Below are 40,695 nucleotides of genomic sequence, written 5' to 3' on the forward strand. Positions count from 1 at the left end.
TTGGCCTTCTGGTCCGGGTCGGAGAGGACCTGGGCCTGGGTGGACGCCTGGACGCCGGTGCCGGCCAGCTCGATGGCCTTGCCCGCCTGGACGTCCTTGTCGATCGTCTCCGGGTTGACCTTCAGCTTGACGACGATCTGGTCCGGGAGCTGCTTGCGCAGCGGGTCCGTCTTGGCGTCCCAGTTCTTGTTGCGCACGAGGACGGCCTGCTTGCCCTCGTCGTAGCTCTTGAACTGGTAGGAGCCGGAGGAAACGATGTTCTTGACGTAGTCGACGCCGTTGTCCTTGGCCTTCGGCACCGGCGCGGTCTGCGGCGCGGCGACCAGGTAGTCGAACTCCTGGAACGCCTGCTTCAGGTGGAAGACGATCGTGGTGTCGTCCGGCGTGGCGATGGACGCGAGGCCCTTGTCGCTCTTGTCCTTGTAGGGACCCTTGTACTTGTCGCCGCCGGCCAGGTACTGCTGGAAGTAGTTCGGGCCGAGGGAGAGCACGTCACGCGCGAAGTTGGAGCGCTCGACGGCGTACTTGACGTCCTTCGAGGTGATCGGCGTGCCGTCCTGGTACTTCAGGCCCGAACGCAGCTTGTACGTCCAGGTCTTGCCGCCGTCGCTCGGGACACCCTTGCTCGCCGCGAGGTCGGGGACCAGGGTGTTGCCCTTCTCGCCCGGGGCGGGCTCGAAGGTCATGAGCGGGCGGGCCCACAGCCGGCTGAGGTTGTACATGTACGCGTAGTACGTGTTGCCGGGGTCGAACGAGTCCGGGACGTCGGACAGTTCGTAGGTGACCGTCCCGCCCTTCTTGTCCGAGGCGTTGACGACACCCTTGGTCGCGGCGTTGGCCGGGGCCGACTTGGCGTCGTTCTTGTTGGAATCGGCCTTGCTGCAGCCTGTGACGAACAGGCTCGCGGACCCGAGGACCGCGATAGCGGCCAGCGCTGACCTTCGCATAATGGGCGCTTTCCCCTTCAGAATCGGAAACTTGGTTGGGCTCTCCGCGGCAGACGTCAGCGGCTGCGCGGGTCGAGAGCGTCGCGGAGACCGTCGCCGAGCAGGTTGAACGCCAGGACAGTCACGAAGATGGCGAGACCGGGGACGATCATGTACTGCGGATCGACCTCGTAGAAGTTGACCGCGTCGCGGAGCATGCCGCCCCAGGACGCCTGCGGGGGCTGGATGCCGACGCCGAGGAAGCTCAGCGACGCCTCGAAGAGGATGTTGGTCGGGATGAGCAGCGTCGAGTAGACGATGATCGGGCCGACCAGGTTCGGCATCAGCTCGCGGAAGAGGATGTACGGGCCCTTGGCGCCCATGCCGCGCGAGGCGTCGACGAACTCGCGCTCGCGCAGGGCGAGGGTCTGGCCGCGCACGATGCGGCCCAGGTAGGGCCAGTTGAAGAAGCCGATGACGAAGATCAGCACGCTCAGGTGCAGCGGCAGGCCGGTGAGGCCGAAGGCGCCGCCCTGGAGGGTGGCCGAGATCGCGATGGCGAAGAGCAGCAGCGGGAAGGCGAGGAAGGTGTCCATCAGACGGCTGATGATCGAGTCCACGCGACCGCCGTAGAACCCGGCGACGACGCCGAGGATGGCGCCGATCACGTTGGAGAGGATCGTCGCGCCGAAGGCGACCACGAGGGACACCCAGGAGCCCTCGAGGATGCGGGTCGCGATGTCACGGCCGAACTTGGGGTCCACACCCAGCGGGTGCTCCAGGCTCATGCCACCCCAACCGCCCTTGGGCAGCGAGGTGTTGGCGTCGATCAGATCCTGGTGGAAGGCGTTGGGATCGAGGCCGAGGGCAGCCTGGATCGGACGCGCGAGCACCGCCAGCACGACCAGCAGGACGACGATGACCGCCCCGGCCACGGCGGCCTTGTCCTTCTTGAACCGCGTCCAGGCGATCTGTCCGAGAGAACGACCCTCGATCTTCCCCTTGCCGGCGCCGTCGAGCACAGCTTCCGGCTGTACTTCGGCTGCCGCCCCGGTGGTCTCGATCGGTGCGGTCACAGTGACCCGACCCCTCTCGCCGGTGGTGACCGGCCTGTGCCTGCCGCGGATTGCGGCTATGTCGACTTGCACTCGAACACAAGGTCTCCACCTCGTGTTCTATTCGGGAGTCTTCAGCGTCGTCGCGATCACCCGCCAGCCCTGACGGGGAAAGGATGCGCAACCGTGATCCACCGAAGGGGGTTTCCGTTACCGGATCCGCGGGTAACCATCTCCGAATGGTGGCCAGTTGGGACAGACTGGCAATTCCACGCGGTTGGGATGGAACGGCGCCGCAGCTCGGGCGCCTTGTCCTTCCGCTACGTAAACTTTGCTCGCGGAAAACCAAAGGCCCTCCGAGGAGGGCCTGTTGATCAGTAACCGCCGTGCACCGGTGGGTAGCCGTACCCGGCGGCGGGTGCCTGGGGGCGTACGGACGGCGGGAGTTGGGGCTGCGCGGCGACCGCGTGCGCCTCGCGGTCGTAGAACGGGCGCGCGTTGGCGCGCATCCACATCACGACCGGGTCGTAGTCGTCGGTCATCGCGACGGTCGAGACGGGCAGCCCGTCGGGGACCGCGCCGATGGACTGCTGCATCATCGCCCGCACCGAGTCGACCGCCGCCGGGGTCGTCTCGTACACGTCGAGACCGATGGCGAGGTACGGGGCGCCGAGCGCGGGCTGCACCCAGGCGCGGCGCAACGAGCGCAGGGCGGGGGTGCGGTGGGCGTTCTGCGCGAGCAGGGCGTAGAACGCCGGTACCTCGATGGCGGGTTCGGACATGCTGAGGGGACCCGCGGGCTGGCGGTCCAGCCCCGTGGCGATGCGGCGCAGGTCCAGCCAGGGGATGCCGACGCCGCCGCCGGGGGCGTGCGGGTTGAGCCAGAGACCGTAGTGGTCGGGGTAGAGGGTGCGGGCCACGTCGAGCCCCTCGGCCACCTCGTACGACCGGCTCCAGCCGCTGGCGGACAGCTCCTGCGCGGAGGTCACACAGGGGGCGTAGCCGAAGCCGTCGACCTCCATGGTCCCGTACTGCGCGTCCGGGGAGCCTGCCTGGCCGTGCCAGAGCAGCATCCAGATCTGCCCGGTCGAGGGGGTGGCGAGGGCGCGCAGCAGTGCCTCGTAGGCGTCGTAACGGCCGGGGGTGACCTGGCGGAGTGTGTGTTCGACGCCGGCGCTCGGGCTCGCGCTCACCTGTCTTACCGCCCCTTCGATTCTTGCCCCAGTGTGGAGGACAGCTTAAGCGGCGATCGCCGGGATCCCCATGACGGACTGTTTGCCGTACCGATGGCCAGTGCCGCGGCACTAGGTGCCGTACTGGTAGAAGGGGCGCACGTTCGTCTTCAGCCAGTCGCCCACCGGGTCCTGGGCCACGTCCAGGAGGACGAGGTTGACGGGCCAGGGCGCCGGGGACTGGGCGAGGGCGCGCTCCAGTGCCTCCAGCGGGCGGGCGCGCGAGTCGCCCTCCCACTGGGAGAGTTCGACGCCGATGAAGAGGACCGGGTCGGCGGTCTCGATGGCGGCGAGGCAGCGGCGGGCCGTGACGACGACGCCCGTGCCCGCGAACTCGGCGGAGGCGGCGGCGAGGAAGTCCACCGGGTCCTCCTGCCAGTCGGGCTCGAAGAGCCGGACCCGGGCGCCGCCCGCCGGACCGTCGAGCGCCGTGCGGTCGGCGCGGCACAGCTCGGCGACCGCCTCGGGGGGCAGCGGAACGCCCACCACGCCACCGGGGTTGAGCACGATGCCCGCCTGCGGCGGCAGCCCGCGCGCGAATTCCACCGCCGGGGCGACGGTGAAGGAGAGGTGGGCGCCCGGCGACTGGCGGAACTGTTCCTCGGAGCTGAAGACCGGGATGAACACCTGGCCCTCGATCTCCACGGAGGGCAGGTCGAGCGAACCGCTCTGCGGGCCACCGCCGTTGGGCAGCGGGATCCACACGAAGCTACGGGAGAGGACCTCGACGATCCGGGCGCCCGCCGAGGGCACGCCGAGGGAGGCGGAGAGCACCTCCTCCAACTCGTTGCCTGGCCACCCGCCGTGCGGGTGGGGGTGCGCCTGTGCCGGGAAGTCCGCGGGAAAGTCCGCCGGGAAGTCCATGTTCCTACCGCCTGCCGGGAAAACCATGCTGTGGTGCAGAAGGCTAACCGGTGCGGGCGGCGGACCTCACGCCGCGAAGTCGATCCGGCGCAGTCCGTCCGCCGCGGCGCGGTCCAGGAGCACCGCCGAGGCGACGCCCGGGGGCAGTTCGCCGCGCTCCACGGCGCGCAGCAGTCGCGCTGTGGTGTGCCGGTGGCGTCCGAAGGCGTAGCGGGAGACGCCCCGGCCGCGCTCGCGCTGGCCGCGGCGGGCGGCTTCGGCGTCGACGTCGAGCAGGACCAGATGGAGGGCGGCGCCCCGGCGCCGTGCCTCGTGGGCGAGCCAGGCGCGGACCCAGGACTGGGTGCCGCAGTCGTGCACGACGACGCCCTCGCCGGTGGCCAGCGCGCGGCGCAGCCCGGCGTAGTGGGCGAGGCGGACCAGGGGGCGGTAGAGCGCGTACGGCAGGGCGGGCAGGCGGCGCTGCCAGCGGTCGCGGGTGTCCTGGGAGTCGATGCGACGACCGGGGACGACGCGGTGCATGAGGGTGGACTTGCCGCTGCCGGGCAGCCCGGTGACGACCACGAGGTCCCGGGGACCGAAGCGCAGCGCGCGGGGTGTGCCTCCGGGGCGCTCGCGCAGGTCACGCACGAGGGGGGCGGGGCGGGCGGCGGCCCGGCGTTCCCGCGCCGGTGCGGAGGGCTGGCGCGGCACCGCCAGGCCGGTGGCGGCGTACGCCGGAGTCCTGTTCACCGAGATCGTCCTCCCCTTGGGTTCAGGTAATCCCTTGCCCATCGAATGTAAAGAGAAGGTAATGCGGGAAGTCGGTGGTTCCGTGTCCGTCCTGCCACGGTCCGGTCACAGGCGGCCGCCCCTTCAGCGGCGGCGATCGCCGTGCGATGATGTGGCCGCCAACTGCATACCGGCCGCTTGAATCCGCGCGGGAGAGTCCCTGGCAGTACGTCGCCGGGGCGCCGAAGGAGCAAGTCCCTCCCTTGAATCTCTCAGGCCCCGTTACCGCGCGGGCGAGGCACATCTGAAAAGCGGGCCGCTGCCGTCAGTGGCTCCACCCAAGGTGCAAACCGTGACCGTGCGGGTCATGGCGAACCTCTCAGGTTCCGATGACAGATGGGGAGGAACGTTCCTCGCCCCATCCCCCGTTGCCCTGGGAGACGACCGACCGATGAGCAGCACCGAACTCCGTCACACCGCGCTCGACGCCGTGCACCGCGCGCTCGGCGCCACCATGACCGACTTCGCCGGCTGGGACATGCCCCTGCGCTACGGCTCCGAGCGCGACGAGCACCTGGCGGTGCGCACCCGGGCGGGTCTCTTCGACCTCTCGCACATGGGCGAGATCACGGTGACCGGCCCCGACGCCGCCGCGCTGCTGAACTACGCGCTGGTCGGCGACATCGCCTCGGTGGGTCCCGGCCGCGCCCGCTACACCATGATCTGCCAGTCCGACGGCGGCATCCTGGACGACCTGATCGTCTACCGGCTCGGCGAGACCCATTACATGGTCGTGGCCAACGCCTCCAACGCCCAGGTCGTCCTCGACGCGCTGACCGAGCGCGCCGCGGGCTTCGACGCCGAGGTCCGCGACGACCGCGACGCCTACGCGCTGCTCGCCGTCCAGGGACCGGAGTCCCCCGCGATCCTCACGTCGCTCACCGACGCCGACCTGGACAACCTCAAGTACTACGCCGGGCTCCCCGGCACCGTCGCGGGCGTCCCCGCGCTGATCGCCCGCACCGGCTACACCGGCGAGGACGGCTTCGAACTGTTCGTGAAGCCGGAGCACGCGGTCGAGCTGTGGCAGGCGCTGACCAAGGCGGGCGAGGCGTCCGGGCTGGTCGCGTGCGGTCTGTCCTGCCGCGACACCCTGCGCCTTGAGGCGGGCATGCCGCTGTACGGGCACGAGCTGACCCGCGAGCTGACCCCGTTCGACGCCGGTCTCGGCCGGGTCGTGAAGTTCGGCAAGGACGGCGACTTCGTGGGCCGCGCCGCGCTCACGGAGGCGGCCGAGCGCGCCGAGCAGAACCCGCCGCGCGTCCTGGTCGGGCTGATCGCCGAGGGCCGCCGGGTGCCGCGCGCCGGGTACGCCGTCGTCGCGGGCGGCGAGGTGATCGGCGAGGTCACCTCCGGCGCCCCCTCCCCCACCCTGGGCAGCCCCATCGCCATCGCCTACGTGGACGCGGCGCACGCGGCGCCCGGCACCGAGGGCGTCGGCGTGGACATCCGGGGCAGCCACGAGCCGTACCGGGTCGTGGCGCTGCCGTTCTACAAGCGCCAGAAGTAGCCCCCGCCGGGCAGGACCGGAAGCGGTCACCCGCCCGGAGCGCCGCCGGTACCACCCCGGCGTGAGCCTGCGCACATTTTCCCCGCTCATCAGCGGTTTACGTCCCCTTCGTCCGTCCAGCACGCCCTCGCGTACAGGAGAATTCAGGTCATGAGCAACCCGCAGAAGCTGAGCTACACCAAGGAGCACGAGTGGCTCTCGGACGCCGAGGACGGCGTCTCGACGGTCGGCATCACCGAGCACGCGGCCAACGCGCTCGGCGACGTGGTCTTCGTCCAGCTCCCCGAGGTCGGCGACGCCGTGACCGCGGGCGAGTCCTGTGGCGAGCTGGAGTCCACCAAGTCGGTCTCTGAGCTGTACTCGCCGGTCACCGGTGAGATCACGGAGATCAACCAGGACGTCGTCGACGACCCCGCCCTGGTGAACTCCGCGCCCTTCGAGGGCGGCTGGCTGTTCAAGGTGCGCGCCGCGGAGCAGCCCGAGGAGCTGCTCTCCGCCGACGAGTACACCGCCTACACCGCAGGCTGAGGAGCCGGAGCCGTATGACTGACGTCCTGAACACGCCCCTGCACGAGCTGGACCCCGAGGTCGCCGCCGCGGTCGACGCCGAGCTGCGCCGTCAGCAGTCCACCCTCGAGATGATCGCCTCCGAGAACTTCGCGCCGCTCGCGGTGATGGAGGCGCAGGGCTCCGTCCTGACCAACAAGTATGCCGAGGGCTACCCGGGCCGCCGCTACTACGGTGGCTGCGAGCACGTGGACGTGGCCGAGCAGATCGCCATCGACCGGGTGAAGGAGCTGTTCGGCGCCGAGTACGCCAACGTCCAGCCGCACTCGGGCGCCTCCGCGAACCAGGCGGCGCTGTTCGCGCTGGCCCAGCCCGGGGACACGATCCTGGGTCTGGACCTCGCGCACGGCGGCCACCTCACCCACGGGATGCGGCTGAACTTCTCCGGCAAGCAGTTCAACGTGGTCGCGTACCACGTGGACGAGGAGACCGGTCTGGTCGACATGGCCGAGGTCGAGCGCCTCGCCAAGGAGCACAGCCCGAAGGTGATCATCGCGGGCTGGTCGGCGTACCCCCGTCAGCTCGACTTCGCGGAGTTCCGCCGGATCGCGGACGAGACCGGTGCCCACCTGTGGGTCGACATGGCGCACTTCGCCGGTCTGGTCGCGGCGGGACTGCACCCGAACCCGGTCGCGTACGCGGACGTGGTGACCTCCACCACGCACAAGACGCTCGGCGGTCCGCGCGGCGGCATCATCCTCGCGAAGAAGGACTTCGCCAAGAAGCTGAACTCCTCGGTCTTCCCCGGTTTCCAGGGCGGTCCGCTGGAGCACGTGATCGCGGCGAAGGCGGTCTCCTTCAAGGTCGCCGCCTCGGAGGACTTCCGTGAGCGCCAGCAGCGTACGGTGGAGGGTGCGCGCATCCTCGCCGAGCGGCTGACCGCGCCGGACGCCCGCGCGGCCGGGGTGAACGTGCTCTCCGGCGGCACCGACGTGCACCTGATCCTGGTGGATCTGCGTGAGTCGGAGCTGGACGGGCAGCAGGCGGAGGACCGCCTCCACGAGGTGGGCATCACGGTCAACCGCAACGCGGTCCCGAACGACCCGCGTCCGCCGATGGTGACCTCCGGTCTCCGGATCGGCACGCCCGCCCTCGCGACCCGCGGCTTCACCGCCGAGGACTTCGCCGAGGTCGCGGACGTGATCGCGGAGACGCTGAAGCCGTCGTACGACGTCGAAGCGCTCGCCGCCCGCGTGCGGGCGCTGGCCGACAAGCACCCGCTGTACCCCACGCTGGGCGAGTAGTACCCCGAAGTTCACCTGGGTGCCCCGCCCACCGTCCCGTGGGCGGGGCACCCGTGGTCTGTCAGCATCACTTTTGTACTTGTTCGTCATTGAGGAGTCACCGTGGCCGTCTCGGTCTTCGACCTGTTCTCGATCGGCATCGGCCCGTCCAGCTCCCACACCGTGGGCCCGATGCGCGCGGCGCGCATGTTCGCCCGCCGTCTGCGCAACGAGGGTCTGCTGGACTCCGTCGCCGCCGTGCGCTGCGAGCTGTACGGCTCGCTCGGCGCGACCGGCCACGGCCACGGCACCCCGAAGGCGGTGCTGCTCGGTCTGGAGGGCGCCTCCCCGCGCACGGTGGACGTGGAGGGCGCGGACGAGCGGGTGGAGCAGATCAAGGCGGCGAGCCGTCTCCGTCTGCTCGGCGAGCGCGAGATCCCGTTCTCCTTCGACGACGACCTGGTCCTGCACCGCCGCAAAGCCCTGCCGTACCACGCCAACGGCATGACCCTGTGGGCGTACGACGCCTCGGGCGCCGAGCTGCTCACCAAGACGTACTACTCGGTCGGCGGCGGCTTCGTCGTGGACGAGGAGGCGGTGGGCGCGGACCGCATCGTGCTGGACGACACGGTGCTGAAGTACCCCTTCCGCACGGGCGACGAGCTGCTGCGCCTGACCAAGGAGACGGGTCTGTCGATCTCCTCCCTGATGCTGGAGAACGAGCGCGCCTGGCGCACGGAGGAGGAGATCCGCGAGGGTCTGCTGGAGATCTGGCAGGTCATGCGGGCGTGCGTCCAGCGGGGCATGTCCCGCGAGGGCATCCTCCCGGGCGGTCTGCGGGTCCGCCGCCGCGCCGCCGTCTCCGCCCGCCAGTTGCGCGCCGAGGGCAACCCGCTCGCGCACGCCATGGAGTGGATCACCCTCTACGCGATGGCGGTCAACGAGGAGAACGCGGCGGGTGGGCGTGTGGTCACCGCCCCCACCAACGGCGCGGCCGGCATCATCCCGGCGGTGCTGCACTACTACGTCAACTTCGTCCCCGGCGCCGACGAGGAGGGCGTGATCCGCTTCCTCCTGGCGGCGGGCGCGATCGGCATGCTCTTCAAGGAGAACGCCTCCATCTCCGGCGCCGAGGTCGGCTGCCAGGGCGAGGTCGGCTCCGCCTGCTCCATGGCGGCGGGCGCGCTGGCCGAGGTCCTCGGCGGCTCCCCCGAGCAGGTCGAGAACGCCGCCGAGATCGGCATGGAACACAACCTCGGCCTCACCTGCGACCCCGTCGGCGGTCTGGTACAGATCCCCTGCATCGAACGCAATGGCATGGCCGCGGTGAAGGCGGTCACCGCCGCCAAGATGGCCATGCGCGGCGACGGCGCCCACATGGTCTCCCTCGACAAGGTCATCAAGACGATGAAGGAGACGGGGGCGGACATGAGCGTGAAGTACAAGGAGACGGCTCGGGGCGGGCTGGCGGTGAACATCATCGAGTGCTGAGGGGAAACACAGCTTAATAACAAGACTCTTGTTAAGCTGGCCGCATGGCTACCTCCCCGGCACCCGGCGAAGGTCCCGTCCGGCCGGTCTCTGTCTCCCTGCACGAGGGCACCATCGCCGCGCTCAAGGCCCGTACCGGCAAGCGCGGCATGTCGGCCTACGTCGAAGCCCTCATCCAGCGCCAGTTGGAGCGCGACCGGCTGCGCGAACTCATCGACGACGCGGAAGCCGAGCACGGGCCCGTGGACCAGGCAGCGGTCGAAGCGAAGCGAGCCGTGCTGCGCGGGGACAACGCGGGCTCGGCGGACGCCGCGTGAGCGGCACGCTCGTCCTGGACTGCGAGGGTCTGTCCCACCTCGTGCGGCGCACACCCGAGCTCACCGAGTGGCTGGCCGCGGCGGAGGCTGAGGACATCCGCGTCGTCACGAGCTCCGTCACCCTCGTGGAAGCGCGTGACCCCAGGACCAGCCAGGCGCGCTTCGACTACGCGGTGTCGCGCGTCAACATCGTCCCGCCCACCGAAGCCGTCGCCCGCCACGCGAGCAAGCTGCTTGCCGCGGCCGGGCTGCACGGCCACAAGTACGCCCTCGACGCGATCGTGGCCGCCACCGCACTCGACTCGCCCTCCCCCGTGACCGTGCTGACGTCGGACCCCGAGGATCTCCGCATGCTGTGCGGTCCCCGTGTCCGCGTGATCAAAATCTGACCATGGCCGCCGGGGCGTGTGTCAGCGTCCCCGCAGCAACAGCCCCAGCATCCGCAGGCGGGACGGGGACGCCGAGCCGTTCAGGATGTCGGCGCCGCGCTTCGACACCGCGTCGGCGGTGAGGAGTTCGACCTCGACCAGGGTGCTCAGCAGGCGGCGGTGCGGGGGCGGCGCCAGGAGGGGCAGGTTCCTTGCCTTCTCCAACGACGTGCGGGCGAGGGTGACTTCGTGGTCGACCAGGGCGCGCAGGGCAGAGGGGTCGGGGTCCTTCGTCAGGTCGTCCACCGTGAGGGAGAAGCGGGTCAGGGTGTCCGTCGGGATGCCGGGGCGTCCCTCGCGCAGGTCCTCCGCCAAGTCGTTGACGAAGTCCAGGCGTTGGGCGCCCTCGATGAACGTCCGGCAGGCGGCTCGGAAGGAGGGGGTGGTGTCGTCCTGGGGGCCAAGGAGGGTGCCGATGAGCATGAAGGCGGGGACGGAGTAGGCGTCGAGGTACGACTGGTAGTCGGACTCCGTCTCGAAGCCCGTGAAGGTCAACTCCGCCGGTGCGGTGGCCAGATAGGTCTCCGCCGTCTCCCTCATGCGGGGGTACGCGGTGATGGTGTGCGCCAGCGTGCGGATCAGGGGGTCGTCACTGTCGCCGGTGTCCAGCGCCTTGCGCACCCGTTCCTCCCAGGCGGCCCAGGCACGCTCCCGTTCGGGCAGCGGACCGGTGTCCAGGAGGTTGTCGCCGTGTTCCATCACGGCCGTCGCCGCGAGGACGTGGGGCAGGACCCGGCGGGGCAGCAGCCAGCGGGCGGCCAGGTAGGCGGTGGAGCGGGAGTGCTTCACCAACTCCCGCTGTGCGCCGTAGTCCTCACGTAATCCGGCGTCCCGGATGTCCGCCGCGTCCAGGCTCTTCGTCCATGTGCTCATCGGTCCGATCGTAGAGCGGTGGCGGAGTCGGTGTCGTCCATGAAGCTCAGCATCCGGGCGTTGAGCAGGTCGGGGTGGTCCATCTGCGGCACATGCCCGGTGGCGGCGACGATCTCGGCGCGGGCGCCGGGGATCAGGCGGGGCACCCGCTCCGCCTGCCGCCGGGGGTGGACGAGCAGGCTGCGCCTGCCCATGACCAGGTAGAACGGCGTGCGGATCGAGCCCAGTTCCGCGTCCGACAGCGGCAGCGGGGCGGGGCGGCGCATCCGGAAGGCACGCGCGCGCAGTTGGGCCATCGTGCGCAGTTCGGGGACGACGAGCACCGGCTGGTCCAGCCAGGCGGCGAGCCGGGGGCGCAGCGCCTTGGGGGCGAAGGTCGCGAAGTGTAGACCACGAGGAGCGGCGGACCCAGATCGCCGAGGCGCTCGTCCGGGTGGCCGGGACCACGTGCGACCGTCGAGGCCATCCTCCTGTCGTCCCTGCCGACCGACGAGGAGAGCCGCGTCTTCCACCTGCTCTACACCTCGTACGCGATCCTGTCGGTGACCGACGAGGCGCTGGCCGCGCAGCCGTTCATCGACAACCCGGACTCCGCCGAGGACGTCCTGACCGCCCTGCTCCGGCAGGCGCAGGAGGACGGTCTTGCCGACCCCGGGGCGGACGCCCGTACGGAGGCGATCGGGCTGCTCGCCATGGCGGCCGGTCTGGGCACCGGCGTCCTCGTCGGCCAGCGGGGTCCCGAATCGGCGGCGGAGGTACTGCGTCACCACCTGGACCGGATCTTCACCGCCCCGGCGAAGTCCGAGGCCAGGGGCGGGAAACGGCACCCGGAGCACGGATCGACTGTGTCCGCGCGCTGACAACCGGCGCCGCCACAAAGGGAGTCCCATGTTCCGACTGCCCCTCTCGGGGGCACAACCTCTTCATGCTCCATGGGATCGACGTCAGCGCCTACCAGTCCTCGTCGTACGACACCGACGGGCTCTCCTTCGCCTTCATCAAGGCGACGGAAGGCCGGTCGTACGTCAACTCCAGACTCGCGGCCCAGACGAAGACCGCGCGGGACGCCGGTCTGGTCGTGGGCTTCTACCACTTCCTGTGGCCCGGCAATCTCACCGATCAGGCCGAGTACTTCGTGGCGAAGGCGCCGGACAAGCCCGGGGACATCCTGGCCGTCGACTGGGAGACCACCGGCGACGGCACCCACGCCAGCAACGCGGAGAAGGACGCGTTCATCCGCAAGCTGAAGCAACTGCGCCCGAAGAACCGGGTCGTGCTCTACACGAACCGCAACTTCTGGCTGAACGTGGACACGACCTCGTACGCCGGTGACGGACTGTGGATCGCCGACTATGTGAGCGCGGGCAAGCCGCGCATCAAGGCGAAGTGGCGGTTCCACCAGTACACCAGCGAGCCGCTCGACAAGGACGTGGCCGACTTCTCCAGCAAGGCCGCCCTGGTGGCCTGGGCGCACCTCAGCTCGTAGGAGGCACCGGGCGGCGTTGCCGGGTTCCGTCGGGGGTCAGCCCTTGAACTCCGCCGGGCGCTCCGGGGAAGCCGCCGCCAGCGCCGCGCGGACCGCGTCCACGCCCTCGCGCAGACCGTAGACCGGGGTGGCGGGCTGCTGGCGCCAGGAGTCGTCGATGCCGCCCGCGTCGACGGTGTCGAAGCCGAGTGCGTCGATGAGCGCGCGGACCTTCGTCTTGGCTGCCTCGTCGTCCCCGGCGACCGGGAGGGCCAGGCGGTCCGGGTCGCCGGCGGGGCGGGGGCGGTCCAGGATGTCCTGGGCGTAGGTGCCGTTGAACGCCTTGACGACGGGGCGTCCGAGGTGGCGCTCGGTCCAGCGGCTCTCGGTGATGCCCTCGTCCTCGATGCCCGCGATCCGGCCGTCGCGCTCACGCGGGTAGTAGTTGTTGGTGTCGATCACGGCGGCTCCCTCGGCGGCGCCGTCGAGCAGCCCTGCGGGCAGGTCCGGGACCGCCTTCAGCGGGACGGTGACCACGACGACCTCGGCGCCGTTCGCCGCCTCCTCGGCCCGTACGGGTGTCGCGCCGGTCTCCTCGGCCAGCGCCTTGAGCGTCTCGGGACCGCGCGAGTTGGCCACGGACACGTCGTGACCGAGGGCGGTGAGCCGCCGGGTGAGGTTGCCGCCGATGTTGCCCGCGCCGATGATGCCGATCTTCATGAAAACCTCTCAGGGTTCATGCATGTGCATTCTTCTGCCGTGGGCGACAACCGTGGGGCGGGGCGGGCTATTCCGGCGGGTACGGCGAACAGGTGACAGCCGCAGGGCGCGGGGCGTCGGGGGTCAGGCGTCGGGCGTCGGAGCGCGAAAAAGGGGCACCCCGGCAGGGCGCCCCTTCCCGCACACGTGTCACTTGGCCAGGTAGGCCCAGAACTCGTCGAACGACAGGACCTTGTCGCCGTTGAGGTCGCGGGTCTTGATGATGGCCGCCGCCACCGTCTCGGTCACGTTCCAGTCGCCCTGCTGAGCGAGGGCGCTCTTGAACTCCGACGCGGTGATGAACCCGTCACCGTCCGCGTCGATCCGCTGGAACTGCTTGCGTGCTTCCTCGATGTCGGCCACCGATCCGCCCCTTTTTATCTCGTGTGTGCGCTGCCGTACCGGCATACTGACGCTGGTCAGATTAACCGTCCGTACGCGCCCGCAGTGCGGCGACCACCCACCCGAAGTCCTCCTCGTGGTCGAAGACGGGCGTTCCCTTCAGGACGCCGAGCAGTCTGCGGTACCGCGCGAGCCGGGGATTGTGCGAGGCGAGCATCCGCTCAAGGACCTTGTCCCGGTCGGTGTCGCCGAGCAGCTCCCGCAGCACCGTCTCCGCCTCGGGGGACGCCGGATCGATGCCCTTCTCCCGTGCGGCGCCCGCGAGTTGGACCAGCCGACGGGCGAACCACATGGACGCGCCGGGCGGTGCGCCCTGCCCCCGGTCGGCGGCGTTGAACTCCGCCGCCCTCCGCATCTGCGCCCGGAACTCCGGGTCCTGGACCAGTTCCGCCAACTCCACCCACGCGTCCACCTGTTCGGGGGTGGGGTCGTCCGGCAGGTTCATCGCGCTGTTCCGCATCCGGGTGCGGATCTCGGGGTCCGCCGTGTCGAGTCCGTGGAACATCTCCTCCACGAACTCCTCCATGATCCGCCGCCGTTCGGCTGCCGACAGCCGGGCCAGTCTGTTCATCAGGGTCGTCTCCTCCGCGCTCGAGCCACGTCTCGCGACGGACGACAGCACCGCGCGGGTCACCTTCAGCGAGCTGATCTGCGCGTCCAGCGCCACCACATGGGCGGCGGCGACCTCCGCCACCGTCCGCTCCCCGGCCAGGACCTGCCGCACGTCCGCGAGACCGAGCCCCAGTTCGCGCAGCGTCCGGATCAGCTCCAGCCGGGCCACCGAAGCGGCGTCGTAGAGCCGGTAACCGCCACTGGAGCGGGTCACCGGAGGAAGGGCGCCCTCGTCGGACCAGTACCGGATGGTGCGGACGGTCAGACCGGTCGCCCGCGCCAGATCGCCGATGGTGAGAAAGCCCGTGCCGTCGTCGTTCACGCAGCCGAGTCTGCGGTCTCCACCCGCTGGAGACTCAAGCGGGCGCGGGGAGGACTGCCGACGGACCTGCTCAGCGGTCCGCCAGGCGCATCTCGAACCACGTGGTCTTGCCGCGGGGGAGGAGGTCCACGCCCCAGCGGTCGGAGAGTTTGTCGACGAGGAAGAGACCGCGGCCGCTGACGTCCAGTTCGCGGACGGGGAGGAGGCAGGGGAGGGCGCGGGAGGGGTCGCGTACCTCGACGCGGATCGAGCCGCGCCGTCGGCGCATGCGGAGTCCGAAGACGCGGGCGCCGGTGTGCCGTACGGCGTTGCCCACGAGTTCGGAGACGAGTAAGACCGTGTCCTCGGTCATCTTGGGGCTCAGCCCCCAGTGCCGCAGCACGACGACCTGGACGAGCCGGCGGGCGGTGGCGGCGGACTCGGGGCGGGACGGAAGCCGGACCTCCGCCTCGACCGGGTTGCCGAACAGCTCCAGCGCCTTGAGCGCCCGTTCGTCCTCGACCGCGGGCGACCAGCGCGCCGCGGCCGCACGGCTGTGTCCCCGTGGCTGTTCGATGCCCTCCAGCCCCGCCATGCCCCCATGATGGCCGTCATCGAGCGGCTCCGGGGGCGTTCCGGTGGAATACGCCCCCTGTACGCCCCTGGTGCGCTCCATGCGCTTGTCATATGCCAACGGCACGACAGACTCGGCGGAGGCGCCTCCGACCTGCGGAGACGGCTCGGTTCCTGGCAAGCGAAGGGCTCCCCTCGGCGAGGCAGGCTTAAGGTGGGGTTAAGGCTCCCATAAACCGCTGCACCGAGGGGACCGAATCAGACGACGCGTCAATTGCAAGGGCCAAGAGGGCATTTGGCCCGGAACTTCGGCCCTGCCGGGGATCGCTCCGAAGCGTTCACCCGACGCTCGCGTTCACCCGACGCTCACGTTCACCCGGTACTCAGAGGAACTTGGCCTTGCCCGGTCCCTCCTCCACGAAGCTGCGCATCCCCCGCTCGCGGTCCTCGGTGGCGAACAGCCCGGCGAACCAGTTGCGTTCCATCGCGAGCCCGGTGTCGAGGTCGGTCTCCAGACCGGTGTCGATCGACTCCTTGGCCGCGCGCAGCGCGACCGCCGGACCCTGGGCGAGCCGGGCGGCCCAGGCGTGTGCCTGCTCGTACACCTCGGCGGCGGGGACGACCCGGTCCACCAGTCCGAGGGAAAGCGCCTCGTCCGCCTTCACCATGCGACCGGTGAAGATGAGGTCCTTCGCCCTGGACGGTCCGATCAGCCGGGGCAGCCGCTGGGTGCCGCCCGCGCCCGGGATGAGTCCGAGCAGGATCTCGGGCTGGCCGAGCTTGGCGTCGTCGGCGGCGATGCGGTAGTCGGCGCACAGCGCCAGCTCGCAGCCGCCGCCCAGCGCGTACCCGGTGACGGCGGCGACGACGGGCTTGGGGATGCGGGCGACGGCGGTGAAGGCGTCCTGGAGCGCGCGGGCCCGGCGGACCATGCCCAGATGGTCCATCGCCTGCATCTCCTTGATGTCCGCCCCGGCGGCGAACACCCGCTCCCCGCCGTAGATCACCACGGCGCGCACGTCGTCGCGGCGCGTGGCCTCCTCGGCGAGTTCCTTCAGCCGGTCCTGGGTGGCGATGTCCAGCGCGTTCATCGGCGGCCGGTCGAGCCGCAGCGTGCCGACGCCCTCGGAGACTTCGAGATTCACGGTCATGCTCAGCAGGTTAACGTCCGCTAACGACGAGGGGCCCGGTGCCGTGTGTCACAGCGCCGGGCCCGTCTCGTGGGGTCCTACTTCTTCCAGTCCGCCCAGCTCATGTTCCAGCCGTTGAGGCCGTTGTCCGGGGAGACCGTGCGGTCGTGGGAGTGCTTGACGACGACCACGTCACCGACCATGGAGTGGTTGAAGAACCAGGCCGCCGGAACGCCCTTGTCGTAGCCGCCCTTGACGTCGCGCAGACCGACGCAGCCGTGGCTGGCGTTGTAGTTGCCGAACGCGCCGCCGCCCCAGTAGTTGCCGTGGATGAAGGTGCCGGAGTCGGTGAGGCGGATGGCGTGCGGCACGTCCTTGATGTCGTACTCGCCGCCGTAGCCCACGGTCTCGCCGTTCATGCGGGTCACGCTGAGCTTCTCGGTCATGACCATCTGGCCGTTCCAGGTGTCGTACCCGGGCTTGCCGGTCGTCACCGGGATGGTCCGGACGGTCTTGCCGTCCTGGGTGACCTTCATGGTGTGCTTGCTCGCGTCCACGTAGGAGACCTGGTTGCGGCCTATCGTGAACTTCACCGTCTTGTGCTGCTTGCCGTAGACCCCGTCGCGGCCCTCGACGCCGTCCAGGTCGAGGTCGACGGTGACCTTGGTGCCGGACTTCCAGTACTTCTCGGGGCGGAAGTCGATGCGGTCGTTGCCGAACCAGTGGCCCTCGACGTCGACGGCCGGCTCGGTCTTGATGTGTATGGCCTTCTCGACCGCCGCCGGGTCGGTGATGCCCCGGGTGAAGCGGACCGAGAACGGCATCCCGACGCCGACCGTGGAGCCGTCCTCGGGGGTGAAGTAGCCGACGAAGGTGTTCTTCGGCGTGAGCGTCGTGAAGGAGGAGTCCTCGGCCGCCTCACGACCCCGGGAGTCCTCGGCGACGGCGTGCACCGTGTACTTGGTGCTCGCGGACAGATGAGCCGAGGGGGTCCAGGTGGCTCCGCCGTCGGTCATCTTGCCGTCGACCTCGGTGCCCTTGGCGTCCTTGACGACGACCTTGGTCAGCCGCCCCTTGGCGACCTCGACCTTCAGTGCCCCGCTGGTGTTCACGCTCTTCGCCCCGGACTTGGGCGAGATGCTGACGGCCGCGACCGACTGCTTCTCCTGCTGGGCGGACGAGCCGCCCTTTCCGTCCTTGGACCCGCTCCCGGCGTCGCCTCCGCCGCCGCACGCGGCGAGCGACAGCACCAGCGCGCCCGCCATCAGCGCGAGTCCACCACGACCTTTGCGCCGGCTCCCCGCCGAAGCCCCCGATATCGGCCGCACGTTCAAGTCGGTCTCCCCTCCGTGGCCTGGCTCAAACAGGCCCGCACACCCCGGCGCGTCCCGCGCACACCAGGGATGTTAGCCGCCGGGTTCCGGCCTGAACGCCCGCCCCATGTCACCGTTCCGTCGCAACTTCAACCAGTCCCCGCGCACCGGAACCCCGCAGCTCACACGGTCACTTGAGCACGCTGCCCGCCTTCCACTGGTTCCATGCCATGTTCCACCCTCCGAGCCCGTTGTCCGGGGCGACGGTTTTGTCCTTGCTGTGGACGATCTCGACGACGTCGCCGACGAGGCTGCGGTCGAAGAACCAGCCCGCCGGGGTGTCCGCGCCGCCGCCCTTGACGTCCCTGAGCCCCACGCAGCCGTGGCTGACGTTGGTCTCGCCGGGGGCGTCCGGCGACCAGTAGTTGCCGTGCAGGAAGGTGCCGGAGTCGGTGAGCCGCATGGCGTGCGGGACGTCGGGGATGTCGTACTCGCCGCCGAAGCCGACGGTGCCGCCGTTCATGCGGGTCACCTCCAGCATGTCCATCACGACCATCTTGCCGTTGTAGGTGGGGGTCTTGGGGGCGCCCGCGGTGATCGGCACGGTGGCGAGGAGGGCGCCGTCGCGGCGGACCTGCATGGTGTGCGCGGAGGCGTCCACCTTGGAGACCTGGCTGCGCCCGACGGTGAAGGTGACGGTCTTGTGCTGGAGACCGTAGACACCGGGGGCGCCCTGGACGTCGCGCAGGTCGAGGTCGATGGTGACCTTGGTGCCGGGCTTCCAGTACTTCTCGGGGCGGAAGTCGAGGCGGTTCTTGCCGAACCAGTGCGGGCGGATCTCGACCGGGGGCTTCGCGGTGACGCGCACCGCGCGCTGGACGGCGGCGCGGTCGGCGATCTCCCGGCTGAAGGCGAGGGAGACGATCATGCCGGTGCCGACGGTGGAGCGGTTCTCGGGGGTGACGTAGGCGATGAACCGCTCGTCGGGGACGTAGGTGGTGAAGGTGGTGTGCCGGGCGGAGCGGCGCCCGTCGCCGTCGACCGCCACGACGTCCAGGGTGTAGCGGGCGGCGAGCGCGAGCTGTTTGTCGTCGGGCTCCCAACTGCGTCCGTCCGCGCTGATCTTCCCGGTGACCGGGGTGTCCTGGGCGTCCTGGGAGCGGGTGGCGGTGACCTTCTCCAGCCTCCCGTCGGGCACCCGCACACGCAGCCGCTCAGCCGGGCGCACGCCCGTGCCGCCGTCGCGCGGGGTGACGCGGATGACGTCCTCGGGGGCGGGGGATCTGCCCGGCGGTCCGCCGATGCCCAGCGGTCCGGAGCCGTCGGCGGTGCAGCCGGCGGCTCCGGCCACCAGTCCCGCCCAGGTCAGTGCAGTGGCCAGCGCGGCCAGCGCGCGCCGCGCGCGTCCTTGTAGATGCCTCACACCGGACATAACGACCAAGCCCGTCCCGGGGGCACGTGAGTGCGACGCCAGGGCTGGGCAGAACAGTGGGGAGGACGACAGGAAGGGTGCCCCGCCGGGGTCGGTGCGACCGGCTCCGGCGGGGTGTCCGCAGCCCGCTGTGGAGCCGTCGGGCGCAGTCGCACCGGGCGGGTCCTGCCGCGTCCTGGGGTCGGACGCCCCGGGACGCGGCAGCCCGCCCGGTACGGCCGTGCGCGCCCCGGGACCGAGCCGTGAAAGAGGGGCCGACTGGTGACGAGCGCAGCCGAGCGGCGGGCGCGGGCCGGACAGCCGCCCGCACAGGGCGGCCCGGTACCCGCCGTGGTGCGCGAGGGCCACCGCGCGGCGGTGCCGGGTCCGCCGGTGTGGCCGGGGTCGTCGACCCCGCTGGGGGCGCGGTTCCGCACCGGTCCCGACGGGGTGGCGGGCACCAACTTCGCGCTGTGGGCGGGCGGGGCAGAGGCGGTCCGGCTGTGCCTGTTCGACGAGCGGGGGCGCGAGACGCAGGTGCGGCTGACCGAGCTGACGCACGAGATCTGGCACGGCTTCGTGCCGGGCGTGCTGCCGGGGACCCGGTACGGCTACCGGGTGGAGGGTCGCTGGGACGCCTGGACCGGCGCCCGCTGGAACCCGGCGAAGCTGCTGCTCGACCCGTACGCGCGCGCCGTGGACGGGGAGTTCGCGCTGCCGCCGGAGGTGTACGGGCACGTCCGGGACTGGCCGGACCAGCGGGTCGCGGACACCGTGCGCGACGAGCGGGACTCGGCGCCCTTCGTGCCCAAGGGCGTGGTGGTGCACGACGACGACGACTGGTCCGACGACCGCCGCCCGAAGACGCCGTGGACGGACTCGGTCATCTACGAGCTGCACGTCAAGGGCTTCACCAAGCTGCACCCGGGTGTCCCCGAGGAGCTGCGCGGCACCTACGCCGGACTCGCGCACCCCGCCGCGATCGAGCACCTGACCCAACTGGGCGTCACCGCCGTGGAGTTGCTGCCGGTCCACCAGTTCGCGCACGAGGACCATCTGCTGCGCCGGGGGCTGACCAACTACTGGGGCTACAACTCGATCGGCTACTTCGCCCCGCACGCCGCCTACTCCGCCTCCGGTACGGCGGGGCAGCAGGTCGGCGAGTTCAAGCGGATGGTGCGCGCGCTGCACGCCGCCGGGATCGAGGTGATCCTCGACGTGGTCTACAACCACACGGCGGAAGCGGGCGAGTTGGGTCCCACGCTGTCCCTGAAGGGCATCGACAACCGGGGGTACTACCGCCTCCAGCAGGACGCGCGCCGCTACGCGGACTACACCGGCTGCGGCAACACCCTGCACGTGGTCCGCCCTCAGGTGCTGCGGCTGATCACCGACTCGCTGCGCTACTGGGTCACCGAGATGGGCGTGGACGGCTTCCGCTTCGACCTGGCTGCCGCCCTTGCCCGCTCGATGCACGACGTGGACATGCTCTCGCCGTTCCTCGCGGTCATCGCGCAGGACCCGGTGCTGCGCCGGGTCAAGCTGATCGCGGAGCCGTGGGACATCGGCTCGGGCGGCTACCAGGTGGGCGCCTTCCCGCCGCTGTGGACCGAGTGGAACGACCGCTACCGCGACACCGTGCGCGACTTCTGGCGCCACGCGCTGCCGGACGTACGGGAGATGGGCTACCGGCTCTCCGGCTCCAGCGACCTGTACGCCTGGGGCGGGCGGCGCCCGTACGCCTCGGTCGACTTCATCACCGCGCACGACGGCTTCACCCTGCGCGACCTGGTGTCGTACGAGCACAAGCACAACGAGGACAACGGCGAGGACAACCGCGACGGCACCCACGACAACCGCTCCTGGAACTGCGGGGCGGAGGGCGAGACGGCGGACGAGGGCGTACGCGCCCTGCGCAGGCGGCAGTTGCGGAACCTGCTGACCACGCTGCTGCTGTCCACGGGGGTGCCGATGCTGGTCGCCGGGGACGAGTTCGGGCGCACGCAGGGCGGCAACAACAACGCCTACTGCCAGGACAACGCGACCAGTTGGGTGGACTGGTCGCTGCTGGAGGACCCCGAGTGGCGCCCGCTGTTCGACCTGACCGCGCGGCTGATCGCGCTGCGCCACCGGCACCCGGTGCTGCGCCGCAGCGCCTTCTTCTCCGGCCGCGCGCACTCGGCGGACGGGCTGCGGGACCTGGCGTGGTTCACCGCGCGGGGCAGGGAGATGACGGAGGGCGACTGGTACGCCCCGGCTGCCACGCTCGGCATGTATCTGTCCGGACGGGACATCCCGGGGCGCGACGAGCGGGGCGCGCCCATCCTGGACGACAGCTTCCTCGCCGTGCTGCACGCAGGCGGGGAGCCGGTGGGCTTCACGCTGCCGGGGGCGCCGTGGGCGCGGTCGTACGAGGTGGTGGTCGACACCTCGCTGGAGGAGCAGAGCCGTGCGCCGGGCGCGGTCCATGCGGCGGGGTCGGAGATCACGCTTCCGGCGCGCTCGGTGCTGCTGCTGCGGGCGCTCTGAACCGGCGCTCCTCCTACGCCTGTTGGGTGGGCGGCTGTCCGAGGATGCCCCGCTCGTACGCCGCCGCCACCGCCGCCGCGCGGTCCTTGACGCCCAGCTTGGTGTAGAGGTGCGTGAGGTGGGTCTTCACGGTCGCCTCGCTGATGAACAGCTCACGAGCGATCTCGCGGTTGGAGGTGCCCCGGGCGACCAGGGCGAGGACCTCGCGCTCGCGCGCGGACAGCGGCTCCTTGCCGGGGGCGGCGGGCGCGCGGACCGCCGAGACCAGGCGCGAGGCGACCGCAGGGGAGAGCACGGTGCGGCCCTCGGCGGCGGCGCGCACCCCGGTGAACAGCTCCTCGCGCGGGGCGTCCTTGAGGAGATAGCCGGTGGCGCCCGCCTCGATGGCCGGGAGGGTGTCGGAGTCGGTGTCGTAGGTGGTGAGGACGAGCACCTTGGCGCGGGCGCCGCGCCGGGTCAGCTCGCGGATCGCCTCGACGCCGGAGCCGCCGGGCATCCGCAGGTCCATCAGCACCACGTCCGGGTCCAGGGCGGCGACCCGCTCGACCGCCTCGACGCCGTCGGCCGCCTCGCCGAGCACGGTGAAGCCGGGCGCGGCGGCGAACATGGCGCTCAGCCCGTCCCGTACGACGGGGTGGTCGTCCACGACGAGCAGGGTGATGGGGGTGTCAGCGGTCATCGCGCACCAACGGTACGCGAGCCGAGACGGCGGTGCCGTGGCCCGGCTCCGACTCGACGGTGAGGGTGCCCGCGATGCGCTCGGCGCGGGCGCGCATGCCGTCCAGACCGAAGCCTCCGGTGCGGGTGCGGGGCGGCAGGGTGTCCGGGTCGAAGCCGGTGCCGTCGTCGCGGATGTCGAGGACGACCTCGTCGCCCATGAAGGAGAGGGTGGCGCCGAGGCGGTGGGCGCGGGCGTGCCGGGCGGCGTTGGACAGGGCTTCCTGGGCGATGCGCAGCAGGGTCGCCGCGACCTCCTCGTGGAGCTGCTCGGCGGTGCCGGTGAGGGTGAACTCGGCGCGCACCCCGGTGCGTTCGCCCCATTCGGCGACCGTCTTCTTCAGCGCCTCGGGGAGTCCGTCGGCGGCGAGGGCCACGGGGGCGAGGTTGTGCACCGAGCGGCGCGCCTCGCCGAGGCTGTGCCGGGCGAGTGCGGAGGCGCGCTCCAGATGGGTGCGGGCGGTGGCCAGGTCCTGGGCGCTGGAGACGACTTGGAGCTGGGCGATGATGCCGGTCAGCCCCTGGGCGATGGTGTCGTGGATCTCGGCGGCGAGCCTGCGCCGCTCGTCCGCGACCCCCGCTTCCCGTGCTTGGAGGAGGAGTTGGGCGTGAAGGGCGGCGTTCTCGTCGAGTGCCTGCTGCAACGCGGTGTTGGTGCGCTCCAGTTCGGCGATGGTCCCGGCCTGTTCGCGGGCGCGCGCCTCCTCCTGTTCGTTGAACCGGGTGAAGAGGGCGACCATGCCGATGTTGACCCCGAACACCACCACGAAGCCCAGCCAGAGCACCGGTCCGCGCGGGGGCATCCCGCCGATCTCGCTGCCCGCCATGGTGGCGGCGGTCAGGCACAGGCCGGGCATCATCAGGCGGCGCGGCAGTCGGCGGGCGCCGTTGTAGTAGCCGGTGACGGCGTAGAAGGCGAAGAACGGGTTGAGCCAGGTCAGGACGAACCCGTTGGCCCAGCGCACGAAGTAGAGGACCGCCCCGGTCCGGCTCGGTCCCGGCCGGTCGCGACCGACGCGTCCCCAGACCAGTTGCAGGACCACGGCGAACACCACCAGGACGCCGGAGACGTACAGTTCGGCCCGGCTCATGCCGACGAGCCGGGCCGAACCGGCAGCCGTCAGTGCCCCGGCGGCGAGCAGGGCGTAGGGTCCCCAACTGTCGAAGAAGGCCCGTCGGTCGCGCTCCACCGCCTGCGTCATCCCCTCAGTGTCGGGCACCGCCGTGCCGGTGTCGGGCACGGGCTCACTCCCAGCGGAACCAGCGAGCCGCAGCGGCGGTGAGCAGGACCGTCCAGATCGCGAGCACGCCGAGGTGCTCCCAGCCCGGCCAGTGACCGGTGGCCGCCTCGCCCATCGCGCGGGCGGCGGCGCCGAAGGGGGTGAGACCGACGATGCGCGCGAGGGTGTGCGGCATGGACTGCACGGGCAGCCAGAGCCCGGCGCAGAACATCATCGGGAAGAACACCATCGTGCCGACCGCCCCGGCGATCTTCGTGGTGCCCGACACCGCGGCGACGACCGAGCCGAGCGCGAGGGCGGCCAGGGCGGCGAGGACGAGCGCGACCAGATAGCCGAGGGGCTGCCCGGGCAGGCGTACCCCGAAGGCGATACGGCCGACGGCGAGCGCGAGCAGCGCCGAGCACAGGGCGGCCACGCCCTGCACGGTCATCTGGGCGGTCAGCAGCGCGGCGGGGCGTACGGGGGTGGCGGACATCCGCCGCAGGATGCCGCGCTCGCGGTAGCCGGTGAGGGTCTGCGGCATCGACTGGACTCCGGCCATGATCAGGGAGATGAGGACGGCGACGGGAACGTAGACGTCGATCAGCCGCTGCCCGCCGAGCCCGTCGTCGCTCTCGCGGAAGCTGGGGATCGAGCCGAGGATCACCAGCAGCAGGGTCGGGAACAGCAGGATCCAGAAGACGGCGCCGGGTTCGCGGCGGAAGAGGCGGAACTCGGTGCGCAGGACGGCTGTGTTGAGGAGTGCGGTGTTGAGGGCAGGGGTGCCCGGGGCTGCGGTGGTCATACGGCGGTCTCCTTGGTGAGGTCCAGGAACGCGTCGTCGAGGGTGGCGTCGGTCACGCGCAACTGGTGGGCGGTGACGCGGTGGCGGGCGAGCAGGGTGAGGACGGCGTTCACCGTCTCGTCGGTGCCGGAGAGCGTGATCCGGCCGTCCTGGTGCGCGACGGAGGCGAGAGCCGGGAGCGCGCCGAGGTCCGTGTCGTCCAGCGGGGCGGACGGGGTGAAGCTGATGACGGTCGCGCCCGCCGAGCGCCGGATGAGCCCGGCCGGGGTGTCGAGGGCGGCGACCCGCCCCTTGTCGATCACCGCGATGCGGTCGCAGAGGCGCTGCGCCTCCTCCATGAAGTGGGTGACGAGCAGGACGGTGACCCCGCTCGCGCGCACCTCCTCGATGAGCTGCCAGGTGTCCCGGCGGGCGCGCGGGTCGAGCCCGGTGGTCAGCTCGTCCAGGACGACGACGCGCGGGCTGCCGATCAGCGCGAGCGCGATGAACAGCCGCTGCTGCTGTCCGCCGGAGAGCCTGGCGAACCGGGTGTCCAACTTGGCGGTCAGCTCCAGGCGTTCGGCCAGGGTCCGCCAGTCGGCCGGGGCGGGGTAGAAGGAGGCGTACAGCTCAAGTGCCTCGCGCACGGTGAGCTTGGGCTGGAGTTCGCTCTGCTGGAGCTGGGCGCCGAGGACCCGGGAGACCTCGGCGTGGTCGGCGACGGGGTCGAGCCCGGTGACGCGGACGCGCCCCGCGTCGGGGACGCGCAGCCCCTCCACGCACTCCACGGTGGTGGTCTTGCCGGCGCCGTTGGGACCGAGGACGCCGAAGATCTCGCCCTCCTCGACCGTGAAGGAGATGCCGTCCACGACGGCGCGACCGCCATAGGACTTGCGCAGGTCGGTGACTTCGATGACGGATGCCATGCTCCGAGATTCGCGGTCGCGGGGTGCCCGCCGCATCGGCCGTCGCGCTCGGAGCGGCATCATCCGACGCTCGGAGCAGCATCATCCGATCGGTTGATCCTGGGCTACGACCTCCGTGTGCTTGCGCGGGAAACCGCTGGTCGTAGGACCAGCGGCGGACCGGGGTCCGGCCGAAACTCGGTGGGCGGCGGCGGTGTCCGTCCGTACGCTCGCGATGATGGCCACTCCACACGAGAACCCCGAGGTCCGGCGCTCCACCGTGCGCACCCTGCTGCGGCTGTGGCCGTTCGTCCGGCCCGTGCGGGCCAGGCTGAGCGGCGCCGTCGCCGTGGCGGTGGTCGCCTCGTGCACCGGGCTGGTGATCCCGCTCGTGCTGAAGTGGATGGTGGACGGTCCGGTCGCCCGCCGCGACCCGGCGGGGGTGTGGCTCGGCGCGCTGTGGCTGCTGCTGCTCGGGATCACCGAGGCGCTGCTGTTCGGGCTGCGGCGGTGGCTGGTGGCACGGCCGCTGTCGCGGGTGGAGGCGGACATGCGGGCGGCGCTCTACCGGCGGCTCCAGCGGCTGCCGGTTGCCTTCCACGACCGCTGGCCCTCGGGTCAGTTGCTCTCCCGGGGCACCGCCGACCTGATGCTGCTGCGGATGTTCCTCGCCTTCCCGCTGACGTTCCTGGTGGTCAACTCGGTGACGATCGCCGCCGGTGTGGTGATCATGCTGGTGCAGGACTGGGCGCTGGGTCTGGTCGTCCTCGGGCCCGCGGTGCCGGTGCTGGTCACCTGTGCGGTCGTGGAGCGGCGGTACGCGCTGGCGTCGCGGCGCGCCCAGGACCAGGTGGGCGATCTGACGACCCTGGTGGAGGAGAGCGTGCTCGGCATCCGGGTCGTCAAGGGCTTCGGGCGCCATCACAGCCAGGCGCGCGCGTTCCGGGAGCTGGCGATCGGGCTGCGCGGCACCGAGCTGCACAAGGCGCGGCTGCTGGCGTCGATCTGGGCGGTCATCATGGCGCTGCCCGAGCTGGCGATCGGCGCGGCGCTGGTCCTCGGCGTACTGCGGGTGGCGGACGGCGACCTGTCGGCGGGCACGCTGGTCGCCTTCCTCAGCACGGCGCTGGCGCTGCGCTGGCCGGTGGAGTCCATCGGCTTCCTGCTGGCGATGAGCCAGGAGGCGGCGACGGCGACCGAGCGGTACTTCGAGGTGATGGACGAGGCGCCGGAGGACGCCAAGGACTTCAGCGACGCGGGAGACACCGGGGGCGCTCCCGGACGCCCTGCCCCGCGCGCGGCGGCGGAGCGGGACGGGCTGCGGTTCGAGGGCGTCGCCTTCCGCCACCCCGACGTGCCGGACGGCTCCGCTCCCCTGCTGGACGGCGTCGATCTGCACATCCGGCGCGGCGAGTCGATGGCGCTGGTCGGCGCCACCGGCAGCGGCAAGACGACGCTCACGGCGCTCGTCCCGAGGCTGTACGAGGTGACCGGCGGGCGGATCACCCTGGACGGCGTCGACATCACCGCGATGTCCCGCGCGGAGCTGCGCGCCCGGGTCGCCGTCGCCTTCGAGGAGCCGACGCTGTTCTCCGCGAGCGTCGCCGAGAACGTGCTGATGGGCGCTGGTGAGGACGCGGACCGTACGGACCTGGACCGGGCGCTCGCGGTGGCTCGCGCCGACTTCGCGCACCAACTGCCCGAGGGACCCGACACCCGGGTCGGTGAGCAGGGGCTCAGCCTCTCCGGCGGTCAGCGGCAGCGGCTCGCGCTGGCCCGCGCGGTCGTCGGGCGCCCGGAGTTCCTGGTCCTGGACGACCCGCTCTCGGCGCTGGACGTGCACACGGAGGCGGCAGTCGAGGCGGCGCTGCGGCAGGTCCTCGCGGACACCACCGCGCTGATCGTGGCCCACCGCCCCTCCACCGTGCTGCTCGCGGACCGGGTCGCGCTGCTCTCCGGCGGCCGGATCACCGCCGTCGGCACACACCGCGAACTGCTGCGCACGAACGCCGAGTACGCCCGTCTGATGTCGGGCGAGCCCACCCCTGACGAGCCCGCCCCTCACGAGCCCACGCCCCACGAGCCCCTCCCCCACGAGCCCGCCCCCCACGCCTCGGAGGACCGCCGATGACGACGACCGCGTCCGCCGCGCCCGGCACCGGCGACGACCTGCCGGAACCCGAGTCCGCCCCGCCCGCGCCCGCCCCCTCCGCTGCGGACGGCGACCCCTTCGACCGTGACGTCCTGCCCGCCCCGGACGGCGCCACCGGCGCCCTGCTGCGCTCACTCCTCGCCCCCATGAAGGGCCGTGTCCTGTTCGCCGTGCTCCTGCTGCTGCTCCAGCAGGCGGCGGCGCAGACCGGTCCGCTGCTGGTGGCGTACGCCATCGACACCGCCGTGCCCGCGCTCGGGCGGCACGACCACGGACCGCTGCTCGCCGTCGCGGTGGCGTACGCGCTGTGCGCGCTCTGCTCCGGGGGCTTCCAGTTCGCGTTCGTCGAGGCGTCCGCGCGGGTCAACCAGGACGGGCTGCTGGATCTGCGCGGCCGTATCTTCCGGCACGCGCAGGCGCTGAGCGTCGACTTCCACGAGCGGTACACCTCCGGGCGGCTCATCTCCCGCGCCACGGCGGACGTCGAGGCGCTGCGCGAACTCCTCGGCGAGGGTCTTCAGGAACTTGTCGGCGTGGTGCTGTCGTTCGTGTACATCGCGGCTCTGCTGCTGTGGCTGGACCTCGGTCTCGGCGCGGTCGCGGTCGCCTCGTTCGCCCCGCTGTACGTGCTGGTGCGGATCTACCAGCGGCGCGCGGGGCGGGCGTACCGGGCGCGCTCGACGGCGATGGCGTCGGTGATCGTCAAGTTCGTGGAGACGATGAACGGCATCCGCCCGGTGCGCGCGTTCCGCCGCGAGGACGCGAACGACGCCGGCTTCGGCGCGCTGAACCGTACGTACGAGCTGCGCAACGGCGACACCCTGCTGGAGATGGCGCGTTACGTGGTCGGCTCCCGGCTGGTCGCCAACACCACGGTCGCGGGCATCGTGCTGTGGGGCGCCTACCGGGTGGCGAGCGGCTCGCTCGCGCTCGGTGTGCTCGCGGCGGCGGTGCTGTATCTGCGGCGGCTGTACGACCCCATCGACCGGCTCGGCATGTTCCTCAACTCCTATCAGGCGGCTGCCGCCTCGCTGGAGAAGATCGCCGGGCTGCTGGCCCAGACGCCCTCGGTGCCGGAGCCGGAGTCGCCGCGTGAACTCCCGCCGGTCCGGGACGGGTTCACCGGTCGCGAGGTCGTCTTCGAGGGGGTCGGCTTCGCCTACCGGACCGGTGGCGAGGTGCTCCCCCGCTTCGACCTGACGCTCCCCGCCGGGCAGACCGTGGCCGTGGTGGGCTCGACGGGCGCGGGCAAGTCCACGCTGGCCAAGCTGGTCGCCCGCTTCTACGACCCCTCCGCCGGGCGGGTGCTGCTCGACGGGGTGGACCTGCGCGAGCTGTCGACCGCCGAACTGCGGCGCGCGGTCGTGATGGTGACCCAGGAGTCCTTCCTGTTCTCCGGCACCATCGCGGACAACATCGCCATCGGCCGCCCCGACGCCGACCGCGCCGACATCGAGCGCGCCGCGAAAGCCATCGGCGCCCACGAGTTCATCAGCCGCCTGCCCGAGGGGTACGACACCGACGTCCGCAAGCGCGGGGGGCGCATTTCGGCCGGGCAGCGCCAACTGGTGTCCTTCGCACGGGCGTTGCTCGCCGATCCGGCGGTCCTCATCCTGGACGAGGCGACCAGCTCGCTGGACATCCCCGGCGAGCGCGCCGTCCAGCAGGCGATGGCGACGGTCCTCCAGGGGCGCACCGCCGTCGTCATCGCCCACCGCCTCTCCACCGTCGAGATCGCGGACCGCGTCCTGGTGATGGAACACGGTCGGGTCGTCGAGGACGGCGAACCCAAGACCCTGATCGAGGGCACCGGGCGCTTCGCCGACCTGCACCGCGCCTGGCGGGAGAGCCTGGCGGAGCGCTGACCGGCGGGCGCGGGAGGACGGACCGCGCCCGCCCCCACCCCCCGGCGAAGCCCATTCCGGCCAAGTTGTCGATGCGGTCATGACAGCCGTCCCGCTCACCTGACAACCTTGTCGCACCGGCTCACAGCAGCCCCACAGCTCTCACGGCGCACCGTGTGAGCCGGTTCCCGCACGCGTACAGGTTCCGCGCACAGCCCTGTTCTGCCCGGGCGCTCGACCAACGTCCGGTCTCCCCTGGCCGCACGACCGGCGGCCACGCAGAAGGAGTCAGTGTTGAGCAGCAGTTCCTCCCGCAGACGCACCGCCCCCGCCCCCCGTCGCACCGCCGTCGTCGCCCTGGCCGGTGTCGCCGCCCTGCTGGCCGCCGCCGTCCAGTCGGGTGTGGCGAGCGCCGCGCCTGCCGCCCCGCGCCCCGGAAAAGCCGACGCCGCGCACACGGCCGTACGGCTCACCCCCTCCCAGCGCACCGAGCTGATCCGGCACGCCGACACCGGCACGGCAGCCACGGCCCGCTCCCTCGGACTCGGAGCCAAGGAGAAGCTCGTCGTCCGCGATGTCGTCAAGGACGGCGACGGCACCGTGCACACCCGCTACGAGCGCACCTACGCCGGACTGCCCGTGCTCGGCGGCGACTTGATCGTGGACACCGCCAAGTCCGGCGCGACCCAGCGCGTCATCCGCGCCACCGGCGCCACGCTGAAGGTCGCCGGTCTCACCCCGGCGGTCACGAAGGACGCCGCCGAGAAGCAGGCGGTCAGCCGCGCGAAGACCCTCGGCGGCGCCAAGTCCGCCGCGGACAGCGTGCGCAAGGTGATCTGGGCCGCCTCCGGCAAGCCCGTGCTCGCCTACGAGACGGTCGTCGGCGGTCTCCAGGACGACGGCACGCCCAACGAACTGCACGTCGTCACCGACGCCACGACCGGCAAGAAGCTCTACGAGTACCAGGGGATAGAAACCGGCGTCGGCAACACCCAGTACAGCGGGCAGGTCCCGCTCACCACCACGCAGTCGGGGTCGACGTACACGCTCACCGACGGGGAGCGCGGCGGTCACAAGACGTACAACCTCAACCGGGGTTCCTCCGGCACCGGCACCCTGTTCTCCCAGTCCTCCGACACCTGGGGCAACGGCACGATCTCCGACGCGGCGACGGCGGGCGCGGACGCGCACTACGGGGCGCAGGAGACCTGGGACTTCTACAAGAACACGTTCGGACGCAGCGGCATCAGGAACGACGGCGTGGGCGCCTACTCCCGTGTGCACTACGGGAATGCGTACATCAACGCCTTCTGGAGCGACTCCTGCTTCTGCATGACCTACGGCGACGGCGCGAACAACGCCGACCCGCTGACCGCCCTCGACGTGGCCGGTCACGAGATGAGCCACGGTGTCACCTCGAACACCGCCGGGCTCAACTACTCCGGCGAGTCGGGCGGGTTGAACGAGGCGACCTCCGACATCTTCGGCACGGGCGTGGAGTTCTACGCGAACAACAGCTCCGACCCGGGCGACTACCTCATCGGCGAGAAGATCGACATCAACGGCGACGGCACGCCGCTGCGTTACATGGACAAGCCGAGCAAGGACGGTGCGTCGAAGGACAGTTGGTACTCCGGACTCGGCGGACTCGACGTGCACTACTCCTCGGGCCCGGCGAACCACTTCTTCTATCTGCTGAGCGAGGGCAGCGGCGCCAAGGTGATCGACGGCGTCAGCTACGACTCCCCCACCGCCGATGGTCTCCCGGTCACCGGCATCGGGCGGGACAAGGCGCTGCAGATCTGGTACCGGGCGCTGACCACGAAGTGGACCTCCACCACCAACTACAAGGCGGCGCGCACCGGCACCCTGGCCGCCGCCGGGGAGCTGTACGGCACGGACAGCCCGGAGTACACGGCGGTGCAGGACGCGTGGGCGGGCATCGGGGTCGGCACCCGGCCCGGCGGCGACACCGGCACCTCGTACGAGAGCACCACACAGGTGGCGATCCCGGACAACGGTCCCGCCGTCACCTCGGCCATCACGGTGGCGGGGCGTGGCGGAAACGCGCCCAGCAACCTCCGGGTCACGGTGGACATCACCCACACCTGGCGCGGCGACCTCGTGATCGACCTGCTCGGACCCTCGGGCACCTCGTACCGCCTGAAGGACGCCAGCCCCTCCGACTCGGCGGACGACGTCGACGACACCTATGTGGTGGACGCCTCGGCCGAACCGGCGGACGGGACCTGGACGTTGAAGGTCCAGGACAAGGCGGCGCAGGACACCGGGCGGATCAACGGCTGGAAGGTGACCTTCCCGTAAACGCCCGCCGGGCCATGGCCGACGGCCCGGTGAACCCGGTGCCGTCCGGGGTTTCCACGCCCCGGACGGCACCCGTTCACACGGCCGCAACAACTATCGGACGCCTGTTTTCGGCCAACATCACCGCGGGGTCATGACATGTACGCGTCCGTGGTGCCACGCTTCCCCCACCCGCCGCAGCAGCACGAGCACAGCAACTTCAGCACCACCCCGGACGGTGACCCCACGCCGCCCGGACTCCCCCACGTGAAGGAGCTACTGTGAGCCCCCTCTACGCGCGTCGCAAGCGCACCACCCTCGTCATCGCCACCGCCGTCGCCGCCGGTGCCCTCATCTCCACCGGCCTGGCCACCAGCGCCAGCGCGCAGCCCACCTCGGCCGCCGCCAAGCCGCTGGCCGGCGCCCCCACCCTCCTGTCGGCAGCCGCCCGCACCGGGCTCATCCAGCAGGCGCAGACCGACGCCCCCGAGACCGCGCAGCGCATAGGTCTGGGCGCCAAGGAGAAGCTGGTCGTCAGAGACGTCGTGAAGGACGCGGACGGCACCGTCCACACGCGCTACGAGCGCACCTACGCGGGTCTGCCCGTGCTCGGCGGCGACCTCGTCGTCCACACCGCCAAGTCCGGCAAGGCCGAGGGCGTCACCCGCGCCACCAAGACCACGATCAAGGTGGCGTCGCTCAAGCCGCAGATCACCGCCGCCAAGGCGGAGAAGCAGGCGGTCGGCGCCGCCGAGACGCTCGGCTCCGCCAAGTCCTCGGCGGACGGCGCCCGCAAGGTGATCTGGGCGGGCTCCGGCAAGCCCGTGCTCGCCTACGAGACGGTCGTCGGCGGTCTCCAGGACGACGGCACCCCCAACCAGCTCCACGTCATCACCGACGCCGCCACCGGCAAGAAGCTCTTCGAGTACCAGGGCATCGAGAACGCGACCGGCACCGGCAAGACGCTGTACTCCGGCACCGTCAGCCTCACCACCTCGCTGTCGGGCTCGACGTACTCGCTGACCGACGCCTCGCGCGGCAACCACAAGACGTACAACCTGAAGCACACCACCAGCTCCGGCACCGGCACCCTGTTCACCAACACCACGAACACGTGGGGCACCGGCACCGCCTCCAGCTCCACCACCGACGAGACGGCGGCGGCTGACGCCGCCTACGGCGCGCAGGAGACGTGGGACTTCTACAAGAACACGTTCGGCCGCAGCGGCATCAAGAACAACGGCGTCGGCGCCTACTCCCGCGTCCACTACGGCAGCTCGTACGTGAACGCGTTCTGGGACGACTCCTGCTTCTGCATGACCTACGGCGACGGCTCGGGCAACAACCACCCGCTGACCTCGCTGGACGTCGCGGGCCACGAGATGAGCCACGGTGTCACGGCGGCGACCGCGGGTCTCAACTACAGCGGTGAGTCCGGCGGTCTGAACGAGGCGACCTCCGACATCTTCGGCACCGGCGTGGAGTTCTACGCCAACACCGCCTCGGACCCCGGTGACTACCTCATCGGCGAGAAGATCAACATCAACGGCGACGGCACCCCGCTGCGCTACATGGACAAGCCCAGCAAGGACGGCGGCTCCGCCGACTACTGGTCCTCCACGGTCGGCAACAAGGACGTGCACTACTCGTCCGGCGTCGCCAACCACTTCTTCTACCTGCTGTCCGAGGGCAGCGGCGCGAAGACGATCAACGGGGTGTCCTACAACTCCCCGACGTCCAACGGCTCCACCGTCACCGGCATCGGCCGCGCCAAGGCGCTGCAGATCTGGTACAAGGCGCTCACGACGTACTTCACCTCGACGACCAACTACAAGGCGGCCCGCACCGGCACGCTGAACGCGGCGTCGGCCCTCTACGGCTCCGGCAGCGCCGAGTACAATGCGGTGGCGGCAGCCTGGTCGGCGGTCAACGTCAGCTGACCGACGGCCACTTGAGCCAGGGCGCCCCCGGGAAGGAGCTCTTCCGGTGGGCGCCCTACTCTTGTGACCCATGTCCTCGGCGCCCTACACGTACGAACCCGTCGGCGCGACGCGCGACGACCTCACCGTCTGCCCGCCCGGGTTCCACCACCTCTACGTCCGCACCCGCATCGGCGAGGGCACCGGTCTCTTCCACCGGGCCGTCCAGGCGCTGTTCACCTGGGAGATGCACCGCGAGATGGGCATCGGCATGGACACCACCGCCGACCGCGCCGCCCCCGGCACGGACGTGACGGTCGGTCTCGCGGGCCTGATCAAAGCCCCCTGCCGGGTCGTCTGGACGACCGACGAACCCCGCCGCGCCGGCTGGGCCTACGGCACCCTCCCCGGGCACCCCGAATGCGGCGAGGAGGCGTTCGTCGTCTCCCGCACCGGCGACGGCACCGTCTGGCTCACCGTCGCTGCCTACAGCCGCCCCGCCAAGTGGTACGCCCACGCCGCCGGTCCCGCCGCCCGAGCCTTCCAGCACGCCTACGCCCGCCGCTGCGGCAAGACCCTGAGGCGCCTGTGCGCCGACGAGGACGAGGCGTAGACCACCCGCGGTCCGGTTACCGCAGCACCACCCCCGACGTCTCCACCACGTCCTCCGGCGGCACCGTCACCAGCCCCGTCTCCGCCGCGGAGGCGAGGAGGCGGTGGGTGGGGAGGATGCGGACCGTGTAGCCGAAGGGTCCGGTGCGGTCGAGGAAGAGGGGACCCTCGTAGAGCCAGCGTCCCTCCAGGTCGGGGTTGCCGACCGGCTTCAGCGGGACCGCGCTCGCGTCCGTGATGCGGTCGCCGGAGTCCACGCGCCCGGAGACCGCCTGGACCTCCACGTCGTCCGGGGTGAGGTCGCCGAGTCCGACGCGGACCCGCAGTCCGACGCTCGTGCCCAGTTCGGCGGTGGCGGCGGGCGCCGTCGTCTCCACGTGGTCCACGCTGACGCCGGGCCACGCGGCGCGCACCCGTGCCTTCCACCCGGCCAGGTCCCGCGCGGTGTCCGGGTCGAGCGCGCGCTGAGCCTGGGCGGCGGGGGCGTAGAGCCGCTCGACGTACTCGCGGACCATGCGCCCGGCGAGCACCTTCGGGCCGAGCAGGGTGAGGGTCTGGCGGACCATCTCGATCCAGCGGTCGGGCAGCCCGCCCCGCCCCTGCTCGTAGAAGCGCGGGGTGACCCGCTGTTCGAGCAGCTCGTAGAGCGCCGCCGCCTCGATGTCGTCCCGCCGGTCGGGGTCGGTCGCCGCGCCGTCCGCCGTCGGGATCGCCCAGCCGAAGTCGGGCTGGAACCACTCGTCCCACCAGCCGTCCAGCACCGAGAGGTTGAGACAGCCGTTGAGCGCCGCCTTCATCCCCGAGGTGCCGCACGCCTCCAGCGGGCGCAGTGGGTTGTTCAGCCAGACGTCGCAGCCCGGGTAGAGCTTCTGCGCCATCCCCATGCCGTAGTCCGGCAGGAACACGATCCGGTGCCGCACCCGCGGATCGTCCGCGAACCGCACCAGCTCCTGCACCAGCCGCTTGCCCCCGTCGTCCGCCGGGTGCGCCTTGCCCGCGACGACGATCTGCAGCGGTCGCTCCGGGTGCAGCAGCAGCTCGGTCAGCCGCTCCTTGTCCCGCAGCATCAGGGTGAGCCGCTTGTACGACGGCACGCGCCGCGCGAACCCGATGGTGAGCACGTCGGGGTCGAGCACCCCGTCGATCCAGCCCAGCTCGGCACCGGCCGCCCCGCGCTGCCGCCAGGACGCCCGCAGCCGGTCGCGCACCTCGAAGACGAGCTGCTCGCGCAGGGTGCGGCGCAGGTCCCAGATCTCCTCCGCGGAGATCTCGGCCACCGCGTCCCACCGCTCGGAACCGCCGGTGGCCAGCGCGTCCTCGGCCCGCTGCGCGCCGAGCTGCCGTACGCCGAGCCGCAGCACCTCGGGCGCCACCCAGGTCGGTCCGTGCACCCCGTTGGTGACCGAGGTGATCGGCACCTCCTCGGTGTCGAACCCGGGCCAAAGACCGGCGAACATCCCCCGGCTCACCTGCCCGTGCAGCAGGGACACCCCGTTGGCGCGCTGGGCGAGGCGCAGCCCCATCACGGCCATGTTGAACAGGTTCGGCTCGCCGCCCGGGTACGTCTCGGTGCCGAGCGCGAGGATCCGCCGTACGTCGAGTCCTGGCAGCTCGCCGTCCGCCCCGAAGAACCGGGCGACCAGCTCCTGGGTGAAGCGGTCGATCCCGGCCGGGACGGGGGTGTGCGTGGTGAACACCGTGCCGGAGCGCACGGTCTCCAGCGCCGCGTCGAAGTCGAGCCCGTCCTCGCACAGCTCCGCGATCCGCTCCAGACCGAGGAACCCGGCGTGCCCCTCGTTGGTGTGGAACACCTCGGGCTCGGGGTGTCCGGTCAGGCGGCAGTACGTGCGCACCGCCCGCACACCCCCTATGCCGAGCAGCATCTCCTGGAGCAGCCGGTGCTCGCTGCCGCCGCCGTAGAGCCGGTCGGTGACGCCGCGTTCGCCGAGGTCGTTCTCCTCCACGTCGGAGTCGAGCATCAGCAGCGGGACCCTGCCGACCTGTGCCACCCAGATCCGGGCGTGCAGGGCGCGGCCGCCGGGCAGCGCGAGCCGGACCCCCGCCGGGGTGCCGTCGGCCTCCTTCAGCAGGGTGACGGGCAGCTCGTTGGGGTCGAGCACCGGGTAGTGCTCCTGCTGCCAGCCGTCGCGGGAGAGGGTCTGGCGGAAGTAGCCGTGCCGGTAGAGCAGCCCGACGCCGATCAGCGGGACGCCGAGGTCGCTGGCCGCCTTGAGGTGGTCACCGGCGAGGATGCCGAGACCGCCGGAGTACTGGGGCAGCGCGGCGGTGATGCCGAACTCGGGCGAGAAGTACGCGACGGCTGCGGGCAGCCCGTCGCCCTGGTGCTGATACCAGCGGTCGCCGCTCACATAGTCCCCGAGGTCCCCGGCCACCGCCGCGAGACGGCGCAGGAACCGCCGGTCCTCGGCCAGCTCGGCGAGCCGCACGGGACTCACCCGCCCCAGCAGCCGCACCGGGTCGCCTCCGGCGGCCTTCCAGTGCTCGGGGTCCACCGCCTGGAACAGATCGCGCGTTTCCACATGCCAGGACCAGCGCAGATTGCGCGCGAGGTCGCTCAGCGGGCGCAGGGGTTCGGGGAGAACGGGACGGACGGTGAACCGACGGATGGCCTTCACATTCCACCTCGGACGCGTCGCTAGGTGGGACGCACAGCGCTGTGCGTCCCGTCGTCATTCTCGACGGTAGTGGTTACCGGGGGGTCGGTGGGGACGCATCCGGGTGAAGCGGTCGGAACGTGGCGCAAACGGTGACATGCCTTTACCCGGGGGCACGGGCGGGTTCCAGCCGAATGCGCGGGCGGCGCCGTCCGGCGGGCGTGTCTCCCGGGGCAGCCTGGGCAGGAGTCAATCCTGTTTCCTACGAGGGCAGTTGCTGACCTTCTCTTGGGGAGTCAACGCGGTCCCGGCGGGAATCCGGGAAAGGGGCCGGTCTTGTACGTAGACATACGCGCGAGTAGTTAACAAAGTGCCGGATTGCCCACCCGAACCGGGTGGGAAGGCTCCTCCGGTACGACCCCACAGGCGCACCACAGCACCACCGCAGGACCCACCTCCCCATGTCCATCCGCCCATAGCCACGTTGACGCGGACAGGAGCGGTCATGCCCGCCAAGCACCACACGCCATCCCCCCGCCCCACCCCCAAGCCCACCGCCAGAAAACCCCCACCCGCTCAGCGCCCCGAGGACACCGACCCCGGGTCGGGCGGGACGCAGCGGGCGAAGGGCGTACGCCCGGGACCGGAGACCACCCGCCCGGGGACGCCAGGGTCCGAGCACGCCGGGGCCGAACACCCAGGGGCGCGGCGCGCCACGACCGGACGGGCGGAGGCGGAGACCGCCCAGGCGGGGACGCCGCGCGGGCTGCCCGCCCGGCCGGAGGCGGAAGCCGCACCGGCGAAGGCGACGCGAGCCGAGTCCGGACCGGCGCGGACGACACGGGTCGACGCCGCCGTGCGGGCGGGAGCGTCGGGGTCCGAGCACGGGCGCTCCTCGTCCCCGCACACCGAGCCCGTCGCCGAGCGCCCCCCGGCTCCGGCCGCGGGGACCGCCGTCCGACCTCCGGTCCCACACGCCGAACCCCCCACCGTCGTAGGTCGCATCCCCGTCCTCGACGTACGCCCCGTCGTCCAGCACGGGCGCAGGCCGGCCAAAGCCGTGGTCGGAGAAACGTTCCAGGTCAGCGCCACCGTGTTCCGGGAGGGGCACGACGCGGTGAACGCCAATGTCGTGCTGCGGGGACCGGACGGCAGGACCGGACCCTGGGCGCCGATGCGCGAGTTGGCGCCCGGCACCGACCGCTGGGGCGCCGACGTGAGCGCGGACGCGACGGGGCGCTGGACCTACACCGTGGAGGCGTGGTCGGACCCGATCGCCACCTGGCGGCACACGGCGGGGATCAAGGTGCCCGCCGGTATCGACACCGCGCTGGTGCTGGACGAGGGCGCGCGGCTGCACGAGCGGGCGGCGGACGGGGTGCCGGAGGAGCGGCGGAAGACCGTGCTGGAGGCGGCGACCGCGCTGCGCGCGGAGAACCGCCCGGCGTCCTGGCGCCTGGCGGCAGCCCTCGCGCCCGAGGTGCTGGAGGTCCTGGAGCGTTACCCGCTACGGGAGTTGGTGACCGCGTCCGACCCGATGCCGCTACTGGTGGAGCGCGAACGGGCGCTCTACGGCTCCTGGTACGAGTTCTTCCCGCGCTCGGAGGGCACCCCCGAACAACCCCATGGCACCTTCCGCACCGCCGAGCGCCGCCTGGAAGCCGTCGCCGAGATGGGCTTCGACGTGGTGTACCTCCCGCCGATCCACCCCATCGGCACCACGCACCGCAAGGGCCGCAACAACACGCTGACCGCGACGCCGGACGACGTCGGTGTGCCCTGGGCGATCGGCTCCCCCGAGGGCGGTCACGACAGCGTCCACCCGCAGTTGGGGACGCTGGAGGACTTCGACCACTTCGTGAGCCGGGCGCGGGAGCTGGGACTTGAGGTCGCCCTGGACTTCGCCCTCCAGTGCTCCCCGGACCACCCCTGGGTGGAGAAGCACCCCCAGTGGTTCCACCACCGCCCCGACGGCACGATCGCCTACGCGGAGAACCCGCCGAAGAAGTACCAGGACATCTACCCCATCGCCTTCGACGCCGACATGGACGGACTGGTCACCGAGACCGTCCGCGTCCTGCGGCACTGGATGGAGCACGGCGTCCGGATCTTCCGCGTGGACAACCCGCACACGAAGCCGGTCGTCTTCTGGGAGCGGGTCATCGGGGAGATCAACCGCGCCGACCCCGATGTCCTGTTCCTGGCCGAGGCGTTCACCCGTCCCGCGATGATGCACACCCTCGCGCAGATCGGCTTCCAGCAGTCGTACACCTACTTCACGTGGCGCAACGACAAACGGGAGTTGACGGAGTACCTCACCGAACTCTCGGGGGACGCGGCGGCGTACATGCGGCCCAATTTCTTCCCCAACACGCCGGACATCCTGCACGCCTACCTCCAGCACGGCGGGCGCCCCGCCTTCGAGGTCCGCGCCGTCCTCGCCGCCACCCTCTCCCCCTCGTGGGGCGTCTACAGCGGCTACGAACTCTGTGAGAACACCCCGCTGCGGGAGGGCAGCGAGGAGTACTACGACTCGGAGAAGTACCAGCTCAAGCCCCGTGACTGGGAGGCGACTGCCCTGGAGGGACGGACCATCGCCCCCCTGATCACCCGCCTCAACGAGATCCGCAGGCAGAACCCGGCGCTGCGCCAATTGCGCGACCTCCACTTCCACGAGACGGACAAGGAATCGGTGATCGCCTATTCGAAACGCAGCGGTTCGAACACGGTTCTGGTGGTCGCCAACCTCGACCCGCACCACACCCAGGAGGCCACGGTCTCGTTGGACATGCCGCAACTCGGCCTCGACTGGCACGAGTCGGTGCCGGTGCGCGACCTGCTCACCGGCGAGTCCTATCACTGGGGCAGGGCCAACTATGTGCGACTCGAACCGGGTCGTCGACCCGCGCATGTGTTCTCGGTTCTGCGACCGTCCAACCCGCAGATCGGAGGGTCACCCACCATATGATCGTCAACGAGCCCGTCCCGGACACGTTCGAGGACACTCCCGCCCGGGATCGTGACCCGGAGTGGTTCAAGCGCGCCGTCTTCTACGAGGTCCTGGTGCGTTCCTTCCAGGACAGCAATGGCGACGGCATCGGGGACCTCAAGGGTCTCACCGCCAAGCTCGACTACCTGCAATGGCTGGGCGTCGACTGCCTCTGGCTGCCACCGTTCTTCAAGTCACCGCTGCGTGACGGCGGTTACGACGTCTCGGACTACACCGCCGTACTCCCCGAGTTCGGGGACCTCGCGGACTTCGTGGACTTCGTGGACGCCGCGCACCAGCGCGGGATGCGTGTCGTCATCGACTTCGTCATGAACCACACCAGTGACCAGCACCCGTGGTTCCAGGAGTCCCGCGAGAACCCCGACGGACCCTACGGCGACTACTACGTCTGGGCGGACGACGACAAGCAGTACCAGGACGCCCGGATCATCTTCGTCGACACCGAGGCGTCGAACTGGACGTACGACCCGGTACGCAAGCAGTACTACTGGCACCGCTTCTTCTCGCACCAGCCGGACCTGAACTACGAGAACCCGGCCGTCCAGGAGGAGATGATCTCCGCCCTGAAGTTCTGGCTGGACCTCGGGATCGACGGGTTCCGGCTTGACGCGGTGCCGTATCTGTACCAGCAGGAGGGCACCAACTGCGAGAACCTGCCCGCCACGCACGACTTCCTGAAGCGCGTGCGCAAGGAGATCGACGCGCAGTACCCCGACAAGGTCCTGCTGGCGGAGGCGAACCAGTGGCCCGAGGACGTGGTCGACTACTTCGGCGACTACCAGGCGGGCGGCGACGAATGCCACATGGCGTTCCACTTCCCGGTCATGCCGCGCATCTTCATGGCAGTCCGGCGTGAGTCGC

At 71.1% G+C, this 40,695-nt stretch carries 33 protein-coding genes, 2 pseudogenes and 1 riboswitch (1 of these 36 running past the window's edge); of the genes and pseudogenes, 16 read left to right on the plus strand and 19 right to left on the minus strand.

Annotated features, from left to right (window positions below; translation table 11 throughout):
- The 5 genes from IF655_RS15890 to IF655_RS15910 form a co-directional block, all read right to left on the minus strand.
- Nucleotides 1-947, minus strand: partial view of an ABC transporter substrate-binding protein gene (locus IF655_RS15890; protein ID WP_199585436.1) — the 5' portion only. It extends 799 nt beyond the left edge of the window; 947 of the gene's 1,746 nt are visible here — the first part of the coding sequence; it begins with the start codon at nucleotides 945-947; its stop codon lies beyond the left edge, outside the window.
- Between the two features lie 56 nt (nucleotides 948-1,003).
- Nucleotides 1,004-2,002 (minus strand): ABC transporter permease, encoded by a 999-nt coding sequence (locus IF655_RS15895; protein WP_199585437.1) that lies wholly within the window; start codon nucleotides 2,000-2,002, stop codon nucleotides 1,004-1,006.
- A 353-nt stretch (nucleotides 2,003-2,355) separates the two neighbouring features.
- Entirely contained in the window at nucleotides 2,356-3,174 is an 819-nt protein-coding gene (locus IF655_RS15900; protein ID WP_199585438.1) for an enhanced serine sensitivity protein SseB C-terminal domain-containing protein, read from the minus strand.
- 111 nt (nucleotides 3,175-3,285) lie between these two features.
- Complete coding sequence (locus IF655_RS15905) at nucleotides 3,286-4,077, minus strand: enhanced serine sensitivity protein SseB (protein ID WP_199585439.1); 792 nt, start codon at nucleotides 4,075-4,077, stop codon at nucleotides 3,286-3,288.
- A 66-nt stretch (nucleotides 4,078-4,143) separates the two neighbouring features.
- Nucleotides 4,144-4,809: an AAA family ATPase gene (locus tag IF655_RS15910; protein ID WP_199585440.1), complete on the minus strand. Its 666-nt coding sequence runs from the start codon at nucleotides 4,807-4,809 to the stop codon at nucleotides 4,144-4,146.
- A gap of 178 nt (nucleotides 4,810-4,987) precedes the next feature.
- A riboswitch (glycine riboswitch) is annotated at nucleotides 4,988-5,086 on the plus strand.
- Between the two features lie 153 nt (nucleotides 5,087-5,239).
- Between IF655_RS15910 and gcvT the strand changes: the two genes are divergently transcribed.
- The 6 genes from gcvT (at nucleotide 5,240) to IF655_RS15940 (ending at nucleotide 10,345) form a co-directional block, all read left to right on the plus strand.
- Nucleotides 5,240-6,358 (plus strand): glycine cleavage system aminomethyltransferase GcvT, encoded by a 1,119-nt coding sequence (gene gcvT / locus IF655_RS15915; protein ID WP_199585441.1) that lies wholly within the window; start codon nucleotides 5,240-5,242, stop codon nucleotides 6,356-6,358.
- Nucleotides 6,359-6,508: 150 nt separating this feature from the next.
- Nucleotides 6,509-6,886, plus strand: a complete 378-nt coding sequence (gene gcvH, locus IF655_RS15920) for a glycine cleavage system protein GcvH (RefSeq protein ID WP_199585442.1) — start codon at nucleotides 6,509-6,511, stop codon at nucleotides 6,884-6,886.
- Between the two features lie 14 nt (nucleotides 6,887-6,900).
- Nucleotides 6,901-8,169: a serine hydroxymethyltransferase gene (glyA, locus tag IF655_RS15925; protein WP_206775892.1), complete on the plus strand. Its 1,269-nt coding sequence runs from the start codon at nucleotides 6,901-6,903 to the stop codon at nucleotides 8,167-8,169.
- A 102-nt stretch (nucleotides 8,170-8,271) separates the two neighbouring features.
- The gene (locus IF655_RS15930; protein ID WP_199585443.1) at nucleotides 8,272-9,639 is read left to right on the plus strand and encodes an L-serine ammonia-lyase; all 1,368 of its coding nucleotides are present in this window, start codon (nucleotides 8,272-8,274) and stop codon (nucleotides 9,637-9,639) included.
- A gap of 44 nt (nucleotides 9,640-9,683) precedes the next feature.
- Complete coding sequence (locus IF655_RS15935) at nucleotides 9,684-9,956, plus strand: hypothetical protein (protein WP_199585444.1); 273 nt, start codon at nucleotides 9,684-9,686, stop codon at nucleotides 9,954-9,956.
- A complete protein-coding gene (locus tag IF655_RS15940; protein WP_199585445.1) occupies nucleotides 9,953-10,345 on the plus strand; it encodes a type II toxin-antitoxin system VapC family toxin in 393 nt (130 codons plus the stop codon). The genes IF655_RS15935 and IF655_RS15940 overlap by 4 nt, the downstream gene beginning before the upstream one ends.
- Nucleotides 10,346-10,366: 21 nt before the next feature.
- On the opposite strand, the gene IF655_RS15945 is transcribed toward IF655_RS15940, so the two are convergent.
- Together IF655_RS15945 and IF655_RS15950 are read right to left on the minus strand one after the other, a co-directional pair.
- Nucleotides 10,367-11,257: a squalene/phytoene synthase family protein gene (locus IF655_RS15945; protein ID WP_199585446.1), complete on the minus strand. Its 891-nt coding sequence runs from the start codon at nucleotides 11,255-11,257 to the stop codon at nucleotides 10,367-10,369.
- Nucleotides 11,254-11,640, minus strand: a pseudogene (locus IF655_RS15950) (alpha/beta hydrolase); the annotation flags it as partial. The gene IF655_RS15945 and the pseudogene IF655_RS15950, both read right to left, overlap by 4 nt.
- Nucleotides 11,641-11,694: 54 nt before the next feature.
- On the opposite strand from IF655_RS15950, the pseudogene IF655_RS15955 reads away from it, so the two are divergent.
- Nucleotides 11,695-12,117, plus strand: a pseudogene (locus tag IF655_RS15955) (TetR family transcriptional regulator C-terminal domain-containing protein); the annotation flags it as partial.
- 65 nt (nucleotides 12,118-12,182) lie between these two features.
- Complete coding sequence (locus IF655_RS15960; RefSeq protein ID WP_199585447.1) at nucleotides 12,183-12,743, plus strand: glycoside hydrolase family 25 protein; 561 nt, start codon at nucleotides 12,183-12,185, stop codon at nucleotides 12,741-12,743.
- 36 nt (nucleotides 12,744-12,779) lie between these two features.
- On the opposite strand, the gene IF655_RS15965 is transcribed toward IF655_RS15960, so the two are convergent.
- The 7 genes from IF655_RS15965 to IF655_RS15995 all read right to left on the minus strand — a co-directional run bounded on the left by IF655_RS15965 (nucleotide 12,780) and on the right by IF655_RS15995 (nucleotide 19,235).
- A complete protein-coding gene (locus IF655_RS15965) occupies nucleotides 12,780-13,442 on the minus strand; it encodes an NADPH-dependent F420 reductase (RefSeq protein WP_199585448.1) in 663 nt (220 codons plus the stop codon).
- 189 nt (nucleotides 13,443-13,631) lie between these two features.
- The gene (locus IF655_RS15970; RefSeq protein ID WP_199585449.1) at nucleotides 13,632-13,844 is read right to left on the minus strand and encodes an EF-hand domain-containing protein; all 213 of its coding nucleotides are present in this window, start codon (nucleotides 13,842-13,844) and stop codon (nucleotides 13,632-13,634) included.
- Nucleotides 13,845-13,905: 61 nt separating this feature from the next.
- Nucleotides 13,906-14,817, minus strand: coding sequence for a MerR family transcriptional regulator (locus tag IF655_RS15975; protein ID WP_199585450.1), 912 nt, complete (start codon nucleotides 14,815-14,817; stop codon nucleotides 13,906-13,908).
- Nucleotides 14,818-14,887: 70 nt separating this feature from the next.
- Entirely contained in the window at nucleotides 14,888-15,391 is a 504-nt protein-coding gene (locus tag IF655_RS15980; RefSeq protein ID WP_307814936.1) for an ATP-binding protein, read from the minus strand.
- 361 nt (nucleotides 15,392-15,752) lie between these two features.
- On the minus strand, nucleotides 15,753-16,520 hold the full coding sequence (locus tag IF655_RS15985) for an enoyl-CoA hydratase/isomerase family protein (RefSeq protein ID WP_199585452.1): 768 nt from the start codon (nucleotides 16,518-16,520) through the stop codon (nucleotides 15,753-15,755).
- 77 nt (nucleotides 16,521-16,597) lie between these two features.
- Nucleotides 16,598-17,833 carry an Ig-like domain-containing protein gene (locus IF655_RS15990; RefSeq protein WP_199585453.1) on the minus strand — a complete coding sequence of 412 codons (1,236 nt, stop codon included), beginning with the start codon at nucleotides 17,831-17,833 and terminating at the stop codon, nucleotides 16,598-16,600.
- Nucleotides 17,834-18,002: 169 nt separating this feature from the next.
- Complete coding sequence (locus IF655_RS15995) at nucleotides 18,003-19,235, minus strand: Ig-like domain-containing protein (protein WP_199585454.1); 1,233 nt, start codon at nucleotides 19,233-19,235, stop codon at nucleotides 18,003-18,005.
- Nucleotides 19,236-19,505: 270 nt separating this feature from the next.
- Here IF655_RS15995 and glgX point away from each other — a divergent pair, with 270 nt between their 5' ends.
- On the plus strand, nucleotides 19,506-21,752 hold the full coding sequence (glgX, locus tag IF655_RS16000; RefSeq protein WP_199585455.1) for a glycogen debranching protein GlgX: 2,247 nt from the start codon (nucleotides 19,506-19,508) through the stop codon (nucleotides 21,750-21,752).
- A 13-nt stretch (nucleotides 21,753-21,765) separates the two neighbouring features.
- Here glgX and IF655_RS16005 read toward each other — a convergent pair whose 3' ends face one another.
- From IF655_RS16005 to IF655_RS16020, 4 genes are read right to left on the minus strand one after another with little or no spacing between them, the layout of a single operon-like run.
- Nucleotides 21,766-22,431: a response regulator transcription factor gene (locus tag IF655_RS16005; RefSeq protein ID WP_199585456.1), complete on the minus strand. Its 666-nt coding sequence runs from the start codon at nucleotides 22,429-22,431 to the stop codon at nucleotides 21,766-21,768.
- Complete coding sequence (locus tag IF655_RS16010) at nucleotides 22,421-23,671, minus strand: sensor histidine kinase (protein WP_199585457.1); 1,251 nt, start codon at nucleotides 23,669-23,671, stop codon at nucleotides 22,421-22,423. Before IF655_RS16010 ends, IF655_RS16005 begins: the two co-directional genes overlap by 11 nt.
- Before the next feature lie 43 nt (nucleotides 23,672-23,714).
- Nucleotides 23,715-24,494 carry an ABC transporter permease gene (locus tag IF655_RS16015; protein WP_199585458.1) on the minus strand — a complete coding sequence of 260 codons (780 nt, stop codon included), beginning with the start codon at nucleotides 24,492-24,494 and terminating at the stop codon, nucleotides 23,715-23,717.
- Nucleotides 24,491-25,399: an ABC transporter ATP-binding protein gene (locus tag IF655_RS16020; RefSeq protein ID WP_199585459.1), complete on the minus strand. Its 909-nt coding sequence runs from the start codon at nucleotides 25,397-25,399 to the stop codon at nucleotides 24,491-24,493. Before IF655_RS16020 ends, IF655_RS16015 begins: the two co-directional genes overlap by 4 nt.
- Nucleotides 25,400-25,616: 217 nt before the next feature.
- Between IF655_RS16020 and IF655_RS16025 the strand changes: the two genes are divergently transcribed.
- The 5 genes from IF655_RS16025 (at nucleotide 25,617) to IF655_RS16045 (ending at nucleotide 34,210) form a co-directional block, all read left to right on the plus strand.
- The gene (locus tag IF655_RS16025; RefSeq protein ID WP_199585460.1) at nucleotides 25,617-27,509 is read left to right on the plus strand and encodes an ABC transporter ATP-binding protein; all 1,893 of its coding nucleotides are present in this window, start codon (nucleotides 25,617-25,619) and stop codon (nucleotides 27,507-27,509) included.
- Entirely contained in the window at nucleotides 27,506-29,395 is a 1,890-nt protein-coding gene (locus IF655_RS16030) for an ABC transporter ATP-binding protein (RefSeq protein WP_199585461.1), read from the plus strand. Before IF655_RS16025 ends, IF655_RS16030 begins: the two co-directional genes overlap by 4 nt.
- Nucleotides 29,396-29,668: 273 nt before the next feature.
- Nucleotides 29,669-31,699, plus strand: a complete 2,031-nt coding sequence (locus IF655_RS16035; protein WP_199585462.1) for a M4 family metallopeptidase — start codon at nucleotides 29,669-29,671, stop codon at nucleotides 31,697-31,699.
- 260 nt (nucleotides 31,700-31,959) lie between these two features.
- On the plus strand, nucleotides 31,960-33,618 hold the full coding sequence (locus IF655_RS16040) for a M4 family metallopeptidase (protein ID WP_199585463.1): 1,659 nt from the start codon (nucleotides 31,960-31,962) through the stop codon (nucleotides 33,616-33,618).
- Between the two features lie 70 nt (nucleotides 33,619-33,688).
- Nucleotides 33,689-34,210 (plus strand): DUF1990 domain-containing protein, encoded by a 522-nt coding sequence (locus IF655_RS16045; RefSeq protein WP_199585464.1) that lies wholly within the window; start codon nucleotides 33,689-33,691, stop codon nucleotides 34,208-34,210.
- A 16-nt stretch (nucleotides 34,211-34,226) separates the two neighbouring features.
- On the opposite strand, the gene IF655_RS16050 is transcribed toward IF655_RS16045, so the two are convergent.
- Nucleotides 34,227-36,845, minus strand: coding sequence for a glycosyltransferase family 1 protein (locus IF655_RS16050; RefSeq protein ID WP_199585465.1), 2,619 nt, complete (start codon nucleotides 36,843-36,845; stop codon nucleotides 34,227-34,229).
- A gap of 484 nt (nucleotides 36,846-37,329) precedes the next feature.
- Here IF655_RS16050 and IF655_RS16055 point away from each other — a divergent pair, with 484 nt between their 5' ends.
- Complete coding sequence (locus IF655_RS16055; protein ID WP_242488747.1) at nucleotides 37,330-39,792, plus strand: alpha-1,4-glucan--maltose-1-phosphate maltosyltransferase; 2,463 nt, start codon at nucleotides 37,330-37,332, stop codon at nucleotides 39,790-39,792.
- Nucleotides 39,789-40,695: alpha-amylase family glycosyl hydrolase (locus IF655_RS16060; RefSeq protein ID WP_242488748.1), on the plus strand; the 907-nt coding region annotated here is incomplete at its 3' end. The genes IF655_RS16055 and IF655_RS16060, both read left to right, overlap by 4 nt.

The organism is Streptomyces sp. DSM 110735, assembly GCF_016482685.1.
Taxonomy (GTDB): Bacteria; Actinomycetota; Actinomycetes; order Streptomycetales; family Streptomycetaceae; genus Streptomyces.

Excerpts from the sequence above, each read along its gene's own strand:
- IF655_RS15905 (WP_199585439.1), bottom strand. The coding sequence starts at position 4,077 with ATGGACTTCCCGGCGGACTTTCCCGCGGACTTCCCGGCACAGGCGCAC.
- gcvT (WP_199585441.1), top strand. The coding sequence starts at position 5,240 with ATGAGCAGCACCGAACTCCGTCACACCGCGCTCGACGCCGTGCACCGC.
- gcvH (WP_199585442.1), top strand. The coding sequence starts at position 6,509 with ATGAGCAACCCGCAGAAGCTGAGCTACACCAAGGAGCACGAGTGGCTC.
- glyA (WP_206775892.1), top strand. The coding sequence starts at position 6,901 with ATGACTGACGTCCTGAACACGCCCCTGCACGAGCTGGACCCCGAGGTC.
- IF655_RS15935 (WP_199585444.1), top strand. The coding sequence starts at position 9,684 with ATGGCTACCTCCCCGGCACCCGGCGAAGGTCCCGTCCGGCCGGTCTCT.
- IF655_RS15945 (WP_199585446.1), bottom strand. The coding sequence starts at position 11,257 with ATGAGCACATGGACGAAGAGCCTGGACGCGGCGGACATCCGGGACGCC.
- IF655_RS15960 (WP_199585447.1), top strand. The coding sequence starts at position 12,183 with ATGCTCCATGGGATCGACGTCAGCGCCTACCAGTCCTCGTCGTACGAC.
- IF655_RS15965 (WP_199585448.1), bottom strand. The coding sequence starts at position 13,442 with ATGAAGATCGGCATCATCGGCGCGGGCAACATCGGCGGCAACCTCACC.
- IF655_RS15980 (WP_307814936.1), bottom strand. The coding sequence starts at position 15,391 with ATGGCGGGGCTGGAGGGCATCGAACAGCCACGGGGACACAGCCGTGCG.
- IF655_RS15985 (WP_199585452.1), bottom strand. The coding sequence starts at position 16,520 with ATGACCGTGAATCTCGAAGTCTCCGAGGGCGTCGGCACGCTGCGGCTC.
- IF655_RS16005 (WP_199585456.1), bottom strand. The coding sequence starts at position 22,431 with ATGACCGCTGACACCCCCATCACCCTGCTCGTCGTGGACGACCACCCC.
- IF655_RS16010 (WP_199585457.1), bottom strand. The coding sequence starts at position 23,671 with ATGACGCAGGCGGTGGAGCGCGACCGACGGGCCTTCTTCGACAGTTGG.
- IF655_RS16015 (WP_199585458.1), bottom strand. The coding sequence starts at position 24,494 with ATGACCACCGCAGCCCCGGGCACCCCTGCCCTCAACACCGCACTCCTC.
- IF655_RS16020 (WP_199585459.1), bottom strand. The coding sequence starts at position 25,399 with ATGGCATCCGTCATCGAAGTCACCGACCTGCGCAAGTCCTATGGCGGT.
- IF655_RS16025 (WP_199585460.1), top strand. The coding sequence starts at position 25,617 with ATGGCCACTCCACACGAGAACCCCGAGGTCCGGCGCTCCACCGTGCGC.
- IF655_RS16030 (WP_199585461.1), top strand. The coding sequence starts at position 27,506 with ATGACGACGACCGCGTCCGCCGCGCCCGGCACCGGCGACGACCTGCCG.
- IF655_RS16045 (WP_199585464.1), top strand. The coding sequence starts at position 33,689 with ATGTCCTCGGCGCCCTACACGTACGAACCCGTCGGCGCGACGCGCGAC.
- IF655_RS16055 (WP_242488747.1), top strand. The coding sequence starts at position 37,330 with ATGCCCGCCAAGCACCACACGCCATCCCCCCGCCCCACCCCCAAGCCC.